The 55,389-nt window shown below is 69.5% G+C and carries 54 protein-coding genes and 13 pseudogenes (1 of these 67 only partly in view); 30 read left to right on the top strand and 37 right to left on the bottom strand.

Translation table 11 applies throughout. The annotated features are described in order from the left end of the window. Window positions 1-3, bottom strand: the beginning of a protein-coding gene (locus ACFY4A_RS25915) for a helix-turn-helix transcriptional regulator (protein ID WP_390831740.1). 165 nt of this gene lie to the left of the window's left edge; the window shows 3 of its 168 coding nt (coding positions 1-3); its start codon is at window positions 1-3; its stop codon lies beyond the left edge, outside the window. 214 nt (window positions 4-217) lie between these two features. Between ACFY4A_RS25915 and ACFY4A_RS25910 the strand changes: the two genes are divergently transcribed. After that, window positions 218-586 (top strand): transposase family protein, encoded by a 369-nt coding sequence (locus ACFY4A_RS25910; RefSeq protein ID WP_390831739.1) that lies wholly within the window; start codon window positions 218-220, stop codon window positions 584-586. A 66-nt stretch (window positions 587-652) separates the two neighbouring features. On the opposite strand, the pseudogene ACFY4A_RS25905 reads toward ACFY4A_RS25910, so the two are convergent. Together ACFY4A_RS25905 and ACFY4A_RS25900 are read right to left on the bottom strand one after the other, a co-directional pair. Then, window positions 653-1,066 (bottom strand): annotated as a pseudogene (locus tag ACFY4A_RS25905) (transposase); the annotation flags it as partial. A gap of 297 nt (window positions 1,067-1,363) precedes the next feature. After that, a complete protein-coding gene (locus ACFY4A_RS25900) occupies window positions 1,364-2,239 on the bottom strand; it encodes a polysaccharide deacetylase family protein (protein ID WP_390831738.1) in 876 nt (291 codons plus the stop codon). Between the two features lie 321 nt (window positions 2,240-2,560). Here ACFY4A_RS25900 and ACFY4A_RS25895 point away from each other — a divergent pair, with 321 nt between their 5' ends. The 5 genes and pseudogenes from ACFY4A_RS25895 to ACFY4A_RS25875 form a co-directional block, all read left to right on the top strand. Next, window positions 2,561-3,340 (top strand): transposase, encoded by a 780-nt coding sequence (locus ACFY4A_RS25895; RefSeq protein ID WP_390831737.1) that lies wholly within the window; start codon window positions 2,561-2,563, stop codon window positions 3,338-3,340. A 367-nt stretch (window positions 3,341-3,707) separates the two neighbouring features. Then, a complete protein-coding gene (locus tag ACFY4A_RS25890) occupies window positions 3,708-4,112 on the top strand; it encodes a hypothetical protein (RefSeq protein WP_390831736.1) in 405 nt (134 codons plus the stop codon). Window positions 4,113-4,190: 78 nt separating this feature from the next. Continuing rightward, complete coding sequence (locus ACFY4A_RS25885) at window positions 4,191-5,105, top strand: Pycsar system effector family protein (protein ID WP_390831735.1); 915 nt, start codon at window positions 4,191-4,193, stop codon at window positions 5,103-5,105. Between the two features lies 1 nt (window position 5,106). Next, a complete protein-coding gene (locus tag ACFY4A_RS25880) occupies window positions 5,107-6,228 on the top strand; it encodes an endonuclease domain-containing protein (protein WP_390831787.1) in 1,122 nt (373 codons plus the stop codon). A 90-nt stretch (window positions 6,229-6,318) separates the two neighbouring features. Continuing rightward, a pseudogene (locus tag ACFY4A_RS25875) lies at window positions 6,319-6,594 on the top strand (TetR/AcrR family transcriptional regulator); the annotation flags it as partial. A gap of 192 nt (window positions 6,595-6,786) precedes the next feature. Here ACFY4A_RS25875 and ACFY4A_RS25870 read toward each other — a convergent pair. The 4 genes from ACFY4A_RS25870 to ACFY4A_RS25855 form a co-directional block, all read right to left on the bottom strand. Further along, complete coding sequence (locus ACFY4A_RS25870) at window positions 6,787-6,978, bottom strand: hypothetical protein (RefSeq protein ID WP_390831794.1); 192 nt, start codon at window positions 6,976-6,978, stop codon at window positions 6,787-6,789. A 99-nt stretch (window positions 6,979-7,077) separates the two neighbouring features. Continuing rightward, on the bottom strand, window positions 7,078-7,428 hold the full coding sequence (locus tag ACFY4A_RS25865) for a hypothetical protein (protein ID WP_390831793.1): 351 nt from the start codon (window positions 7,426-7,428) through the stop codon (window positions 7,078-7,080). A gap of 209 nt (window positions 7,429-7,637) precedes the next feature. Next, window positions 7,638-8,282: a hypothetical protein gene (locus ACFY4A_RS25860; RefSeq protein WP_390831734.1), complete on the bottom strand. Its 645-nt coding sequence runs from the start codon at window positions 8,280-8,282 to the stop codon at window positions 7,638-7,640. A gap of 691 nt (window positions 8,283-8,973) precedes the next feature. Further along, on the bottom strand, window positions 8,974-9,363 hold the full coding sequence (locus ACFY4A_RS25855) for a helix-turn-helix domain-containing protein (RefSeq protein WP_390831733.1): 390 nt from the start codon (window positions 9,361-9,363) through the stop codon (window positions 8,974-8,976). 198 nt (window positions 9,364-9,561) lie between these two features. On the opposite strand from ACFY4A_RS25855, the gene ACFY4A_RS25850 reads away from it, so the two are divergent. Continuing rightward, the gene (locus ACFY4A_RS25850) at window positions 9,562-9,888 is read left to right on the top strand and encodes a hypothetical protein (RefSeq protein WP_390831732.1); all 327 of its coding nucleotides are present in this window, start codon (window positions 9,562-9,564) and stop codon (window positions 9,886-9,888) included. A 132-nt stretch (window positions 9,889-10,020) separates the two neighbouring features. Here ACFY4A_RS25850 and ACFY4A_RS25845 read toward each other — a convergent pair whose 3' ends face one another. Then, window positions 10,021-10,932, bottom strand: a complete 912-nt coding sequence (locus ACFY4A_RS25845) for a hypothetical protein (protein WP_390831731.1) — start codon at window positions 10,930-10,932, stop codon at window positions 10,021-10,023. A gap of 138 nt (window positions 10,933-11,070) precedes the next feature. On the opposite strand from ACFY4A_RS25845, the gene ACFY4A_RS25840 reads away from it, so the two are divergent. After that, a complete protein-coding gene (locus ACFY4A_RS25840; protein WP_390831730.1) occupies window positions 11,071-13,422 on the top strand; it encodes an ATP-binding protein in 2,352 nt (783 codons plus the stop codon). 119 nt (window positions 13,423-13,541) lie between these two features. On the opposite strand, the pseudogene ACFY4A_RS25835 reads toward ACFY4A_RS25840, so the two are convergent. Together ACFY4A_RS25835 and ACFY4A_RS25830 are read right to left on the bottom strand one after the other, a co-directional pair. Beyond that, window positions 13,542-14,488 (bottom strand): annotated as a pseudogene (locus ACFY4A_RS25835) (IS701 family transposase); the annotation flags it as partial. Between the two features lie 173 nt (window positions 14,489-14,661). Then, complete coding sequence (locus ACFY4A_RS25830; protein WP_390831729.1) at window positions 14,662-15,273, bottom strand: class I SAM-dependent methyltransferase; 612 nt, start codon at window positions 15,271-15,273, stop codon at window positions 14,662-14,664. 45 nt (window positions 15,274-15,318) lie between these two features. Here ACFY4A_RS25830 and ACFY4A_RS25825 point away from each other — a divergent pair, with 45 nt between their 5' ends. From ACFY4A_RS25825 to ACFY4A_RS25815, 3 genes and pseudogenes are all read left to right on the top strand, one after another. Then, window positions 15,319-15,780 carry a MerR family transcriptional regulator gene (locus ACFY4A_RS25825; RefSeq protein ID WP_390831728.1) on the top strand — a complete coding sequence of 154 codons (462 nt, stop codon included), beginning with the start codon at window positions 15,319-15,321 and terminating at the stop codon, window positions 15,778-15,780. Between the two features lie 75 nt (window positions 15,781-15,855). Beyond that, window positions 15,856-16,846 (top strand): annotated as a pseudogene (locus ACFY4A_RS25820) (IS5 family transposase). A 138-nt stretch (window positions 16,847-16,984) separates the two neighbouring features. Then, window positions 16,985-18,061, top strand: coding sequence for a glycerophosphodiester phosphodiesterase family protein (locus ACFY4A_RS25815; RefSeq protein WP_390831727.1), 1,077 nt, complete (start codon window positions 16,985-16,987; stop codon window positions 18,059-18,061). A gap of 68 nt (window positions 18,062-18,129) precedes the next feature. Here ACFY4A_RS25815 and ACFY4A_RS25810 read toward each other — a convergent pair whose 3' ends face one another. The 5 genes from ACFY4A_RS25810 to ACFY4A_RS25790 all read right to left on the bottom strand — a co-directional run bounded on the left by ACFY4A_RS25810 (window position 18,130) and on the right by ACFY4A_RS25790 (window position 20,842). Beyond that, complete coding sequence (locus ACFY4A_RS25810; RefSeq protein ID WP_390831726.1) at window positions 18,130-18,504, bottom strand: hypothetical protein; 375 nt, start codon at window positions 18,502-18,504, stop codon at window positions 18,130-18,132. Between the two features lie 232 nt (window positions 18,505-18,736). Continuing rightward, entirely contained in the window at window positions 18,737-19,321 is a 585-nt protein-coding gene (locus ACFY4A_RS25805; RefSeq protein WP_390831725.1) for an SRPBCC family protein, read from the bottom strand. Further along, a complete protein-coding gene (locus ACFY4A_RS25800) occupies window positions 19,318-19,623 on the bottom strand; it encodes a DUF427 domain-containing protein (protein ID WP_390831724.1) in 306 nt (101 codons plus the stop codon). Before ACFY4A_RS25800 ends, ACFY4A_RS25805 begins: the two co-directional genes overlap by 4 nt. A gap of 80 nt (window positions 19,624-19,703) precedes the next feature. Next, a complete protein-coding gene (locus ACFY4A_RS25795; protein ID WP_390831723.1) occupies window positions 19,704-20,030 on the bottom strand; it encodes a hypothetical protein in 327 nt (108 codons plus the stop codon). A 128-nt stretch (window positions 20,031-20,158) separates the two neighbouring features. After that, window positions 20,159-20,842, bottom strand: coding sequence for a recombinase family protein (locus ACFY4A_RS25790; protein WP_390831722.1), 684 nt, complete (start codon window positions 20,840-20,842; stop codon window positions 20,159-20,161). Window positions 20,843-20,871: 29 nt separating this feature from the next. On the opposite strand from ACFY4A_RS25790, the gene ACFY4A_RS25785 reads away from it, so the two are divergent. From ACFY4A_RS25785 to ACFY4A_RS25760, 6 genes are all read left to right on the top strand, one after another. Next, complete coding sequence (locus ACFY4A_RS25785; RefSeq protein ID WP_390831721.1) at window positions 20,872-21,441, top strand: hypothetical protein; 570 nt, start codon at window positions 20,872-20,874, stop codon at window positions 21,439-21,441. A gap of 187 nt (window positions 21,442-21,628) precedes the next feature. Then, entirely contained in the window at window positions 21,629-22,279 is a 651-nt protein-coding gene (locus ACFY4A_RS25780) for a TetR/AcrR family transcriptional regulator (protein WP_390831720.1), read from the top strand. A gap of 32 nt (window positions 22,280-22,311) precedes the next feature. Then, the gene (locus ACFY4A_RS25775; RefSeq protein ID WP_390831719.1) at window positions 22,312-24,396 is read left to right on the top strand and encodes a HelD family protein; all 2,085 of its coding nucleotides are present in this window, start codon (window positions 22,312-22,314) and stop codon (window positions 24,394-24,396) included. 47 nt (window positions 24,397-24,443) lie between these two features. Further along, window positions 24,444-24,680, top strand: a complete 237-nt coding sequence (locus tag ACFY4A_RS25770; protein ID WP_390831718.1) for a hypothetical protein — start codon at window positions 24,444-24,446, stop codon at window positions 24,678-24,680. A 54-nt stretch (window positions 24,681-24,734) separates the two neighbouring features. Continuing rightward, window positions 24,735-25,031, top strand: a complete 297-nt coding sequence (locus ACFY4A_RS25765) for a transposase (RefSeq protein ID WP_390831717.1) — start codon at window positions 24,735-24,737, stop codon at window positions 25,029-25,031. 685 nt (window positions 25,032-25,716) lie between these two features. Further along, window positions 25,717-30,099 carry a S8 family serine peptidase gene (locus tag ACFY4A_RS25760; protein WP_390831716.1) on the top strand — a complete coding sequence of 1,461 codons (4,383 nt, stop codon included), beginning with the start codon at window positions 25,717-25,719 and terminating at the stop codon, window positions 30,097-30,099. Window positions 30,100-30,161: 62 nt separating this feature from the next. On the opposite strand, the gene ACFY4A_RS25755 is transcribed toward ACFY4A_RS25760, so the two are convergent. From ACFY4A_RS25755 to ACFY4A_RS25745, 3 genes are all read right to left on the bottom strand, one after another. Next, the gene (locus tag ACFY4A_RS25755; RefSeq protein WP_390831715.1) at window positions 30,162-31,172 is read right to left on the bottom strand and encodes a helix-turn-helix transcriptional regulator; all 1,011 of its coding nucleotides are present in this window, start codon (window positions 31,170-31,172) and stop codon (window positions 30,162-30,164) included. Between the two features lie 449 nt (window positions 31,173-31,621). Then, window positions 31,622-31,876 carry a transposase gene (locus ACFY4A_RS25750; RefSeq protein WP_390831714.1) on the bottom strand — a complete coding sequence of 85 codons (255 nt, stop codon included), beginning with the start codon at window positions 31,874-31,876 and terminating at the stop codon, window positions 31,622-31,624. 164 nt (window positions 31,877-32,040) lie between these two features. Beyond that, window positions 32,041-32,715, bottom strand: coding sequence for a hypothetical protein (locus ACFY4A_RS25745; RefSeq protein WP_390831713.1), 675 nt, complete (start codon window positions 32,713-32,715; stop codon window positions 32,041-32,043). A 171-nt stretch (window positions 32,716-32,886) separates the two neighbouring features. Between ACFY4A_RS25745 and ACFY4A_RS25740 the strand changes: the two genes are divergently transcribed. The 3 genes from ACFY4A_RS25740 to ACFY4A_RS25730 all read left to right on the top strand — a co-directional run bounded on the left by ACFY4A_RS25740 (window position 32,887) and on the right by ACFY4A_RS25730 (window position 36,927). Next, window positions 32,887-34,098 carry a HupE/UreJ family protein gene (locus ACFY4A_RS25740; RefSeq protein ID WP_390831712.1) on the top strand — a complete coding sequence of 404 codons (1,212 nt, stop codon included), beginning with the start codon at window positions 32,887-32,889 and terminating at the stop codon, window positions 34,096-34,098. Window positions 34,099-34,277: 179 nt separating this feature from the next. Continuing rightward, complete coding sequence (locus tag ACFY4A_RS25735; RefSeq protein WP_390831711.1) at window positions 34,278-35,768, top strand: fibronectin type III domain-containing protein; 1,491 nt, start codon at window positions 34,278-34,280, stop codon at window positions 35,766-35,768. Window positions 35,769-35,853: 85 nt separating this feature from the next. Then, entirely contained in the window at window positions 35,854-36,927 is a 1,074-nt protein-coding gene (locus ACFY4A_RS25730) for a WxL protein peptidoglycan domain-containing protein (protein WP_390831710.1), read from the top strand. 3 nt (window positions 36,928-36,930) lie between these two features. Here the strand turns inward: ACFY4A_RS25730 and ACFY4A_RS25725 are convergent, their stop codons facing one another. Further along, a complete protein-coding gene (locus ACFY4A_RS25725) occupies window positions 36,931-37,056 on the bottom strand; it encodes a hypothetical protein (protein WP_390831709.1) in 126 nt (41 codons plus the stop codon). Window positions 37,057-37,058: 2 nt separating this feature from the next. Beyond that, a pseudogene (locus ACFY4A_RS25720) lies at window positions 37,059-37,292 on the bottom strand (hypothetical protein); the annotation flags it as partial. Window positions 37,293-37,494: 202 nt separating this feature from the next. Between ACFY4A_RS25720 and ACFY4A_RS25715 the strand changes: the two are divergent. Then, window positions 37,495-38,016 (top strand): transposase, encoded by a 522-nt coding sequence (locus tag ACFY4A_RS25715; RefSeq protein ID WP_390831708.1) that lies wholly within the window; start codon window positions 37,495-37,497, stop codon window positions 38,014-38,016. Then, on the top strand, window positions 38,013-38,465 hold the full coding sequence (locus ACFY4A_RS25710; RefSeq protein ID WP_390831707.1) for a hypothetical protein: 453 nt from the start codon (window positions 38,013-38,015) through the stop codon (window positions 38,463-38,465). Before ACFY4A_RS25715 ends, ACFY4A_RS25710 begins: the two co-directional genes overlap by 4 nt. 4 nt (window positions 38,466-38,469) lie before the next feature. Here ACFY4A_RS25710 and ACFY4A_RS25705 read toward each other — a convergent pair whose 3' ends face one another. From ACFY4A_RS25705 to ACFY4A_RS25690, 4 genes are read right to left on the bottom strand one after another with little or no spacing between them, the layout of a single operon-like run. Further along, the gene (locus ACFY4A_RS25705) at window positions 38,470-38,586 is read right to left on the bottom strand and encodes a three-helix bundle dimerization domain-containing protein (protein ID WP_390831786.1); all 117 of its coding nucleotides are present in this window, start codon (window positions 38,584-38,586) and stop codon (window positions 38,470-38,472) included. Continuing rightward, a complete protein-coding gene (locus ACFY4A_RS25700) occupies window positions 38,544-39,104 on the bottom strand; it encodes an HAD-IC family P-type ATPase (RefSeq protein WP_390831785.1) in 561 nt (186 codons plus the stop codon). The genes ACFY4A_RS25705 and ACFY4A_RS25700 overlap by 43 nt, the downstream gene beginning before the upstream one ends. Further along, window positions 39,055-40,563: an HAD-IC family P-type ATPase gene (locus ACFY4A_RS25695; RefSeq protein WP_390831706.1), complete on the bottom strand. Its 1,509-nt coding sequence runs from the start codon at window positions 40,561-40,563 to the stop codon at window positions 39,055-39,057. Before ACFY4A_RS25695 ends, ACFY4A_RS25700 begins: the two co-directional genes overlap by 50 nt. Continuing rightward, complete coding sequence (locus ACFY4A_RS25690; protein ID WP_390831705.1) at window positions 40,455-41,942, bottom strand: hypothetical protein; 1,488 nt, start codon at window positions 41,940-41,942, stop codon at window positions 40,455-40,457. The genes ACFY4A_RS25695 and ACFY4A_RS25690 overlap by 109 nt, the downstream gene beginning before the upstream one ends. Window positions 41,943-42,675: 733 nt before the next feature. On the opposite strand from ACFY4A_RS25690, the pseudogene ACFY4A_RS25685 reads away from it, so the two are divergent. Continuing rightward, window positions 42,676-42,865, top strand: a pseudogene (locus ACFY4A_RS25685) (helix-turn-helix domain-containing protein); the annotation flags it as partial. Beyond that, a pseudogene (locus ACFY4A_RS25680) lies at window positions 42,866-43,192 on the top strand (alpha/beta hydrolase); the annotation flags it as partial. A 48-nt stretch (window positions 43,193-43,240) separates the two neighbouring features. On the opposite strand, the pseudogene ACFY4A_RS25675 reads toward ACFY4A_RS25680, so the two are convergent. The 7 genes and pseudogenes from ACFY4A_RS25675 to ACFY4A_RS25645 all read right to left on the bottom strand — a co-directional run. Next, window positions 43,241-44,144 (bottom strand): annotated as a pseudogene (locus ACFY4A_RS25675) (IS630 family transposase); the annotation flags it as partial. Window positions 44,145-44,680: 536 nt separating this feature from the next. Then, window positions 44,681-44,947, bottom strand: a complete 267-nt coding sequence (locus ACFY4A_RS25670; protein ID WP_390831704.1) for a GlsB/YeaQ/YmgE family stress response membrane protein — start codon at window positions 44,945-44,947, stop codon at window positions 44,681-44,683. Between the two features lie 98 nt (window positions 44,948-45,045). Next, entirely contained in the window at window positions 45,046-45,315 is a 270-nt protein-coding gene (tatA, locus tag ACFY4A_RS25665; protein ID WP_390831703.1) for a Sec-independent protein translocase subunit TatA, read from the bottom strand. A gap of 39 nt (window positions 45,316-45,354) precedes the next feature. Continuing rightward, entirely contained in the window at window positions 45,355-45,936 is a 582-nt protein-coding gene (locus tag ACFY4A_RS25660) for a TerD family protein (RefSeq protein ID WP_390831702.1), read from the bottom strand. Window positions 45,937-46,111: 175 nt separating this feature from the next. Beyond that, window positions 46,112-46,600: a hypothetical protein gene (locus ACFY4A_RS25655; RefSeq protein ID WP_390831701.1), complete on the bottom strand. Its 489-nt coding sequence runs from the start codon at window positions 46,598-46,600 to the stop codon at window positions 46,112-46,114. A gap of 332 nt (window positions 46,601-46,932) precedes the next feature. Continuing rightward, a pseudogene (locus ACFY4A_RS25650) lies at window positions 46,933-47,328 on the bottom strand (TerD family protein); the annotation flags it as partial. Next, window positions 47,249-47,524 carry an LCP family protein gene (locus ACFY4A_RS25645; protein ID WP_390831700.1) on the bottom strand — a complete coding sequence of 92 codons (276 nt, stop codon included), beginning with the start codon at window positions 47,522-47,524 and terminating at the stop codon, window positions 47,249-47,251. The gene ACFY4A_RS25645 and the pseudogene ACFY4A_RS25650, both read right to left, overlap by 80 nt. Before the next feature lie 543 nt (window positions 47,525-48,067). Here ACFY4A_RS25645 and ACFY4A_RS25640 point away from each other — a divergent pair. From ACFY4A_RS25640 to ACFY4A_RS25630, 3 genes and pseudogenes are all read left to right on the top strand, one after another. Then, window positions 48,068-48,313, top strand: a pseudogene (locus tag ACFY4A_RS25640) (BlaI/MecI/CopY family transcriptional regulator); the annotation flags it as partial. 300 nt (window positions 48,314-48,613) lie between these two features. Continuing rightward, window positions 48,614-49,018: a BlaI/MecI/CopY family transcriptional regulator gene (locus ACFY4A_RS25635; protein ID WP_390831699.1), complete on the top strand. Its 405-nt coding sequence runs from the start codon at window positions 48,614-48,616 to the stop codon at window positions 49,016-49,018. Window positions 49,019-49,023: 5 nt separating this feature from the next. Beyond that, window positions 49,024-49,953 carry a M56 family metallopeptidase gene (locus tag ACFY4A_RS25630; RefSeq protein ID WP_390831698.1) on the top strand — a complete coding sequence of 310 codons (930 nt, stop codon included), beginning with the start codon at window positions 49,024-49,026 and terminating at the stop codon, window positions 49,951-49,953. Between the two features lie 74 nt (window positions 49,954-50,027). On the opposite strand, the gene ACFY4A_RS25625 is transcribed toward ACFY4A_RS25630, so the two are convergent. The 4 genes and pseudogenes from ACFY4A_RS25625 to ACFY4A_RS25610 form a co-directional block, all read right to left on the bottom strand. Further along, window positions 50,028-50,291, bottom strand: coding sequence for a GlsB/YeaQ/YmgE family stress response membrane protein (locus ACFY4A_RS25625; protein WP_390831697.1), 264 nt, complete (start codon window positions 50,289-50,291; stop codon window positions 50,028-50,030). Window positions 50,292-50,322: 31 nt separating this feature from the next. Next, window positions 50,323-50,778 carry a tellurite resistance TerB family protein gene (locus tag ACFY4A_RS25620; RefSeq protein ID WP_390831696.1) on the bottom strand — a complete coding sequence of 152 codons (456 nt, stop codon included), beginning with the start codon at window positions 50,776-50,778 and terminating at the stop codon, window positions 50,323-50,325. Between the two features lie 113 nt (window positions 50,779-50,891). Then, a pseudogene (locus ACFY4A_RS25615) lies at window positions 50,892-51,128 on the bottom strand (sporulation protein); the annotation flags it as partial. A gap of 323 nt (window positions 51,129-51,451) precedes the next feature. Then, window positions 51,452-51,916: pseudogene (locus ACFY4A_RS25610) on the bottom strand (JmjC domain-containing protein); the annotation flags it as partial. 303 nt (window positions 51,917-52,219) lie between these two features. Here ACFY4A_RS25610 and pip point away from each other — a divergent pair. Continuing rightward, a complete protein-coding gene (gene pip / locus ACFY4A_RS25605) occupies window positions 52,220-53,182 on the top strand; it encodes a prolyl aminopeptidase (protein WP_390831695.1) in 963 nt (320 codons plus the stop codon). 70 nt (window positions 53,183-53,252) lie between these two features. Here pip and ACFY4A_RS25600 read toward each other — a convergent pair. Then, window positions 53,253-53,573 (bottom strand): annotated as a pseudogene (locus ACFY4A_RS25600) (IS5/IS1182 family transposase); the annotation flags it as partial. 62 nt (window positions 53,574-53,635) lie between these two features. Between ACFY4A_RS25600 and ACFY4A_RS25595 the strand changes: the two are divergent. Next, window positions 53,636-53,869 (top strand): hypothetical protein, encoded by a 234-nt coding sequence (locus tag ACFY4A_RS25595; protein ID WP_390831694.1) that lies wholly within the window; start codon window positions 53,636-53,638, stop codon window positions 53,867-53,869. A gap of 11 nt (window positions 53,870-53,880) precedes the next feature. Further along, a complete protein-coding gene (locus tag ACFY4A_RS25590; protein WP_390831693.1) occupies window positions 53,881-54,600 on the top strand; it encodes a hypothetical protein in 720 nt (239 codons plus the stop codon). A gap of 42 nt (window positions 54,601-54,642) precedes the next feature. Here ACFY4A_RS25590 and ACFY4A_RS25585 read toward each other — a convergent pair. Then, window positions 54,643-55,389, bottom strand: a 747-nt coding sequence (locus tag ACFY4A_RS25585; protein WP_390831692.1) for a S8 family serine peptidase, incomplete at its 5' end; no start/stop codon positions are given.

The following is a 55,389-nucleotide window of genomic DNA, read 5'->3' as shown; positions in this document are numbered from 1 at the left end:
CACCGCCTGTTCCTATGGGGAAGTTGGGCCATGCCGGGGGCCAGGCGGCGGAGTGCAGGCCGCCTGCCTGGAGTTCCCGGTCGCAGCGCTCGACGTACGTACGGAGGCGTCGCGGGCGTTCGTCAGGACGGTGTCGGCCTCGCGGCGCTTGCCGGCGCGGCGCAGGGTCTGGCCGTAGGCGAAGTTGACCCGGGCACGGTCGTACGGGAGGGGGAGGGTGTCGAGGCGGCTCCTGGCCCTCCACGAGGACCAGCGCGAAGCCGATCTGGACAAGCGGCGTGGCCACCGGCCCCGCATCAAGGGCGACGGCACCACCGGACGCCGGCCGATGCTCACCCTCGCCGACCGGCTCCTGGCCACCGTGCTGCACTACCGCCTGGCCCTGCCCCAGGTCGCCGTCGCCACCCTGTTCAACGTCCATCCTGGAACGGTCAACCGGCGCATCCGCGATGTCCGCCAACTCCTCCAGACCGCCGGACATGTCATCCAGCGCGCCGACCATCAACTCGCCGTCCTGGACGCCCTCCACGACCTCGCGACTACAGCAGGCATCGTCATCCCCCTCAAGAGCAAATCAGCAAGTTGATGATCTGCAAGCCCCAACTACCCGGTCTTGGGCCTTGCCCCGACAAGTGGACACCTGTTCGTGTCGTTATGCGGCAAGTGTCAGGTTAGCTGACTGTCGTTCGTAGGCGATCGGCGCCTGATGTCCGTTCGCCGAGTGCCGTCGGCGGGTGTTGTAGCGCGTGGTCCAGCGGAAGACCGCCAGGCGGCGCGCGGGCCCCGTTGAAGCGGCGGGCGCCACGGAGCGTCTCACGTTTGAGGGCCGCGTTGAATGACTCGGCGAGTGCGTTGTCCGCGCTCGTGCCGACCGCGCCCATGGACTGCCTGGCCCCCAACTGAGCGCAAATGTCGGCGAATTCGCGAGCTGTGTACTGGCTCCGTGATCGCTGTGGAATACGGCTCCGGCCAGGCTGCCGAAGGTCGCGGCGGCTGCCCTGAGCGCGTCGGCGACCAGCGAGGTGCGCATGTGGTCGGCGATCGACCAGCCCACCAGACGGCGTGAAAGACCGTTCGAGAAGCCCAGCGGGTGGAACGGGCCGCAGACGAACGATCGGGCGACGGCGCCCCGGGGGAGACGGCCGGTCCGCGGACGAGTGTTGGTGCAGGGCCAGGCTTTCGGGCGCTCCAGCGCGGGGCGGGGCCGGGCGAGTTGCGTCCCGCATGCCCGGTCGAAGGGCCCGTCCGCACCGAGCGGTACAGCGCGGCCTGCGCCGGGTGCGGTGAGGTCCCCACACACCGGCCTGACACGCCCCTGGCGGTGTCCTGCCGCCGGGCCGGTGGAACGACGGAGCTTCGGGACTCACCTGGCTGGTGGCTGGATGTAGTCCTCCAGGCGGGCCACGGCGAACCCCTGCTCCTGGATGCCCTTGAGTAGATTGGCGAACATCTGTGTCATCGTGGCGCCCTTGAGCTCCGCGGGCCCGCGGAAGTGGGCCAGGATGATGTCGCCGGGGTGCAGCTTCTTGTCCGGTACCTGATACGCCAGATTGCGGATCTGCATGGACTCCCGCCACCAGACGATCGCCCGAGGTCCGCACTCACCCACCGCGATCTTGGTGTCGTGGTTGTACGCGCCATAGGGCGGGCGGAACAGCAGCGGCGCGGTGCCGTACTCCTTGGTGAGGATCTTCTGGTCGCCGCACACCTCTTCCTTCTGGCGGGCCAGCGGGATGGTGTTCATCGGAGGATGGTGCAGGGTGTGGTTCTGGATGTGGTTGCCCATCGCCTGCAGCGGTTTGAAGTACGCGTAGTCAGCCTTGATGGCGTCGTTCATCAGGAACATCGTGATCGGGACCTTCAAGTCCCACATCATCTCGATGAACCTGGGGTCCTTCTCCAGTCCGTCGTCGATGGTGATGAAGACGACCTTCTGTGAGGTCGGTACGTGCGCGAAAACCGGGACCGGACCGGTGGCGGAGAGCTTGATGGGCTTGTCAGCCGGGGGCTCGGGGGCCGCGGGCAGCGGCGTCAGGCCCCACTTGTGCCAGGCGGCAGCGTCGGCAGAGGGGCGCGGCACGGTGCGGGCGCCGCTCCCGGTTGGGGCGGGCTGCGACGAGCTGGCGGCCGGGCCGGTTCCACCGCCACCGCCCGCTCCGCAGCCGCCTAGTGCCAGGACTGCCGCCACCGCACTCGTCAGCGCCCCGTAGGACCTGCCCTGCCTGATGCGCTGCTTCACCGTCGCCGGTCTCCCGTGACTGCCCTTGCGTCCTTGCGCCCCCGCTGAACGGTACCGCCCGCGCGGAAGGGGACGGTCAGCGGCGGGTAAGCCCACGGGTACCCGGTACCGCACCTCCGGATGCGCAGGCTCCGGCTGCGGTGGGGGCCAGGCCCTCATAGGGTCAGCATGGAGTTCTGAGCCACCCGAACGATGCCGCCATGAACTCACCGAGCAGCAGCGGGACGCACTTGCGGAACGGGGTATCGAATGGACATCGGTCCCGGTCGGCCGCGGAGCCGGCCGTTCCCTGCTCAGCCCGGTGATATCTATCGTCCGGATATGTGCGAGCTCAAGAAGGAGCTATTAATATCTGTCTACGTCGGTATCGACGTGCACCGCAAGCGGTCGCAGATCGCTGTGGTCGAGGGCGACGGCGCGGTGCGAACCAACCGCAACGTGCCCAACGGCATCCGACCGGTCCTGTCGGTGATCGGGGATCTGCCGATCGGCGCCCCGGTGGCCTTCGAGGCCGCCTACGGCTGGGGCTGGCTGGTAGAACTGCTGGAAGACCACGGCTTCGAACCCCATCTGGTGCACCCACTGCGCCGCAAGGCCATCGCCTCCGCACGGCTGAAGAACGACAAGGTCGATGCGTCCACCCTCGCCCAGCTGCTGCGCGCCGACCTCCTGCCAGAGGCATGGATCGCCCCGCTCGAGGTACGTCAGCAGCGTGCCCTGTTGCGACACCGCTGCCATCACGTCCGCCTGCGCACCCTGCTGCGCAACCGTATCCACGCCGTTCTGGCCGACCACGGCCGCGACCGCCCCGGCAGCCACTTCACCGCCCCGGGCCGGGCCTGGCTCGACGGTCTGGACCTACTCGACGCCTCTCACCGCGTGGTCACCGACCTCCTGGCGCTGATCGGCGCCCCTAAAGAACCCATCGACGCCCTGGACCGGCAACTGCTCGCCCAGGCGCGAGGCGACCCGCGCGTGAAGGCCCTCACCACCCTGCCGGGCGTCGGCACCCTCACCGCCCTGATCCTGGACGCAAACCCTCGGGTGCGCTCATGCACCGGATATCCCACCGGGCCGGCCGGAGGGCAGCCATGGCTCTAATTGCGTATTTGCGCAATGAACGGCACACTACGTGGCGGCACCGCCTCTCGCACCTCGCGAGGCCGTGCTCTCCTGCCCCGGAACCGCATGACTGAACGGAGGCACTGTGGACGTCGACCCATCCAGTCCCCGTTGCCTCAACGGCAGTCTCTGATCACTTCCCGTAACCGGTGGCCGTGACATCCAGAGCGCGCGGCCGCGACGGGAGGCTGCGGCGGTGCGCGCTCTGCACCCGGCCCGCAGAAAACCATCCGCTTTCTCCGTCTGCTTTCCTTAGTGCTTTCTTGGCATGCCGGGCCACGCTGCCCGGGCAGGCGGCACCGGCCCTCGGTGCGGTCGTGTCCGGTGCGGGAGGGTCGGAGCGTGGTTGGAGGTTCCTGATGTCGTTCCGGACGAGCACCCCCGCCTCGCGGACGTCCCTCTCCGCTCGGTTCGCGGGCCGCCTGTCCCGCATCAGCGCACCGGGGACATCGCCTTCGCCCTGGTCGCCGACGGGCTGATCCTGTGGGGACTGGTCGACCTCGGCCACTACCTCTACGACCGCACCGGCCTCGGCGTGTTCGGTGAGCCGCTGTTGCTGGGCCTTGCAACCCTCGCCCGCGTCGCGGTGCTGGTCGCGGTGGCCACGCTGGTCTGGGTGCCGATCAGGGTGAAGATCGGTTTCTCGCCGCGGCTGACCCGCATCGCTCAGCCGGTGGTGCAGGTGCTGGCGTCCTTCCCCGCCAACGTCCTCTTTCCCCTCGCGGTGTGGTTCTTCATCAAGAACGCCTGACCATCAACGTCGGCGGCATGTTCCTGATGGCGCCGGGCGCCCAGTGGTACCTGCTGTTCAACACCATTCGCCGGTGCCATGGCCATCCCCAGCGACCTGCGCGAGCCATCACCGCCTCCGGCGGCGCCTGGAACGCTTCGATCGTCTCCCGCGACCACCGACACGAACCTGGCCGAAGCGCTCGCGGCTGTCACCACGGAGATCGGCCGCACCGACGGCAAAGCCTCCTTACTCCTGGCGTTCAACGGGGCCACCTTGGCCGGACTCGCTACCCTCGCCGGGCGCCGGCTGCCGACCCCCGCCACGGTCCTCGGCATCCTCGCTGCTACCGCGCTCGGCACCGCAACCGTCCTGCTCCTCATGGTCGTCCGCCCCTGCCTCAGCGGCAGCGACCGGGCCTCGTTCCCGCACTGGGCACGGCTGACCGAGACCGAGATCCGCGGACCGGTGACACCCGCGCCGCACGCGTCCGCGTCCTGTCCGTCATCGCCCTGGGCAAGTTCCGCCGACTGCGCCGCGCGGTCGACTGCACCCTGGCCGCCCTCGCCTTCCTCGCCCTGGCCGCCATCGCGGCTGTGCTGGCCGCATGAGAAGAGACGCTTCGATGGCAAGCACGACGTTCTGGTGGTGAGGCTGCGGGCACCGGAGGTGCTGACGAACCAGATACTCAGGAACAAGGAGTTGCGGGCGGCGGATGCGGCGTGGGCGGCGGCCCGGCTGAACGAGGCGCTTGGAGACCCGTTGCCGCGTTGCAGGCCGTTAGCCTGTCGGTATGTCAGAGCGTGTCATGCCCGGTCGTACGGACGGCCTGATCACCCTGGGTACCGCGGACGCTCTGTGGGTCGATTTGACGGCCGACAGTGCTGTGCCTACGGCTTCTGGGGCATTCACCCGCTCTCCTGCCCATGCCCGGGTGGGGTACGTCCTCCTCGGCGGCCATGTGGTGGCGACGGTGAGGGCGAGCGGCGGTCAGTGGAGTGTTCCGGAGGTTGAGGTGCGCCGGGCGGCCGCAGAACTGAACGCGGTGGGGATGGATGAGCAGGACCTGGTCCGCATCGGTCCGTTTCGTCGGGCGCCGAGGCAGGAGTGCAACGAGGAAACGCCGCTGCGTTGGCGCCAGCGCATCACGGGGGAACTGCAGGAGCCGGGCGGCCCCGAGCGGGCAGCACGACGTGAAGTCGGCCGGCCGTACCATCTGGCGGGGATCGACTGGCGACAGATACTCGTGGAGCAGACCCGTGACGGGACGCAGCGGACGTGGTGGCTGCCGCGCGCTGTGGTCAGGCTGCTGGATGCGGCCGAGCACACCGAAACGCAGTGGGTGCAAGCCGCGCGGACCCGCCAGGCAAGCGCAGCCGTCACTGAGCCGCCCTCCCACCCACGGCAGGCCCGAGCCGCCGACGGTCGGCAGACGACGAGCCCCGAGGGCCCCACCGCCTCACTGCGCCCGTACAACCGAGAGTTGGAAGGCCAGCTGTACTCGGTGCTCAGCAGGAAGCCCGGTACCTCCCGCAGGGTGGCTGGGTGGGCGTGCGCCGTCTGCCGCACTGCGCCCGCCGCCGTCCTCGACCACTGCCACGAACACGGCTACGTCCGCGCCCCCGTCTGCCAGTCCTGCAACACACAGGAACGCCCCGACCACCTGTACAGCAACGACATCCGCGTGGCGAACCGCTACACACGCCTCTTCGACACCGACACCGACGACTGGCTCCGCCACTGGCACCGCTGCCCCGGCTGCCGCGCACGCACCACCCTGCCCCTGCCGCACCTCGCCGCATGGACCGCCCACATAGCCTGCCGATCGCTGCGCCCGACCCACCGCGCCCCCCGCGGGCGCAAGCCCTGCGGTGTCCTGCGCGTGTCCTGGACGGGCAGTCAGAACGCGCCCCGTTCCTGCCTGCTCACTGTCGCCGTCGACTTCTGCCCCTCCGGCGAGCACCGTGTCCTGGCGCGAGTCCCCTACCGCGAAGCCGCCGAGCGGTTTCGCATCTGGCTGGCCGAGACGGCCCCTGCCGTGGCCGCCGCGGCCGGTCCTGACCGCTTGGACGGCCTCCCTGCCCAGTTCCGGCCAGTCATCACCGACACCAGCGGCGAGGGCCTAGCACTGTTCTGAGCGAGACGGCAGCGCGGAATACACGAGCGAACCCCTCCCCGGCACGACCAACCACAAAATCATCCCACGCCGGTCAGCCAACGTGATGCGATGCCTGTCGAAGGGGTGCTGCGCTGGTCGGAGGCCGTGCTCGCCATCCTCACCGAGGCGGGCATCGAGGGCGAGCGGCGGGGCCTCGCCCTGCGCGGCCTGCTCAGTTACGTCATCGGAGCCATCCAGCTCGAATACCTCGGGGCCCTGTCCGGCGCGGGCACCGTGCCCATCACCGAGCTGCCGCCCGCCGAGTTCCCGTACATGACGCAGACCGCCCGGCACGCCCGGAACGTCGGCGCCGACCAGGAGTTCCTGGGAGGGCTCGCCCTGCTCCTCGACGGGCTCGGCCGCGGTCCGGAGGAAGCCGGGGAGGACGACGGCACGAGGACCCGCAGCGGACGGCCCCACGAAGACCGTCTTGCCGCGGAACTCGAACTGGCCGACGAGCGGCTTGCGGCTGTTCGTCCACGCCTTGCTCGTCGGGTTGATCCGCCCTGGCGAGTACGTGACCGCGGCGCCGTTGCTTCACGCCGTACGACGCGTGGTCCAGCGGGCCCTCGGTGGTGCCGGTACGTCACCGACGTTGGCCTGCGGGAAGCCCGTGGTGGTGTCGAGGGACATGGACATCACCTGGATGCGGCCGGTGTTGGGATGGTCGTACGACGCGTAGACGGTGCCACCGCGCGGAGTGGGGTTCTCCGCCGGCTTGGTGGTCACCCACACCTCGTCGTACTCCGTGGTGCGGCCGACGACCCTGGTGTCGCTGACCTTGACGGGGCGCCCTCGAGGGTTGTCGTCGGGGCTCGGGTCCTGGATTCAGTAGCCCTTGGAGCCGGTGGTGCGGACACCGGTCACGATGCCGGGGACGTTGGTCACGGCCTGGCCCTTGAGCGGGGGCCAGGCCACGCCGCGCATGCCACGCCACTTGGGTCGGCGCTGGCGCGTCCCGCGAGTCCGCGGTGTGCACGGCGTGCACTCTGAACCGGAAAGCCCCTGCGCGAGCTCGAACGGTTCGACGAACACCGTCCGCACCTCGACGAACACCGTCCGCACCAGGGCATCACCAACGGCCGCCCGCTGAACCTCTCGCCCACGCCGATCGCGGATTTGGGCCAGACAGCCCGCCTCGACATACGACGATCCGATCGCCTCGGCGGCATCCTCCACGAGTACGCACCTGCCGCATGACCAGGGCGGACGTGGTCATAGGCAAAGGCAGCGCCGCGGGGAGCGCGGCCGGCCGGTTGAGTTCCTGACACGACGGTGCAATGGCGTTCTGCCACAGTCGGCGCCCGGCATGCCGGGGGGCCACTGGGTGTCCCACAGGGTGCAGGGAGAAGACCCCGGGGACACCGGTGTCAGCGCTGGCCTCGTGTTCAGGCGGGCTGCTCCTGGCTGTCTTTCCCTGCTGTGGAAGCTTCCGGTGTCTCGGGCACCGCGTAGAAAACGGAGGCGCCCTGCTTGCTGCGCTGGGCCTGGTTCTTGGCCACCAGCCCTTCGAGCGTGGTGCGTACGACGGTGGTCTTGATGTCGCGTTCGGGGTGCTGCTGCCCCAGCGCGGTGGTGATCTCGGCTGCGGAGCGCGGTTCGCTCTGTGCGGCCAGGTGCTCGCGGACGATCTCGACGAGGGTGCGCTGCGCTGCTGGTGAAGCCGTCGTCTTGTCTGCGGTCTTCTTCGGCGAGTTCTTCTTGGCGGCCGGTTTCCGGGAAGCTGCGGCAGGCTTCTTGGCCTGCGTCCGCTTGCTCTGGTTCGACTCGGTGGTGGTCTTCTTGCGGGGCGCGGGCACGGCCTTTGCGGCACGGCCGGTCGCAGGCTTCTGAGCTGCCGGGGTAACGTCAAGGGCCTTCTGGACATTCACCAGGACGGCGTGTTCGTGCTGGAGGGCGGCCAGCTGCTCCTGCAGCGCTGCGATGTCACCGCTGATGCGTTCTTGCTCCTTGAGGTTGTTCTCAAGGTCAGTGGCCACCTGGGTGGCGTACTGCGTTGTCAGGCCGGTAGCCGCAGTTTCGGTCTTGGACATGGGACTTATCGCTCCTTCAAGGTCTGCAGCCCGTTTACTCTCAGCCCGAGTACAAAATCGAACACACGTGCTCTTTCTGCTGGAGCGTGGGAGCTGCAGAGGTTACTGCTGCAAGTTGTGTTCCAGCGATGGTACGGAACAAAGACCTGTATTGGTCTCTTTCCGGGTGCCCAGAATCAACTGGCGGACCGGCTATGGGTGTTTCTTCCAGAACGCAGTTCGTTCGGGAACTCCCAGACCCGTGTCCTCCCCGCCGACGCAAGAGTGTTCGCGGGACATGACGCTTACCGCACTCCCGGCCGTGTCCTCCCGCCGACACAGGCACCATGTTCCCCGTAAACACCATGTGTTCCATGGGGGCCATGAACACCCGCACACCGCCGCCGCGCTCTGCACCGCAGCAGCACTCACGCTCACGGCCTGCTCCAGCAGCGACACCAGCGCGGACATGCCGCGGTTCGCAGCGGCCGAACACTTTCGCGCGGCGGACGTCGTAGGCGGCCAGATAGGCCAGGGCGCCGCCCCGGCCGTAGGTGTGGTTGACGCGCATCGCTCTGGCCCGCCCGGGCGTGAGGGTCGGGTGGCAGCGGCAGCGGGCCTGGATGGAGGTCTTCTCGTCCGCGCTGATGACGTACTCGTCCTCGCCGAGCGGTCGGCCCTGCCAGGTGCGGGCGTATACATCCAGCACGCGCTAGGCCTTGGGCCGGAAGCCGGGGTCGGTGATGAAGATCCAGGACCGGTGCTGCCAGGGCTTGATCGCGTCCTCGGCCAGCCAGCGGCGCACGGTGGAAGCCGACAGGGAGTCGGCGATGTTGCGTGTGACGGCTTCGCGGGCCAGTTCCGGGCACGACCAGCGGGAGAGGGGTGTGCCGGTTTCGGCGGGCAGCCGACAGGCCAGCGCTTTGACCTGGGCTGTCTGCAGCGCGGTGAACGAGGACGGGCGGCCGGACCGTTTCCGGTCCGTCAGACCCGCGATGCCCTGCCGGGCGAACCGGTCCCGCCATGTGCGGACCGTGTCCAGGTGCAGGCCCGTCTCGCGGGCGATGCGCGCGTTGGAGCGTCCGCGTGCCGCGTGGAGCACGATATGAGCACGCAACCGGGCCTGGTGGGGATCTTGTGGCCGTGGGCCATCTTCTTCAGCCGCTGTCGTTGCGAAGCGGCCAGCGATATCGGGCGGGCGGCGGCAACGGGCACAGCAGGCAGGCCGATCAGCAGAAGTGGATCTTACCGACCGGATCCTGCCGCACCCCCGACACCACGAACAGGCAGGATGATCCCCATGCCCACCGTGCCGGAGTCGACCAAGTCCTCCCTCGCCCAGAAACTGACCGCACACGCCCGTACCGCCTGGCCGCAGCTCGCCGGCCTGGATATCCGCCACCGCGGGCAGTTCGCCTACGTGGACGGCGAACTGCCCGAGGGCGAGACCGTCAAGCTGATGCGGCTGCGCTACGGCGGCTCCGCCAGCACCTGGGGTTTCGCCCTCTACCTCGCCAGCAGCGACAAGTACGAGGACACCATCCTGCCCACCGGCAGCTTCGCCGGCACCCCCGAAGAGGCACTCGACTGCGCCTGCGGGTTGTACCTCCCCGCCTCCGACATCTGACCAGGCAACACGCACAGCACCGACTCCGAGGTCAACCCCCGAAGGAATTCCAGCGCCGACCACTAAGTACTCACGCTGCGAGGGCAGTGCGCCCCCTTGCCTGCCCGGCCTGCCACCGCGTCCCACGTTTCGTCATCGCTCGCGTCCTTCGCGTCGCTCGCCGCGCAGGGCGGGGCCGTGGGCGAGCAGGATGCTCAGCGCCGCGTAGTCCGATCCGGGGCGATGGAGGGGCATGAACACCTTCAGCCGGTCCCCTTCGGTGCGGTAGCCCGCCTTCGTCGCGCGCGGCGAAAGGGCCCGGCTGCCGACGTGCTCGGCCAGCCCCCGTACGTCGAGCCGGACGCCCTTGCCCGGGGCTGCAGAGAGGAGGGTGATCCGAGACCAGGGCACCTGACCGGGGAAGGGGTCAAGCGTCAGCCCTTCGCTGGTGAACGTCAAGGCACCCCAGCGGAGTTCGCCGCCCGCGCCGAGTTCGTCCAGATGGCGTTGAGCAACGGCCTCGGCGACGGCTTGCGTCGCGGTCGCGACGAAGCGTTCACCGGTGTCGGGGGTCGCCCTCGAAAGCAGCCGCCAGAAGCCGGACTCCTCGCGGACCTTGACGTAGTCCAGGCCCCTGAGACGGATCCTGCCGCCCACGTAGGGACGGATCACGGTCTTGAGCACATCGTGGGAGTGGCCCAGGTTGATGTGGACGGACACCTGGGTCGACTCGATGGACGCGATCTCCTGCCACCCGTACCGCAACGTGCGACGCCCAGGTCGGCGCAGCTCGAAGCCGTGCTCGTACTCACGGATCCGGATCCGGGTGTGCCGGACGCAGAGGGCGACGCACACCGCGCCCGCCCCGAGTACCGCCCAGAACGCGAGGCGGAACGAGGACTCCACGTCGTAGTGGTCACCGGCGAGGGTGCACAGCACGATAAACGAGATCACGAGCGGGACCAGCACGGTCAAGGGCCTGCGCGGCAGGGTCCCCTGATAGGTCCACACCCGCTCCCCCAGCTGCCCGGCCCGCTTCCGTGCTGCCGCCGCGCCTGCCGACAACGCACACCTCGCATGATCGTCCGATACCGCGTCATCGAGTCTCGGGCGGGTGCGCGCGCGGGGCAACGGGAGAACTACTCAATTCCTGTGCGTCCGCGGTGACGGTGCCGTCGCCGAGCGTCCGTAAGATGGCCGCTTATGGAAACGGGGGCAGCCACGGGGGCGTTCGTCGGCCTCGGCGGCGAACTGACATCGCTGATCGGGCGACGGGCGGAGACGGCCCGGATCGCGCAGATGCTCTCCGGCGCGCGTCTGGTCACGCTCAGCGGGGTAGGCGGCGTGGGCAAGACTCGGCTGGCGCTGCGCGTGGCGGCGGACGCGGCGCGCTCCGCCTTCCCTGACGGCGTGTACGTCGCCGAACTCGCCGACCTGCGGGACCCCGAGCTGCTCGCACCGAGCGTCCTCGGCACCCTCGACGTGGCGAACCCGGGGCGTCCCGGCGCCGATGCGACGGCCGCCCTCGCCGCCCGGCTTGGCGAGCGCCGCGCCCTGTTGGTCCTGGACAACTGCGAGCACCTGATCGACGCGTGCGCCCGCCTCACCGACGCGCTGCTGCGGGCCGCACCCGGGCTGCGCGTCCTGGCGACCAGCCGGCAGCCGCTCGGTATCGCGGGCGAACAAGTCTTCCCCGTGGAGCCGCTGCCAGTGCCGGACGCGGATGCGGGGCACGGCGTGCGCGCCCTGAGCCGCAATCCGGCCGTCGCGCTGTTCGCCGACCGGGCCGCCGCCGTGCTGCCCGGCTTCGCCGTGACCGAGTCCGACGCCGCTGCCGTCGCCGAGCTCGTACGCCGTCTGGACGGGCTGCCCTTCGCGATCGAGCTGGCCGCGGCCCGCATCCGGAGCCTGACGCCGCAGGAGATCCTGGAGCGGCTCACGGACCGGTTCGCGCTGCTGACCGGGGGCCGCCGCGTCGCCGCCGACCGGCAGCGCACCCTGCGCGCGCTGATCGACTGGAGCCACGAACTGTGCACGGAACGCGAGCGGCTGCTGTGGGCGCGGGCCTCGGTGTTCCGCGGCGGCTTCGGCCTGGAGAGCCTCGAACGGGTCTGCACGGACGTCGAACTGCCGCCCGCCGCACTGCTCGACACCCTCGACGCGCTCGTGGCCAGGTCGATCCTCAATTGTCGCCAGGAGCACGGGCGTTCGCGCTACCACATGCTGGAGACGGTACGGGAGTACGGGCACGAGCGGCTGGCCACGTCCGGCTCGCTCGACGCGCTCCGCAGCCGCCACCGGGACCGGTACGCCGAACTAACCGCACGGGTCGGGCAGGAGTGGTTCGGGCCCCGGCAGGTCGACTGGTTCACGCGGCTGCGCCTGGACCACCCGAACCTGCGCGCGGCCCTGGAGTTCTGCCTGGAGCGGCCGGGACAGGCACGGGCCGGTCTGGCCCTGGCCGTGTCGCCCCGGCACTACTGGATCACCGCGGGCCTGCTGTCCGAGGGCCGCCGCTGGCTGTCGCAGTTGCTCGCCGCCGACCACGCGCAGGACGACGGCGACGACGCTGCCGGCCCGGACGCCGCCGTCCGCGTACAGGCCCAGGTCACCGACACGTATCTGCGCATCCTGCAGGGCGACCCGGACGCCGATGTGCGGCTCGCCCTCGCCGCGTGCGAGGCGGCGGCCCGGCGAGGCGGCCACCGGCGGGAGTCGGCGTGGGTGTGGCACCACCACGGGATCCTCGCCGTCTGGCGCGAGGACTTCACGAGCGCCGCCGAGCTGTTCGCGCGGGCGCGCACCGAGTTCCGCGCGCAGGGCTGCCTCGACGTGGCCCTCGAATGCCGGGTCAAGTTCGCCATCGCGCACGCCTACGGAGGTGAGGTCGCCGCGGCCGACGAGGCGTGCGGCGAGGTCGAGGCGGCCGCCCGCGCTCACGACGAGTCATGGCTGCACGGCATGGCCCTGCTCGCCCGCGCCCTGCTGGCCCGGCGCGCGGGCGCGCCCGCCGACGCGATCGCGCACGCCAGGGCGGCCATCGCCCGGCTGCGCCCGTTCCAGGACTGGTGGGACGTGGCCATGTGCGTGGAGGTCATCGCGTGGAGTACCCAGGACGCCCCGCGGCGCGCGGCCCGGCTCCTGGGCGTGCTGCACATGTTGTGGGAGTCGGTGGGCGGACGGCTCGGCTCGGCACCGTTCATGCGCGCGCAGCATCTGCGCTTCGAAGCCGCGGTACGGGAGGCGCTGCCCGCCGCCGCCTTCGACCGGGAGTTCCGCCGCGGTGCGCGCGCCACCGTGGACGAGGCGATGGCCTACGTACTGGACGACGCGGCCGGGGCGCCGGGGCTGACGCGGCGCGAGAGCCAGGTCGCGGAGCTGGTCGCCGAGGGCCTCGCGAACAAGGACATCGCGGCGCGCCTGACGATCGCCCAGCGCACCGCAGAGAACCATGTCGAACGCATCCTGAGCAAGCTGGGGTTCACCTCGCGCACGCAGCTGGCGGTGTGGGCGTACGAGCAGCGCGACGAACCCGCCGCTCTCAGGGCCCATTAGGGCGAGCGCCAGCAGGCTGAACGGCGCCAGCAGGAACACCGCACCCCAGCCCGCCACTGCGTAGAGGCCGGTGGAGGCGAGCACGCCCAGGGCGCTGCCCACCGATTAGAAGATCATGTGGCCGCCAGCCCCTTGCCGGCCTGGAAGGTCTCTTCCACACGCCACCTGGAGCCAGCGACCTTGACCAGGGTGGCCAGTGGCGCTGGCTCGGTGGAATGACAGCGGTAGTAGGCGAGTTCGTCGGAGGTGCGGTTGCGGCGGATCAGGAGCTGGTGCCTGCCCGGCGCCGGGTCGGCGAGATCGATGACGGCCCAGTCGTACAACCGCTCTCCCTTCGCACCACGTCCGGCCGAGAGCTTCTGCCAGGCCCGCTTTGGCACCTTCCCGGCCAGGGAATCAGCACGGAACCTACCCGCACTGGTGGTCATTTCGGCCGAGCAGGCTACGGCGAGGACATAGCCGATGCCGCGTTGCTCAGCGCCGTGCGCAGTTTCGGGTTGCCGCCGTAGACCTCGTCACCCGTGGCCCAGCCGACACGGTGTCCGGCGTCGAGGAACCGTTCGATCATCGTGCGGGTCAGTTCCGGCTTGGTCGCGAAGACGGTGTCCTCGCCGAGTCCCGCTGCTCGGCAGCGGTCCGGGTCGTTCGTCCAGGAGCGCGGGATGTACAGCTCCCGGTCCACCGCCGCGTGTCCCCGGGCGCCTGCGTAGACGAGGTAGACCGCGACCTGGGAGTTCTCGATCCGCCCCGCGGTGCCGGTGTACTGGCGCTGGACCCCGACGGTGTGGGCGCCTTTCTTCACGTCACCGGTCTCATCGACGACCAACACCGCCTGGTCGTCGCGGAGATACTCGACGACGTATTCGCGCACGTCGTCGCGGATGGCATCGGCGTCCCAGACGGCCCGGCACAGCGGATGCTGCATGTCGTGCGGGCTGGCCTCCCCGGCCCACTCGGCGATCGTCCAGCAGTTCTTGCGCGGCAGGTCCGACAGCAGGCCCAGCACCAACCGCCCGGCTCGCAGGCGGGGTTCGACCCGGACAAACCGGCCCGCGATCCGGCCCATCAGGCCCTCGAACGCCTCCCGCCAACGAGCGGGATCTATGCTGTGACCTGCGGCCACCGTCTCATCGTCAGTCCACACAACTCACGATGATCATCGGTGGCCGCTCCCGTCTCTGCACTGCCCCCGAACCCAGCCAGATCACGATCTACCGCTGGAGCTCCCGGAGTGCCTGGTTAGCGGACGGCGGCCCAGATGGTGAGGCTGGCCAACTCGTGGCGTGTGACAACAGAGAAGAGGCTGCGAAGCCCCCGCTCGATGTGAGCAGCCTTGTCCTCCGGCAGCGCGAGGCTGCGGGCGATCCGGGACGGCCGCGTCCCACCATGCCAGGCGATCAGCACTCGCCCTCCAGCACGTGTCACCCGATGCAACTCGCTCAGTCCTGCCTGAAGATCCGGCCAGATGGCCACGTTGTTCACCGAGACCACGCAGTCGAACTCCGCATCGCCGAAACCTGTGCGGTCGGCCGTGCCCAGCCGCAGGTCGATCCGGCCCGTGGCGATCTCTGCCCGGTGCGGCCGCGCGGCGAGGTCGTGCATCTGGGAAGAGGGGTCTACACCGCAGATCCGCCTCGCGGACGTCCGCTGGAGCAGGCGGATCAGCCCGCCAGGACCGTAACCGACCTCCAGGACCTGCTCTCCCGCTTGGACGTCGAGCAGGTCGAGCAGGTCCTGCTGCCTGTTCGTCCACAGCATGATGCGGCCTGCGAGCCAGCCGGGCAGCCCACTCGGCATCGCGAACGGCGAACGGGTCGGTTTCTCCAGGGTCCAGGACGTCGTGGTTTCCATGCACGCAGGCTCCCGCTTCAAGTCGGCTTGAAGTCAAATGGAGACATGGACCTGATTCCCATCGGTGAGGCCGCCAGGCGACTCGGCATGCGAACATCGACGTTGCGCTACTACGAGGAGCGCGGCCTCGTGCGGCCGGCGGCACGGGTAAGCGGGAAGCGGGTCTACGGCCTGCAGGAGATGCGCCGCTTGGCGTTCCTTCAAATCGCACAGAGGCTCGGCATCCGCCTCCACACAGCCGCCACCGTGTTGGATGAGTCGAGCGAGCAATGGCGTGCGACGGTCGGTGAGCAGATCGCAGACCTGGAGGAGCTGATCTCCAGGGCTCAGGGGGCCAAGGACTTCCTCACGCACGCACTCATGTGCCCGGCCGAGCACCCGGCTCGCGAATGCCCTCACATGGTGGACACACTCGACCGGCTGCTCGACGGCACCCCCTTCGAACAGCTCGCGGCTGAGCACACAAACCCCAACCAGCAAGATCACGATCTACAGCTGGGGTACTAGGGCCTGTTCTGAGTTGAGATCACAGGATCGGTCATTCCCGCTTCATGAGGGTGCTGGCTGCGGTAGACCGGTCACGTGACTCGTGGTGACCGGACCGATGGTGAGTGGGAGTTGGTCGAGCCGCACCTGCCGCTGGGGGCGTTCGGGCCGATCCCTGACCTGCGCAGCTACTTCGACGCGGTGATGTGGCGGTTCCGTACCGGCAGCCCCTCGCGGGATGTGCCGGAGAGCTACGGCTCCTGGTCGACGATCTACGACCGGTTCCGGATGTGGGCGCGTGACGGGGTCTTCCAGGCCCTCATGGACGCGGTGATCGCCGAGGCGGCGGCCCGCGACGACGTCGACCTGAGCCTGGTCAGCGTGGACTCGACCGTTGTCCGCGCGCATCACCACGCGGCGGGCATGGTCGTCGACCCGGAGCTCCTCGAGGACCTGGAGAAGGCCGTGGCGGAGGAAAAGGGGCTGCAGCAAAGGGGCAAAACGACCCCGTAGGCGAGGGGCGGGACAGGGAGGACCCCGGTCGAGAACACCGCCGCATCGCGCGCCGACGCCGCAGGGCCCGACTGCGGGCCGCCGCGCTGGGCCGCTCGCGAGGGGGGCTCACCAGTAAGGTCCACCTCGCCGTCGAGCGGCGCTGCCGCCCGCTGTCCATCGCGCTGACTCCCGGCCAGGCCGCGGACAGTCCGCGCTTCATCCCTGTCCTTAAGAAAATCAAGGTTCGCGGTCCGGTCGGCCGCCCCAGGACCCGGCCGGACGCAGTGGCCGGCGACAAGGCGTACTCCTCCCGCGCCAACCGCGCTCACCTGCGCAGACGCAACATCAAGGCGGTGATCCCGGAAAAGGCCGACCAGGCCGCCCACCGCAAGAAGAAGGGACGCTCCGGCGGCCGCCCGGTCAGCCACGACCCCACGCTCCACAAAGATCGCAACACCGTCGAGCGCGGCATCAGCAAGTTCAAGGAATGGCGGGGCTGGCCACGCGCTACGACAAGACACCCGAGAGCTACGCCGCCGGGCTTCACCTGCGCGGATCCATCCTCTGGTTACGCAGCCTGCAAGCCCTCTGATCTCAACTCAGAACAGGCCCTAGTAATGGCCACCATTCCCCGGGCGTTCACGATCCTCTCATGTGCGGGCCTCGTGCGGGCGGAACCTGCGGCTTAGCGTCGGGGCGCCTGATTCACTCCGATGCACATGAGGACAACATGTCTCTCCGGCACGCACTCGCCGCCCTGGCCTTCGTACCAGCGCTCACCTTCCCCGCAACCGCCCAGGCGGCAACGGCCGACCCGCAGCCCGAGGTCCTTCCCCAGAAGACCCAGTTCGACCTCCAGGCCCACCGCGGAGGGCTGGGCCTGACCACCGAGGAGTCCCTGGAGGGCTTCAGCAAGGCCCTGCGTCTCGGGGTGAGCACCTTGGAACTGGACACCCACATCACCAAGGACAACAAGGTGGTCGTCAATCACGACCGGCAGATCAGCGCCCAGAAGTGTAAGGACACAGGCCCGGTGACGCCGGGCGACCCGATGTACCCGTACGTCGGCAAGTACATCAAGGACCTGACGTTGAGTCAGATCAAGACCATGGACTGCGGTTACCAGCAGCTTCCCGGCTTCCCCGAGCAGGAGCAGATCAAGAGCTTCCGCATGGTGGAGCTCAAGGATGTCCTCAACCTGGTCAAGAGCTACAACGCCAAGCAGGTCAAGCTGAACATCGAGACCAAGGTCGAGGCCGGCGCGCCTGAGCAGACCGCGCCGCGCGAGCTGTTCGTGCGGCGTGTCTACGAGGAGATCCACCGCTCGGGCATCGAGAAGCAGGTCACCATCCAGTCCTTCGACTGGGGCGCCCTGAAGGAGATGCACAAGCTCGCACCGTCGTACCCGCTGGTGGCGCTGACGAACTACGACTTCCTCCAGGTCGGCAAGCCTGGCGCGTCTCCATGGCTCGGCGGCATCGACGCCGACGACTACGACGGCGACTTCGTCAAGGCTGCTGCCTCCATCCCGGGCGTCACCGCCCTCTCCCCGAACTACGGCTTCCCGCAGAACGGTACGATCGCCGACCCCAATTTCCGTTTCTACCCTGACGAAAAGATGATCAGCGAGGCCCACCAGCGCGGTCTGAAGGTCATCCCGTGGACCTGTGACGACCCCGCCACCATCAAGGCACTGATGGACATGGGCATCGACGGCATCATCACCGACTACCCCAACCGGGTGCGGGACATCATGGCCGAGCGCGGCATGCGCCTGCCCAAGACCTATCCTGCGCCGCGTGACTGACGGCCAGCACCGTTCGTAACCGTGTGCGCCCCCGGAATCCGCCCTCGGCTCCCGGGGGCGCACAGTGGTCAGTAGTCCTCACCCCCCGTCGTGGGCAGGTTGGGCGACGTGGGAAGCCACGACGACAAGAAGGCGGCCGTGCCCCTGACCGGACGGCCCACGAAGTGGAACATGCCCCGATGGGACACCATGGCAGCGGTTCCCTCGCGCGCGCCGGTGCCGGCGAAGACGGCGATCGCGACGTGGATCAGCCAGCCGACGAAGGCGTTGGTGGAACCGAGGAGGCCCGCGACCATGATGATCATCGCGGTGTCCATCATCGGACGGGACACCGACATCCAGATGCCCATCCCGACACCGCCGACCAGCCCGGCCGCCGCTCCGTAGAGGGCGTGGACGGGGAGGGCGGCAGTGCGCGGGGAGACGTGCACGGTGGTTGCCATGATGGTGAAGTCCTCTCCCTGCCGATCGTTCTGCCTTCGTCTGTGACGCTAGGGCGGCCGACGGGCGCGGGTATGTGAGGGCGCTTACGTACGGGCCGGTAGTCGGCGTTCGGTCGTCAGAGCGGTTTTTCAGCAATGAGCAAGGCGTAGCCGAGGGCGTGGTCGGCGACGGCGGTGTACGGCCGCCGGGGTGGCCGGAACTGTAAGCGCGCTCACCGAACCGGCCGCGGACCTACCCTCCCGCCGCCGCTGAACGGCGCTCGGCCTCGGCCTTGACCGAGGCGAGCGAGGCGGCGACCGCCGCCTCCCAGCGGCGGGCCACCGAGGCGCCCCACCACTGCCCCAGCCGCCACAGATCGGTACCCAGCTGTCCCTCGTACACCAGCCGGGTCCCCGTCGCGGTCCCGCTCAGCACGAAGGACTCCGACACCTCGGGGACCGGGCCGCGCACCAGGCGGAAGTCGACGCGCTCGGGCCGGGTGAAGCGCACCGTCTCCACCGTGACCGCTCGCAGCCGACCGCCCGCGACTGGGGTGAAGTGCTCGGCCAGCACCAGGTCACTGCCGCGTACCAGCACATTCAGCTTCTCGCGCATCGCCCGCGGAGTACGGCCCAGATACGGCCTGGCCACCACGTCGAAGACCGTCTCCCGAGGGGCCGCGATGTCGACGCTCTGCGGGCCCAACGAGCGGGTGCGGCGCCCCACGCCGACGTGGACCGGGACGGCTCCGGTCACCAGCCCCAGGTAGGCGGCTGCCAGCGAGCCGCCCATACCCACGCCCCAGGCCGCGATCCGCAGACCACGAGCGGCGGTCACCGGCTCTCCTGCGGCGCTGCTTCCTCGACCACGACGCCGTTCCAGAACGCGACGTAGTTCTTGATCTTCTTCGCCAGCGGGCTGGGGTGCGGGTAGTACCAGGCGGCGTTCACGTTGGTCTGCCCGCCGACGGACACCGTGTAGTAGCGGGCAAGCCCCTTCCACAAGCACAGCGACCTGGCCCGGCTCTCGGTGAAGTACTCCCGGTGGAGCGACTCGGGCGGAAAGTAGTGATTGCCCTCCACGACAACGGTCTGCTCGGCCTCCGCGAGCACGGTGGCGTTCCACACGGCGCGCATCATGACCAGCCACCTCCGACGAGATCTTTGTGGTCCATGACAGCGACGCTAGGCGCCATCTGCCAGTCCGACGGTGATCCCGCTTACACTCCGCCGCCCGCATCGACGGCTGACTCCAGGGCTTGCCGGAGCTGATCGACCTCGGGCGCACCGGCCAGGCCGCAAGGGGTGCGGTAGATCCGGCAGGCGACCGACGGCGCCGCGCCCGGTTCAGCGAACAGATCGCGGCCGTCGATCAGGATCGTCGGGGAGCCGATGAAGCCCGACCGCTCGGCCTCGGCCTGGTCCGCGATCACCCGTGTGGTGAAAACGGTGCTGGACAGCCCGGCGCCGTCCAGCGTCTGCCGCAGTCGCTCCTCGACGAGTTGCTGGTTGGGGCAACCCGGCACCACCAAGACCTCAATCTCCATGTCTCCAGGATCGCGCGCTGCGGACCGTACGGGCCGAAGAGCCCGCCCGCGCCGAGCACCGGAGCGCCGCCACTTCATCCGGTCGAAGTCGGAGATCGCTGCCCCACCGTACGAGAGGTTGGCCGCCTTCAGGATGGCCGCGCGACCGCCGCGATCCGGTCGGCGTACGTGCGGTGCGCCTTGCGCCCGGCCGGGGCGGAGCCGTCGGCGGCGAGGGCGGCGCACTGTTTGAGCGTGGCCTGGTGAAGCACGAGCGGAGCCGTGACGCGTACCGAGTGGCCCTGCCCTCGGCGGATGGTCCTGCCGCCGCGCAGTGCGTCGCGGATCTCGGCGGTCTCGGTGGTCTTGAGGTGTTCGGCGAGCAGGCCGGGGACGTCGATGGTGTGCGGCGGCTCGGGCGCCTGTTCCTTGTACTCGGCGGCGGTGGCCACGGCGTCGAGTTCGTCCGGGAGGTCGCCGATACGGCGGGCGCGGGCGGCGTCGAGCACGCGGCGGATGGTCTTGGGCGCGACACCGTACTGCCGGGCGAGCTCCTTGACTGCGGCGCCCTTGGCGTACGCGCCGACGATGTCGGCCGCCTGGTCCTCATCAAGCGCGGCCGGGCGCCCCAGCGTCTTACCCGCGGCCTCGGCGGCAGCGACGCCTCCCTTCGTGTTCTCGCTGATCACGTCGCGCTGGATCTCCAGGACCGCGGCGAGCATCGTGACGAACAGCTTGGTCTGCGGGTCGTCGGCCGCGAGATCGAAACCGGACCAGGCGCCGGTCGCGATGCGCAAGTGCAATCCGCGCCGCTGGAGGACCTCCCGTGTCAAATCATGTGACAGCAAACTGCACTCTCTGCATGGTTCCTACTCGACCCCGAAGGCTGACGGCGTATCTGGCCGAGCACGTCGCGCACAAGGAACGCAGGCCCGAGCAGGTCCGGGTGGAACTGCTGGCACGTTGTCGCGCGGAGAGCATCGAGCCGCCCACTCCGGGCCGGTGCGACCGGATCGTCGCGGGCGCCCTGCGGGCGGCCGAGGAATCGCTGACAGCCCGGATCTCCTCTCGGCTGCCTGCGGAGAGCATCGACCGGCTGGTGGCTCTGGTGGCCGCCGGCACTGACCAGGACGACGACGCGGAACCCGGCGATGGCGGCACGGAAGGCGAGGACGCGCCGCCGGTGCTGGGGAAGATCAAGGAAGCACCAGGCAACGTGTATCGCCTACGGCAAGGGCGGGGAGATCGCCTCCAACCGGCGCGACGAGCAGGAGATGTTCGTCGCATCCTCCAGTCCGCCCTGGTCTACCTGAATACCCTGATGCTCCAGGACGTCCTGGGCGAACCGGAGTGGGCCGACCTCCTCACCTCCGCCGACCGGCGCGGCCTAACCCGTTGTTCTGGTCGCATGTGCGCCCGTACGGGGAGGTGAACCTCGACATGGACGCCCGCTTGAAGCTCGCCGCGGTCACCGTACCTGGCCCGCGCGCCTCAGCAGACGTCGAGGACGGCACGGCATCGCGAACGTGATCGCGGCCTACACCCTCCCCGGAACGTGAGCAGGACGAAGCCGAGGAGGCGTGACAGCGTACGGCTAGTCGCTGCGTACGCTTCCTGGTATGGGCGACGTGGGCGGGCTGCGCGAGCGCAAGAAGCGGCAGATGTATCAGCGGTTGTCGGATACGGCCATCGGGCTCTTCCTGCAGAAGGGCTTCGAGCAGGTGACCGTCGCTGATGTCGCGGCAGCCGTCGACATCTCCAAGCCGACGCTCTTCCGGTACTTCCCGGCCAAGGAGGACCTGGTTCTGCATCGGCTGGCCGACCACGAGGGGGAGGCCGGCAGGGTGGTCGCACAGCGCCTGGCCGGGCGCTCTCCGCTGGAGGCGCTGCGATGCCACTTCCTGGACGGGCTCGCCCGACGCGATCCGGTGACCGGCCTGAACGATGACGCTGACGTGCTCGCCTTCCACCGACTGCTGTACGGGACGCCGTCACTGGTGGCGCGCCTGCATGCTCATGTGGAACGGGACGAAGCCGCTCTTGCCGACGTCCTTGGCGGCGAAACCGGCGGCGGCGTCCAGGCGCGTCTGGCTTCCGGGCAGATCGTTGCCGTCCAGCGTGTCCTCGCGCAGGAGAACTGGCGCCAAATCACCGCAGGCCGCAGCGCGGACGCGCTCTATCCCGAGGCCGTGGCAGTAGCCCAGTCGGCATTCGCGCAACTCGAGGCCGGACTGCCGCACCTTGCCCGACCTCACACCGCAACCAGGTAAAAAACGTTACTCGGTTGCATTATTGTGGAGGGATGTCACTCTCCGACTCCGTGCTCAGTGATGCCCTGACCCGGGAACGCGCCTACCACGACGCATGCCGAGCGGCGTTGAAGGCCATGATCGACGGGGCGCAAGAGCAGGTGGTCGTCGGTGAAGACGCCTCCGCGTCCGGCGCCGACGCCGAAGTACTCGGCTACCTGTTGCGCAGCCAGGCCAAGGAACTTCGGGAGCTGCCCGAGGGCCCGCTGTTCTTCGGGCGCCTCGACTTCGCCCGGGACCCCCAGGCCGACGGCGATCACGCCGGGCAGGAATACCACATCGGGCGTGTGCGCGTCGCGCACGATCCGTCCGCCCCACCGCTGGTGGTCGACTGGCGCGCGCCAGTGGCGCGCGCCTTCTACCAGGCAAGCGCCCGCAACCCTCAAGGCGTTGCCATCCGGCGCCGCTTCGGCTGGTCACCTGCCAGCCGCGGTGACTCGGCCGACCTCACCGGCCTGGAGGACGAGCACCTCAGTGAGGGCGAGGCGCGGGAAAGCAGCATCGTCGCCAGCGAGATCGAGCGCCCCCGCATCGGTCCCATGCGCGACATCGCCGCCACCATCCAGCCCGAGCAGGACGACCTCGTACGTGAGGACCTCACCACGTCCCTCTGTGTCCAGGGCGCCCCGGGCACGGGCAAGACCGCGGTCGGACTGCACCGCGCCGCCTACCTCCTCTACACCTATCCGCAGCGCATCCAGCGCGGCGGCTTGCTGATTCTTGGCCCCAACCGCGCTTTCCTCTCCTACATTTCCGAAGTCCTGCCCGCGCTCGGCGAGACCGGAGTGAGGCAGTCCACCCTCGACGACGAGATCGCCCGCCACCCGGTCACGGTGCAGGACAGCGACGCCGCGGCGATCGTCAAGCACGACATCCGCATGGCAGAGGTCCTGCGCCGCGCGCTCTACGCACGAGTGAGCACAGAGGCGACGCAGCCGCTCGTACTGCCGGACGGTTCCTACCGCTGGCGTGTAGCCGCCGACGAACTGGAGAAGATCGTCCGGGACGTGCGCACCGAGGAACCCCCCTATGCCGTGGGGCGCGAACGCGTCCGTACCCGCATCGTCCACGTCGTTCAGCAACAGGCCGAGCGCCGCGGCGGCCCCCGCATGAATACCTGGGTACAAAAGATCTCCCGGGCACGCCCGGTCACCACCCTGCTCAACACCACCTGGCCCGCCGTGCGACCCGAGCAGATCCTCGCCGACCTGCTCACCCATCCGGACACTTTGGCCGCCGCCGCCGAAGGCGTCCTCGACGCGGACGAGCAGAAGACCCTCCTATGGCCCAAGCCCCCGCGCTCTGCCAGGTCGGCCCGCTGGTCAGCGGCCGATCTCGTACTCCTCGACGAACTCGCCGGCCTGATCGAGCGACCCGGCGGCTACGGGCATGTCGTGATCGACGAAGCGCAGGACCTGTCCCCCATGCAGTGCCGCGCCATCGCCCGCCGCTCACCCTTCGGATCCGTCACCATCCTCGGGGACCTCGCCCAAGGCACCACCCCCTGGGCCGCACGCGACTGGCCGCAGTTCCTCACCCACCTGGGGAAGCCAGACGCCATCGTCACCCCACTCACCACAGGATTCCGCGTCCCTGGCGCCGTCGCCGAACTCGCCAACCGCCTGCTGCACCACCTCGACGCGGACGTACCACCCGCCCGATCCTTGCGCCGTGACGGAGAGGTGAGCATCGAGGTGACCCACGACACGACCGCCGCGACAGTCGCGGCCGTGAACACAGCGCTGGAGCACGCAGGCTGCATCGGCGTCATCGCAGCCGACGCCGAAGCACCGAAGCTCCACCGCGCTCTCATCGCGGCCGGGATCCCGGCATCCGGACCGGACACCCTTGGAGCCCGCCTCACCGTCGTGCCGGCCTCCACCGCCAAGGGACTGGAGTACGACCACGTCGTGGTGGTCGAGCCCTCAGCCATCGTCGAAGCCGAGCCCCGCGGCATGAACCGCCTGTACGTGGCCCTCACCCGAGCGGTCTCCCGCCTCCACATCGTGCACTCCGCACCACTGCCGCTCGCGATCCGACCCTTGGAGTCACGGCACATCGAACGGCTGACGTCCTGAACACCGAGCACACCCAAGACTTTCGGCGTTGATCTATCGACCGATTGATGAACAAGATCGGCAAGCGAGGGATCGCGACCGGATCGACGCCGCCGGATCATGCCCATAAAGCAGTGTCAGAAAGTCGATGTGCTCAAGAACTTGAGCGGCACCATTTTCTACGGCCCGCCTCGGCCGCCCTTGGCAGTTCGTTGGTCGGGACAGCAGCGGCCGTCTTGGCGATCCCGGTCGCGGGTGGGGTGTGGAATGTCGATGCGGCCGAGGCCGTGGCCGAAGGTGCCTGAGCTGACCGCGCAGGTGGCGCGGCGGTGGCGGCGCGGGGCCCGTACCCGTTGGCGATGCGGGTCCGTGACGAGCTGGGCGAGTTGTTCGCGGACGCCGAGTTCGCCGAGGCGTTCGGATCCAGAGGGCGGCCGGGCTGGTCACCGGGCCAGCTGGCGCTGGTGACGGTGTTGCAGTTCGCCGAGAACCTCACCGACCGGGCGGTGGCGCATCGGGTGCGGTACGGCATGGACCTGAAGTACGCGCTCGGCCTGGAGCTGGATGATCCCGGGTTCGACGCCTCAGTGCTGTCCGAGTTCCGCACGCGACTGTCGAGCACGGGATGGAGGAGAAGGTGCTCGACCTGCTGCTGACCGCCCTCAAGGACCGGGGCCTGGTGAAGGCGGGCGGCAGGCAGCGCACGGACTCCACCCACGTGCCGGCGGCAGTACGCGACCTGAACAGGCCGGGGTGACCAGGGTGACTCCGACACGGTTCTTACCGGCACCCCAGGTTGACACCGTCGCCGACCGCGCAGCCGCAATCGCCCGGTGTTGCCACGGTGCGAACTAGTGCCCCAACAGGCAACGTTCGCCCCGTCGCGACGCCCGGCACGCACTCTCGCCGCACCGCCCGAAAGCCCAAGTACGCCCAGTACGAGGACTTCCGGTCGGCACACCGAGAGCACGCACCGGACGCCGCTCCTCAACGGGCAAACGTTGCCTGCCGGGGCACTAGCGGCCGGTGCGCTCCACCAGACATGTGGATGCGCGGAATGCGTGGATGAACTGCTGGGTTCCGGGCGAGCAATCCGCACCGATGGCGGGTGCTGAGGGAGCTCGCCGGCCTGGTCGACCGACTGGGAGCGGTGGGTCTGCGCCGAGTGTGGCGGCATTCAGCCATGGCAGACATCCGCCCCACTCGGTCCGTTGATCCTGCCCGGACCCAACTGCCAGATTGGCCAGGCGGCTCAGGTGTTCTCGTGTCTGCGGGCTTGGCCGCACGGTGATGTTTCACTCCTTGGTTAGGAGCACGATGAAACGACGGAGACGAACAGGTGTGATTGCCGCGGCGTCGGCCGTGTTGATCGCCGCGGCGCTGATTGCCCCTGCGGCCGCAGCCGCCGACCCGACCAGCCCGACTGGCTCCGAGAGTGCTGGCACGAGCAAGGTCGAACCCGCTGATCCCGACGGGCCACAGGGGCCGGGCCGGTCGCCCGTCGCTGGGCTCGACGACCGGGCCGGGCGCGACAACCCGGATTCTATCTACAGGGCGGGGAAGACCGACGGGTTCCAGCCGCTGAGCGACGATTCGCTGTCGGATACTGCGGCCGAGAAGCTGGGCAACGCCGACACCAGGCTGCTGCAGCAGGCGCAGGCGTCGAAGAAGAAGTCTGTCACGGTGTTGATGCTGGCCCGGAAGGGCGCGACCGAGGACGTCGTCGCCGCGGTGGAGAAGGCCGGCGGGACCGTCGGGTCGGTGACCGGAAAGGTCGGCTACGTCCGGGCGACCGTCCCGACTGACAGCGTGACCACCTTGGCCGGCCTTCGGTCGGTCGCGGCGATCGACCTGAACCGGACGTACAAGATCCCGGGCCCGGATCTGGGCGCCGCGGGTGCGAAGACGGCGGCAACGAAGGCTGTAGGGCCGACCGCGCCCGGCGCGAACACGCCCGCCGACAACCCGTACCTACCGATCAACGAGACCGGCGCCGAGGCCTTCGTCAGGGACAACCCGGCCTGGGACGGGCGCGGCACGGTCGTCGGCGTGCTAGACACCGGCGTCGACGTCGAGCATCCCGCGCTACAGACGACCAGCGACGGCAAGCCCAAGATTGTCGATTGGGTAACCGAGACCGATCCGGTCACCGACCGCGACGGCAGCTGGGTGCGGATGTCCACCACCAAGACGGGTCCGACGTTCAGCTACCTGGGCAAGACCTGGACGATCCCGGAGGGCACGTTCCAATTCGGCGTGTTCTACGAGAGGGCGACGGCTGGGAGCGACTTCGAGGGCGACCTCAACCGGGACGGCGACACCCTGGACTTCTACGGGGTTCTGTACGACCCGACCACACACAGGATCTGGGTCGACGGCAACAACAACCAGGACCTCACCGACGAGACACCGATGGCCCCGTTCGCGGTCGACCGCCAGGTCGGCCACTTCGGGAGCGACGACCCCGCAACACCGCAGAACGAGCGCATCCCGTTCGTCGTCGAGTACCGCGACAACGTCGATCTCTCCCCGCTCGGCGGCAGCAACGTCGGCAAGACCGCGAACTACGTGTCTATCGGGTTGCCGGTCGCCTCGCACGGCACCCATGTGGCGGGGATCACCGCCGGCACGTCGATGTTCGGCGGCCAGATGCACGGCGCCGCACCGGGCGCGCAGATCGTGTCCGCCCGCGCCTGCACTTGGGGCGGTGGCTGCACCCAGGCGGCACTGACCGAGGGCATGATCGACCTGGTCACCAATCGCCATGTCGACGTCGTCAACCTGTCCATCGGTGGGCTTCCCGCGTTGAACGACGGCTCCGACGTGATCGCCGCGCTCTACGACGAGCTGATCGACCGCTACGGCGTGCAGATCATCATCGCCGCCGGCAACGACGGCCTCGGCACCAACACCGTCAGCTCGCCGTCCGTGGCGGGCAAGGCCATCTCGGTCGCCGCGTCCGTCAGCTCCGACACCTGGTGGGCCGGCTACGGGTCGAAGGTCGCCACCAAGCAGGGCATCTTCGGCTTCTCCTCCCGCGGCCCCGCTGAGAACGGGGCGCTGGCGCCGCAGGTGTCCGCGCCCGGCGCCGCCATCTCCTCGATCCCGATGTGGCTGTCCGGTGAAGCCGTCCCCGAGGCCGGGTACTCGCTGCCGGCCGGGTACGGCATGGCCAACGGCACCTCCATGGCGGCCCCGCAGGTCGCCGGAGCGGCGGCGCTGCTGCTATCGGCTGCCAAGGCCCGTTCGATGACGGTCAGCTCGGCGGCGTTGAAGACCGCCCTGATCGGCACCGCCGACCCGATCCCCGGCGTCCCGACCGTCGCGCAGGGCGCCGGCATCATCGACACCGTCGCGGCCTGGAAGCAGCTCAGCGCTGGCATCAACACCAATGAGCTCACTGTGTCGGCTCCCGTTTGTAGTTCGCTGTCCGGCCTGCTCGCGACTCCGAACACCGGCGTCGGCATCTACAACCGTTGTCTGCCAACGGAAGGCGGCCAGGTGACCGGTGCGCAGAAGACCTACAAGGTCGGCGTCACCCGGACCAGCGGTGCCGCCGGGAACGTCACGCACCGGATCGGTTGGATCGGCAACGACGGCACGTTCAGCGCCCGCGCGGCAATGCCCCTGCAGTTCGGAAAGGCGGCCGATATCACGGTCACCGCGACCGCGACGACCTCCGGCGTGCATAGCGCGATCCTGACCATTGATGACCCGGCGACGGGCGGCATCGACCAGTTCGTCGCCGTCACCGTGCTGGCGACCAAGCCGCTGGCCAAACCCGACTACGCGGTCACCAGTTCCGGCACGCTCGGCCGAACCGGAACCACCTCGCTGCTGGTGCCCGTTCCCGAGGGCGTCGAAGCACTGCAGCTGACCCTGGGCGGGCTCGCCGACGGCAGCCAGGTCCGCGCATTGCCCATCGACCCCGACGGCATGCCCGCGGACTCCAACGCCAGTTACCACTGCTACACCAACTACACCGACCCGGCGAACTGCGACGCCACCGCACGACCGGTGTACCGACCCAAACCCGGCATCTGGGAGTTCGTGATCGAGTCTCGCAGGACGTCTCCGGTCGAACAGAACCCGTACACAGCGACGGTTTCGCTGCAGGGCATGTCGTTCGATCCGGGGACCGTCACAGTCGACAAGGTGACGATGAACTCGCCGACGAATGTCGGCTCGACGGGGACGAACACCCTTGGCCCCGCGATCGCCCACGTCGCAACTGGCGAGATCGGCGATGTCCGCAATTTGTTCTCGACGGTCTCGCAAGGCGAAATCACGTCCAACATGCTCTATGTTCCGCGTCAGACGACCCGGCTCGACGTGACGCTGACGCCCAGAGACGCTGCCGATCTGGACTTCTATGTGTATTTCAACGGCAGGCCGATAGGCCAGAGCACCACGACCGGGGACTCGCCCGAGCACATCGTCATCGATGATCCACAGCCGGGTACGTACTTCATCGTGGTCGCGGGAGTCGCCGTGCCCGGAGACAACGTCACGTTCGACTACCACCAAGAGATGTACTCGAAGGGCCTCGGCACGATCACGCCGAAATCCGACACGAAGTACACGGTTGCCACGGGCCAGTCGATGCCGGTCGACGGGGCAATGATCGTCAGCGCTCGGCAGTTGACCAAGGATCCCATGGTCGGCCGGGTCCGAGTGGCCAACGAGTACGGCACGATCATCGGGGCGGCGCACGTCACGATCGCCACTGTCGATGTCCCCAAACTCGATCTGGTCGCGTGGGCCCCGCCGTTCGTCGGCGCGGCTCTCAATGAGAGCGGCGTAGTCGCGGGGGATCGCCAGTACAACTCCAGGATGACGCCGACCATCTGGACGGCCGCCGACGGGTTCACCAACCTGGATCTTGCCGGGAGCAGGTACGGATCGGCTCTGGACCTGAATGACGGCCAGATCGCCGTCGGTATCGCGACGGACAGTGCATTGCGTACTCTTCCCGCCCAATGGGCCAAGGATGGATCGCTCACCGTGCTCGGCGTCCCGGATTGGCGGCCCTATTCCAGCGGCTACGCGACCGCCGTGAATAACAAGGGTGTCGTCACCGGATTCTCCGAAGCAATCGTCAAGGAGTCTGACGGCAAGAACCACAGCTACAGTGACGGGTTCGTGCGGACGCCGGGTGGGACGTTCAGCAAGCTGGCCCACCTGTCCACGGATCTGACGGGAACCCAGCCGCGCGCCATCAACGATGCCGGAATGATCGTCGGTGCCTCGCGCACCGATGGCCATGTGCCGCACGCGGTCGCCTGGGATGCGACGTCGGGTGTTATTCAGGATCTCGGCACGCTTCCGGGACAGTATTCGGCCCAGGCGAACGATGTGAACGCCTCCGGGACCGTCGTGGGGACCAGCGGTGACGATGCGTTCGTGTGGACCAAGGCCGGCGGAATGCAGCGCCTTGCCGACTACGGATACAACGCGACCGGCGAGAAAGTCACCGACGACGGGTGGATCCTCGGAACTGTCGAACTTTTCCCGGACGTCGCGGTGTCGGCGATCTGGGACCCGCAGGGACGGCTCTGGGATCTGTCCGGCATGGTGCCGCTCTCTGCCGGAGATCGATTCACGCCGACCTACAGCTTCGACATCAACGATCACCACCAGCTAATGGTCTACGGCGAGGGCGGCCCGAACGCCGCCTGGTCCAGCTCGGTGATGCTGAGGATCCCGGCAGGTCTGGGCAACTAGGCCGCGGCGCCACCTCGCCCTGTCGAGCCACCGCAGTCGGTGGCTCGACAGGGCGAAGGCGTTCAAAGCCAGCCCCGGTCCCGCGCGTGCCAGCCAAGCAACACCCGGGAATCGGTGCCGGCCAGATCCATCAGCCTGCGGACCCTGCGCTGCATGGTCCGCAGGCCGATCCCCAGTCGGGCAGCGACCGCGGCATCGGTGTACCCAGCCAGCAACAGCATCAGGACCTCCCGGTCCGCCGGGTCGGCGAGATCCTTCGGCGATGCCAAGTTCGGATCGACCCTACGGCCGGGGGCCTCCCGCAGTTGCATGGCCGACCGCCACAGGCTCTCGAAGCTGAACACCAGACAGTCCAGCAGCCCCCCGGCGCGCACGACCGCGATCTCCGAGTGCGCGTGCCCACCCTCATCGAGCTGCACGATCGCAATCGAATCGTCGACGATCAGCAGCTTCGCCGGTAACGACTGCACCATGCGGATCTCCTGTCCCCGATCCAGGGAGGCGACCAGGTCCTTCTCCGCGGCGGGCTCATCCAGCACGGTCCGTTCGATGATGATCCGCTCCCGCAGACCACGGCCGGCGACCTCGCGTTCGGTGTCAGTTTCGGAGATCCCGAAAACCGCGAACGGTGGTTTCGCGAACATCCGGAACTGCTCCTTGGCGGACAGCAACAGGCCATTGAGCCAGCTGCCGATCTCGCTGCGACCCCGAACGATCTCGATGCCGTTCGACAGCTGCACCTCGCGCGCCCTCCGGTACTCCTCCGCGAGCTCGTCGAGTGCCGTTCGGGCGGCCCTGACCTGCTGCTCGCGCTGCGCGACCATCCCCTCGAGCGCCAGCGACGGCGACGCCGCCGAGATTCGTCCGCCGTCGGCCATGTCAACCAGGCCCACCTGCCGCAACGCACCGATCGCCGTTTCGATGTCCTCGACCGAGATCCCCAGCAGGCCGGCGAGATCCGGCCCGAGCGCCGGTCCGCCGGAGACCAACGCCCGATAGACCCGCTCGGCCGTCGCGTCGACATCGACCCCGATGAGTGAGCTCAGCGGGGAGGGGCGACTGGGGTCGGGCATGGCGCGAACTATACGTCCGTTACCGAACTGCTGGGTGATAGGTGGGCTCCGTCAGATACGTAGCCCCAGCACATGGCCGGCCGCCCGCCAAAAGCCAAGCGGCGGGCGGCCGGCCATCGCGAGAGCGTACGAGGGCGGCCGACTCGGAGGCTCGGAGCCAGGTACTGTGCAGGCACTTGTCCGAAGCCGTGGACCTTGAGGGAGGGACGTGGGCGCGAAGACAGCACTGCTGGCATTCGCCGATGGAGATATCCGCCTCGCGTTGAGTGGCGCCACCCAACGGAACCGGCTCGACACCGGCTCGATCGGCCTCATCGCCTCGTCGAGCAGGATCGGCGTGCCCGCCGGAAGACGGGTTCGGCTCAGCAGGTCGTCCAGCTCGAAGCCGTTGAGCCCGGCCACCGCGCCAACGGCTCGGACCTTTCGCTGGTCCGTGAAGAAGAGCTGCATCACGCGTCGGTGAACGCCGTCGCGAAACTGATGGCCGAGCTCGGCCTGGCGGGCAGGAAGGTCGCCGGTCGCTGACCAGGCCGGGCAGGCTGTCGGCCACCCCGGACTTCGTCCGCCGGGACCCAACTGTGCAGCGTCCCGGGATGGATGCCCAGATCCTCGGCCACCTCCGGAATCGGCTTCCCGGTCTCCGTCACGATCCGTACCGCCCCCTCACGGAACTCGGCGTCGTAGATGCGCTTCCTGGACGCCATAACCCCCAACTATCCCTCCGGTCACGGTCCCCACAGTAGGAGGGGAGGTGCACCGCATCCACACCCCAGACCCCGAGGCCACCCCGCACACCCTCAGCGAAGCACCCCACGGCCCTCCCGTCAGCACCCCACACAAGATCACCAACAGACTCACGGCTTTGGGCCTAGTCCACCCAGACGACGATGCCGGTCAGATCGCTGAGCACCGCCGCGACTCCGGCCCGTACGGCGCGCCCGGCCCGTTCCGAGGTGAAGCTGGCCGGGTCGTACGACGAGGACATGCCGAGTCCCTCGCCCCGGAACGAGGCACCGGTCCAGTCGGCGGCGGTGACGTTCGCCGTCGGCTCGGCCAACTCGGCGCCGACCACGAGGAACTGCTGGTCGAGGTGGTTGGGCGAGACCACGGCCAGGGGGTCGATGAGGTCGTTGCCGGCGCTGACGATCAGGTCGGGCCGCATGCCGATCGCGTCGCTGATGCGCGGGACGAACTCGTCCGGCTTCGTGGCGGTGACGGTCCTCAGGTCGGCGTCCACCTCCTCGGCCCATTTCTTCACGGCGCTCACCAGCATCCTGGTTTGACGGTCTTTGCCCGCGGTCAGCAGCACCACACGGTAGTCCTCCGACGGCCGGAGTCCGTCCCAGGAGCCGGGCCGCGGAGTGATCGTCGCCTCCGGAGCCGGTGAAGCCGCCGGGTCGGAGAACCCCGGGCCGATGGTGCCGACGGCGCTCGGCTTCGGGTGCGGCTGGGACCAGTCGTCGCCAGAGCTGCATCCGCCGACCAGTACGGCGGTCGCGACTGCCGTGGCCAGCGTGCAGGCAGGCAGAAGCCGAGAGCGCATGGGGATCGTCCTCCGTAGTGGCGTGAGTGCGCCTACTTCCTACCTCATGGCGTGCGTTTCTCGGCCAGTGGGCTGACGTGTCCGAGCTTGCTTCCGCGTCGGTTCACGCACGCGCCACCGGTGGTTCATCTGGGCCCAGCAGATTCCGTGCGCCGACCAAAGAGGAGTCACATGTTTCCCGCCGCCGGGCGTCGCGCCTGTGCCGCCGTCGCCGTCATCGTCGCGGCCGTCCTGCTCGGCGCCGTGCCGGCGCTCGGCCACGGTTTCAGCTCAACCGTGTACGCAGGTCTCACCTCGCCCGAGGCGGGGCACGTCCGCACCGAACTCCGGCTGGAGTACGACCTGCTCGTCGTCTCCGCCGCCGACTACGAGAAGGACGATCCGCTGTTCCGGGCGGGCACCGCGGCGTTCGACGACGGCGACGCGAAGGAACAGGCGGCGGCGCTCGACGGCCACGCCGAATCGGTCATCGCCTACGTGACCCGCCGCTTCGGCGTCACGGCCGGGGGCCGTGCGTGCACCCCCGTCCGGAACGGTGACTTCACGATCGAGCCACGTGAGGGAGTTCCGTACGCCCTGCTGGTCCTCGACTACCGGTGCCCGTCGTCCGCCGAGGCGCACGAGGTGCGCAGCGGGCTGTTCCCGGACTCCGAGGGCTATGTTCGCGACACCAAGACGATCGTCACCTACGACCTCGACCTGACGTCAGGAAGCACCGCCCTCGACGCCGAGCACCGGTCGTTCTCCACCCAGCAGTCCGGGGCCGAGCGGTTCTGGACCTTCTCCCGGCTCGGCGCCGAGCACCTGCTCACCGGGCTCGACCACATCCTGTTCCTGCTGGCGCTCATCGTCGGATCACGCCGGCTGCGCGAGATCGTGCTGGCGGCCACGACCTTCGCACTGGCCCACTCGGTGACCTTCGTCCTGGCCGCCCTGGGGCTCGTGCAGGTTCCGGCATGGTTCGTCGAGCCCGTCATCGCGCTCTCGATCGCGGTCGTCGCGGGCTGGCACCTGTGGCGGCTGTGGCGACGTCGGTCCCACGCCACGGACCTGCAGACGTTCGGCCGCGGTCACCTCAGCCTGGACCGCGCGGGCTGGACTCGGCTCGCGGTGGTGTTCTGCTTCGGCCTCGTGCACGGACTCGGCTTTGCCTCGGCGCTGGGGATCGACCGCGCCTGGTCGTGGACGCTCCTGTGGTCGCTCCTCGTCTTCAACGTCGGCATCGAAACCGTCCAACTGGCCATCGTGGCCACGGTCTTCCCGGTCCTCGCCCTGCTGCGTCGGCGCCGGCCGGACGTGGGGCTGTGGACGACCGGAGCGGTCGCGGCGGGTGTGTCCGTCATGGGCCTGGTGTGGCTCGTGCAGCGGGCCTTCGGGATCTGACCGATCGTCCGACTTCCGGTAAGTGGAACGGTCCGCTTCTCCTCGGTTCATCAGAACGTCACGCTCTCATGTGATTTTTACGGAGTTCTTACACCACCCCCCAGCTCTCGAACGAATGGAAGCCGATGAAGCTCGACAAGGGGGCCCAGAGATCTGGGCTCGTCCGTCACCGAGTGGCCATGAGCGCCACCGCGGTGGTCCTGGGCGTGACCATGGCCTTCGGCAGCGGCCTGATGACCGGGGCCCACGCCGAGACCTCCGCGACGCCCGCCGGAATCGTCCTCGGGGTGGGCGCCAACGAATCGCAGCGCGTCGTGTCCTGGTACACCCCGGCCGACTCGGCCCAGGTGGTCCAGGTCGCGCCGACCTCCCAGCTCGTGGGCGGCGAGTTCCCCGCGGACGCTGTCACCTTTTCGGCCAACGTCGCCGCGAACAGCGTCAACGGCGGCTACAACGGGCATGCCACGATCGACAGCCTGCGCGCGAACACCGCGTACTCGTACCGCGTCGGATCCCAGGGCAGCTGGTCGCCGACGTACTCCTTCAAGACGCAGGAATTCAAGGGCGACTTCGACTTCCTGTTCTACGGCGACCCGCAGATCGGCTCGTCCGGCAACGTGGACAAGGACGGCGCCGGGTGGAAGGACACCCTGGACGTCTCCCTCGCCGCGAACCCGAACGCGGAGCTGCTGGTCTCCGGTGGTGACCAGGTGGAGACCGCCAACGCCGAGACGCAGTGGAACGCGTTCCTCGGGCCCGACAAGCTGCGCCAGTACCCGTGGGCGGCCACGATCGGCAACCACGACGTCGGCGGCAAGGCGTACGAGCAGCACTTCTGGACGCCGAACACCGACCGCTCCGCGCCGTACTACAACGGCAGCTCGGAGACCCGGTCGGGCGGCGACTACTGGTACACGTACAAGGACGTCCTATTCATCGACCTGAACAGCAACGCGTACTCCAACGGTTCCGACGCCGCGCACATCGAGTTCGTCAGCGACGTCATCAAGAACCACGGTGCCGACGCCAAGTACACGGTGCTCGTCTACCACCACGCGATCTACTCGCCGGCCGCCCACGCCAACGACGGCGACAACAAGCAGCGCCGCCAGGACTTCCCGACCGCGTTCTCGAAGCTCGGCGTCGACCTGGTCCTGCAGGGTCACGACCACGCCTACTCCCGTAGCTACGTGATCAAGAACGGCAAGAAGTCGCACCCGGACGAGCAGCCCGGTGCCGCCCAGGTGGCCCAGGGTCCCGGCGGCGTCATCTACGTGACGGCGAACTCCGCGTCGGGGTCGAAGTACTACGACCTCACCGCTCCCGACACGACCAAGGACCCGAACTTCGGTCCCGACCCGCTGAACCCCAAGAACCACTGGGCCAACTCGGTCGAGAACCAGGAGCACGTCCGCACCTACGTCAAGGTCCAGGTGCGCGACAACAAGCTCGTCGTCGAGAACCTCCGCAGCGGCACGTGCGCCGCACCCAACGCCGCCGTGGAGCTGAACAAGGTGAAGTGGTGCGGCCCGGACAGCGGAGCCACCCCGGCCCAGCCGGTCGGCTCCGCCGTCGACAAGGTGGTGATCCACCCCTATCGCGGCGACGGCTGGGATCAGCGCGCCGACGTGGCCACCACCACCCCGGCCGAGTCCGACTGGCTCCAGTAGCCGACCCGGGGTGACGCCGGGACGCTCGCGCCGAACCGCGCCGAGCCGTTCCGGCCCGCTCGATCGGTGGGGTGGGTACCGCCGGATGCCCACCCCGCCCCCGTTCCGCTCCCGCCGCCCCGACTCGCCCGAGGACCCTCAGATGCGCCCGCCCAGACCTCGTACCACCACAGTTGCCGCAGCCCTCGCCCGGTCCGCCGTCGTGGCTCTGCTCGCCGTGCTCGCCTTCCTCGGAACGGGCGCCGCACCCGTGGCGGCGGCGGACGGCGACGCCCCCTGGGCCATCAGCACGGCCTCGAACGGCTTCGGGTCCGACCGGCCGAACTACAGCTACACCGTCAATGCCGGCGGCCATGTCACCGACGCGCTCGTAGTCGTCAACCACGGCACCACGCCGCTCCACTTGGCCGTGTACGCCGCCGACGCGTTCACCAACGAGGCCGGCAGGCTCGACCTGGTCGCCAAGGACGCGAAGTCGAAGGGTGCGGGCGCCTGGGTCCGTACGGACCGGCCCAAGGTGACGGTCCGGCCCGGTTCGTCGGTCGAGGTGCCGTTCACGCTCACCGTCCCGCACGACGCGGCGCCCGGCGACTACATGGGTGGCATCGTCACCTCGCTGGCGGACGGGACCGATACGGGCCGTCGTCTCGGCATCCGGATCCGGCTGCGCGTGGGCGGAGCGCTCGAGCCGAAGCTGTCGGTGCAGGACCTGCACGTGCGGTACTCGGGCACGGCTAATCCGGTCGGCAAGGGAGACGCCACCGTCACCTACACCATCCACAACACGGGCAACGCCATCCTGGCGGCACGTCAGACAGCTTCGCTGTCCGGCCCCTTCGGGCTCGCGGGGGCCCGCGCGGGCCACATCGACGACTCGCCCGCGCTGCTCCCCGGCGAGACCTGGAAGGTCACCGTGCCCGTCCACGGCGTGGCTCCCGCGCTGCGGGCGGCGGGCACGGTCACCCTCGTTCCGCTCCTGACCGACGCGTCGGGCTCGGTCGCGCCGCTCCCCGACGTGAAGACCACGACGCACGCCTGGACCATTCCCTGGACGCTGCTGCTCTGCGTCATCATCCTGTGCGGGCTGGTGGCCGCCGGATGGGTATCCCAGAGCCGCCGCCATCGTCGTCGTCCCGAGAACCCCTCCGAGTCCGCCTAGGCCTCAGCCGAGGGTGAAGGTGATCACGGCCTGGAAGGCGCCACCGAGCATGTCGGAGCGCTTGATCATGACGCCGAGACCGGAGCCCGCGGCACCCGGTGGCGCGGAGGGGCTGGTTGACCGGATCACCTAGCAGTGGCGCCCAGGATACGGACCCGGCGGTTGGCGTGCTCGATGACGGCGAACACGTACAGCCGCACTCCGGACAGGGTGACCGTCTCGAAGAAGTCACAGGCCAGCAGGGCGTCGGCCTGGGAGCGCAGGAAGCCGGCCCAGGTGCCGGAGCTCCGTTCGGGTGCCGGGTCGATCCCGGCCTCCTTCAGGATCTCCCACACCGTGGAGGCGGCCACCTTCGCCCCCAGCAAGCATGGGCGGGCCGGTGTTGCACGATGGGCCGCGCGCCCGCGTTAGTAGTTGGCCGCCCCTGCGACCTGCCAGGATGCGCTGCGAGCGCGGATCCGTAGGTGTCGTTTCGCCCAGCTGGTCCCCAGCACGACGAGACCAGAAGGAGGCGGCCATGGGCCGCAAGATCGGAATGGACATCCACCGCGCTTCGCGCAAATCGCGATGATCGAGGACGGTTTCCTCAAGGATGCCGGGCAGATCGGCTGCCGCCCGGAGGCGCTACGGGCATGGGCCGAGACGCTGCGCGAGGATGACGAGGTGGCCTTGGAAGCCACCGGAAACGCCGAGGCGATCGCGTTGTTGCTCCGCCCGAGGGTGGCACGGGTCGTAGTGTCGAACCCATTCAAGACCCGGGCGATCGCCGAGGCCAAGGTCAAGACGGACAAGGTCGATGCGCGGATCCTTGCTCAGCTCCTGGCGGCGGACTTCCTCCCGCCCGTGTGGCTGCCCGATGAACGCACCAGCCGCCGCCGTCGGCTGATTGCGCGGCGCATGCACGTGGTCCGGCAGCGCACCCGGATAAAGAACCAGGTCCAGTCGATCCTGCACCGAAACCTGATGCCGCGGTTCCCGTGCCGGTATGGCCTGCGCTCGCAAACTTCTCCACAGAGACATGTGCGCTTATCGATCTATACTGGTAGAAAAGATCTACTTTTAGCAACTTCCAAGGGCAGCGCAGGATGACTTCTTCCACACCGCAGCAGCAGCCCCAGGCGACGGAATCCGTCGAGGGGAGTGCTGAGGAGCAGCAGCAGAAGACAACCGAGGAGCCGATGGCGGCCCCGGCCACCGAGCCGCGAGGTGAGGAGACGGGTGGCGCCACGGTGCTGAAACTGCACACCGCGCATCCACGGGTCCCCATTCCCTATGTGACTCCAGGTGACATGTTGTTCAACGCCCGCACCATGGCCTCGGCCGTTCCCTCCCCCCGCCGACTGGCCTTCTATGGCCTGCTCGGCGCTTTCGCCGTGGCGGGAGCGCTGGAGTGGCCCGTCGCGATTGCCGTCGGCGCAGCCACCGAAGTGATCAGCCGGGAGAGGGGCGAACGAGGGCGGCTCAAGGAGCAGCGCCTGGAGCAGGCTCCGCAGGCGGAGACCACCGTCCAGCCAGCGGAGGCCACGAAGCCGGCGTGACACATCAGAGGTGACCTCTCGGCCGGTCCTTGCCGCTCGGCCCAGGGAGGTCGGCCAGGATGCGGCGGGCTCGGCGTTCTATGAGGACGGGGATGAAATCCCGCACGGGCCTGCCGTGCAGGTGGTTGTGTGCCTCCCCGACGGCGGCCTCAACTTCTGCGCCGTGCGACGGGCGGCGCATGCGCGTGCGAGATCGGGCCCCAGGAGCGTGGGCGTCGGTCCGGCGGCGAGGAGGGCGTCGCCGGACCGGGGGGTGCGGGCGGGGGCGAGCGCGATGGCGAGGGCGGGCAGCATGTCGGTCAGGAGGTTGACCAGTAGCAGCTGGCGGGTGCCGAGCGGGGCGCGGCCGGACAGCGCGGTGCCGAGTACTGTGAAGGCGACTTCGCCGGCGTTGCCGCCGAGGACGATCGCGACCGCGTCACGGACGCTGCGCCACAGGGTGTGGCCCTCGTGGACGGCGTCGAGGATGCGGATGGGGTCGGGGTCGGTGAGGACGAGGTCGGCCGCGGCACGGGCGGAGGTGGAGCCGTGGGCGGCCAGGCCGATGCCGACGTCGGCCAGGCGAATGGCGGCCGCATCGTTGATCCCGTCACCGGTCATGGCGACGACGTGCCCGGTCTGCTGGAGGGTCTGGACAATGCGGACCTTGTGCTCGGGGGAGACGCGGGCGAAGACCGAGGTTTCGTCGATCGCCTGGATGCGTTCCGGTTCCGGCAGCGAGGTGGGAACCGGTCAGGACGGTGTCGGTCTGTGTGATGCCCAGGTCGCAGGCGATGGCCGCAGCGGTGGCGGGATGATCACCTGTGATCATGATGACCCGCACACTCGCGTCGGTGAGGCGTTTGACAGTCTCGGCCGCCCCGGGCCGGGGAGTGTCGGCGATCGCCAGAAAGCCCAGCAGGGTCAGTCCACCGACCAGTTCGGCCAGGCGGTCGGCGGGATGCGTCGCGGTGGCAGGTGTGCCCTGGGCGACGGCCAGGACCCTCAGTCCCTCGCCTGCGAGGCGCCGTACGAGGCGGTGGGCGGCCTGCAGCCGGGCCGGGTCGAGGGGGACGATGCTCTCGTGACCGTCCTTCCGGGTGGCGCCGACGGCGGTGGTGCAGTATGCGAGGACGGTCTCGGGAGCGCCTTTGACGGCGAGGCAGGGCCGTCCCGCGTCGGTGCCCAGGGACGCGGAGTAGCCGCGGCTGGCTTCGAAGGGGAGCTCGGCGTCGGGTTGCCAGCCGTGGTCCGGTCGGCACTGGGCGGTGGCGGCGTCGACGACGGCCTGGTCGGTGGCGTGTGCGAGAGGCCGCCCGTCGGTGGGTTTTGGGCAGGCCCGTGCGGCGGTGCGCAGGAGGCGTTGCCCGGTGGGGCTGTCGACGAGGGCATCGTGGTCGAGTGTGGTCAGGCGGGTGACGGTCAGGCGGCCCTCGGTGAGCGTGCCGGTCTTGTCGAAACAGACCACGTCGACGCGGCCGAGGGCTTCTAGGACGCGGGCGGAGCGGGTCAGGACCCCGTGGCGGGACAGGCGGCGGGCGGCAGCGGACTGGGCCATGGTGGCGACCAGCGGCAGGCCCTCGGGAACAGCGGCGACCGCGACGGCCACACCGGACGCCAGAGCCTCGCGCACCGGCACGCCCTGCATCAGCCCCAGGAGTGTGACGGCGGCGCCACCAATGCCGACGGCGGGCAGCGCCGTCCTGGTCAGGGCGGCCAGATGGCCTTCGATGCCGGGCGGGGTGGCTGCGTGGCCGGCCAGATCGGCGGCGCGCCCGGCCTCGGACTGCGCCCCTGTGGCCACGACCACCGCGTAGCCGGTGCCCGCCGGCACCGTGCAGCCCTCGTAGACCATGCAGGACCGCTCGGCCAGTTCCGCCCCAGGGGTGGCCGCCGGGTCCTTGGCGACGGGCGCGGGCTCGCCGGTCAGGGCCGCCTCGTCGATCTCCAGGCGGTCGCTGACCAGCAGCCGGGCGTCCGCTGGGACGACGTCCAAGGGGCCCAGTGCGATCACGTCCCCGACCCGCAAGTCCTGCGCGGGGACGCTGTGTGCCGCGGCCGTGTCCAGTCCGGCGAAGAACCGCAGGTCCGGCAACGGCGTGTCCTCCGGCCCTTCCACGGCGGCAGGGGGTGTCCACACCACCCGCCGAGCGCGAATGTTCTGGGTGGGCACAAGACGGCCAGGGCTCGCTCGGCTCGCAGCCGCTGCGCGCCGCTCACGACGGCGTTGCCGACCATCACTCCTCCCACCAGCGCTGCATCGATGCTCGACCCCACAGCCGCGGAAGCGGTCGCGCCCAGCGCCAGCACAGGGGTGAGAGGGTCCCGGAGTTCTTCGCGTACCGCGCTCAGCAGCTGCCCCGCCCACCGGGTCAGCGATGCCAGACCTACGGCAACGGCGGCGGCGCGTGCGGCATCGCCAAGGAGACGGGCGGTCCCGGCGGCTGGTTCAGCCGCGGGCGATCCGGCTGTTCCCCCGTCGAGGGCCGTCAGGATGCGCAGTGCCTCGCGGGCCCCGAGGGCGTGCCAGGCGCCGCGGATACGGGCCGGCGGCAGCGGACGGCAGGCCAGGCGGCGGGCGGCCCTGATGCCGCCGAACTGGGCGAGGAAGGCAGCGCCGTACACCGGGGATGTCGTCAGACCACCAACCACCCGACGGGTACCCGCAGCCGCGATCAGCGCTCCCAGGGCGGAACCGCCCATCGACAGGTGAGCCGCTTTGCTGCTGACCCGGCAAGCGTCGTCCACCGCGGACAGGATCCGCCAGACCTGCGCCGTCCCCCCGCCGCAGACCAGGTCCGCCGACCACCACACCCCCCGCGCACCGACAGGGTCGGTTCCGGGGGCGGGCAGTACGGCGACGCCGATGTCAGCGGCGGCCAGCGCACGGTCCTCGGCCGAGCTGATCAGCAAGACGACCTGCCCGTCCTGCTGCAGGCGCCGCACCCGCTCGTCCAGCGGTGTGGACAGCGGCACGGTCTGGTCGGCCCACGGGAGCAGTTCGGCAGCGGACACGTGCTCGGTGAGCAGCAGGCAGCGGCTGCCGGAACGGGCCGCGGTCACGACGGCGTCGGCCAGCGGGTCGAGGTCGCACCCGACCAGGACCCGGCCCGCGCACCGGCCGTCCGGGGCGCGCAGGTCCAGCGGCAGCCCCGAGGGGGAATCCGGCCGGGCCTGCAGAGCGTCGGCGGGGCGTTCCAGCCGCCAGCCCCAAGCGTCGTGCCACGGGCCGGCCCCGCATAGTGGGCGCAGCGAGAGGTCTGCCAGCAACGTCTGCGCGGCGGCCCATACAGCGGCCTCGTCGCGGCCGCACGTGGCGGTCACCGACAGCAGCCTCGGGCGAGCCGTGCGCAAGACCGCCGAGTCGATCACCACGGCAGAGACCCTGTCCAGCAGCCGCAGGACTACCCCGTTCATCGGGACCACACCGTCCCGGGCCAGGTCCTGGCCCAACTGCGCGCAGAACGCCTCCCGCCCCATACCTGCGGCTTTCGGCACCGACAAGTCCGGCCCGCACACCCGCCACCACCCCGCCCCGCACGCGCCGCCCCCTCTGCGCCGCATCGACCCACGCGGCCCGCGCCTGTCCGGCAACCGACGCGGCCGCATCCACAGGCGCGGTGAACGCCGCCGGAATCGGCCGGAACACCACACCCAGCCAGGAAAGAGGCAGCCCGCTCCACGGTGGCACCGGCAACTCCTGCTCTCACTCGTCCGGCGACAGCACTGCACTCGCCGGAACACCCTCCATGCGGACACGCCCAACACCGCCACGGCGCTGCAGGCACCGGAAAACGATCATTCCCAAACCCTGCAACAGCCGCAAAGCGGACACGCCCGTCCGGGCAAACCGCGGGCTCCTGCCTGGAACAACGAGGGCCGGGGCCGGAAACGGGACGTTCCGGTGGGGCCAGCCCGGCGCATCGAGGCCGCCACCCGATGCCCGCCATCGGCGGGCACCCGCCAAGGTGCGGACCGCCCAGCGCCGCTACTACACGGCCAGGCCGCTCGAGCCCAACCGCGTAGTGCCGAACTGGACGCTGGTCAGTGGCCCAGCCGGCAGGTGTTCCAGCCGTGGCCGTTGCCCACGCCGTCGGGATGCGCAGCACCGTGTCGGTCGCCTAGCTCTTCGGGTGCCCCGGCGGGACCAAGGGGTCGAGCGGACTGGCACGCACCTACGAGGCCCTGGCCGCGCCGGACCCGGCCCGGCCCACCGTGCTGCGCCGCCGGCCGCAGTGGCTGTCCGTCCGGCTGTGGTGGTCCACCCTCGGGCCGTTACCTGTCGTTCGCCGAGCGCGAGGAGACCGCGGTGCTGAGGACGAAAGAGTGCAGGGTGCGGTGACATCGCCCGCCGCCTGGGCCGCTCTCCGTCGACGATCTCGCGGGAGCTGCGGCACGACGCGACGACCCGCGACGGGCGTCACGTTGGCGTCAGCCCGGTGGCTACCGGGAGTCTCGCTGGGATGCGGACTTGGCGTCCCCTTCGTTGCCGCCGAACCCCGCGTCCGCGCAGCTGTGTTGGGCCTGGCTCCTTGGCCTCGGGCGAAGACGCTGCACGGATCACCGTTCCGGTGGAGTTTCTGGTGCAGTGGGACGACAAGCGCGTACCGCGTGACCAGTGCCTGGCGCTGTTCGACGCCTTCGCCTCGACCGAGAAGACGCTGCACGCCAACCCCGGCAAACACGGGGACATGCCGGCACTCGAACAGGACAGCACACTGAGGTTCTTCTCCCGGCACCTCGCCTGATACCGCCGCCTGCGGTCACCGACGCGCCGATCGACATCCAGTGCCGGGTCCGCGGCGGCGGCGCGCAGGGCCTTGCAGGTGCGGGGAGAAGTTGTCGAGCACGATCGCGATGCGGATTCATGATGGGTAGAGACTGCGCAGGTAACGGCAGGACTCCAGGAACCTGGTCCGGTTCTTCCTCGGCTTGATGTGGCCGTAGAGCCTGTCCTTGCCCAGGTCGTAGGCAGCGAACAGGTGACGGACGCCGTGCGGGCGGGTGTAGGTCGCCCGCCTGCGGGGCCTCGGCTCCCGGTCGGGATCCTTGTGCTTCCCACCGCGCTCGGCCCACTGCCGCCCAGGGTGGAGCTGGAGGTTAAGCGGGCCGAAGTCGTCCCTGCAGAAGACGACTTCGGGCTCGCCCTCCTCGGGCATGACCTCGCCGTCGGAGATCGCATGCAGGTGCTCCACGCGAGCCTTCTTGGCCGCGTAGTCCGGGTCGCGGGAGGCCTTCCAGGTCTTTATGCGTTGAAAGGAGACGCCCTCCTCACGGAGCAGGGCCCGCAGGCCCTCGTGGCTGATGTCGTCGACCCACCCCCTCGGCGACCAGGAAGTCGGCCAGCTTGGCCAGGCTCCAGGTCGAGAACGGCAGGCCGTGCTCGGCCGGCTTGGACTTGGCGATCTTCTTGATCTCGCGGCGTTCTGGGAGGGTGAACGTCTTGGGACGGCCGCCCTTGTACTTCGGATAGAGCGCCTCGAAGCCGTCCGCGTTGAAGTTATGGATGACGTCCCGGACGCGGTCCGGGCTGGTGAACGTCACCTCGGCGATCTTCGCCACGGGCATGCCTCGCGCCGATAACAGCACCATCTGAGCCCGCCGCCAGGTCACCACCGAACCGGTGCTCCTGCGAATGATCCGCAGCAGCCGCCTGCCCTCGTCGTCAGCAATCTCCCGGACCCGCACACGTTCAGCCACGTGATCATTCTGGCCGCCCGGTGCCACCTGTCGCAGCAAACCGAACCCTGCGTCACAACAGGGCGAACGTTGCCTGATGCGGCACTGGCCGCCGAAAACCGCGAGCACCTGGACGAGATCACCGAACCCCGGCTACTCACGGGCGACCTGTGGACCGTTCACTACGGCAAGTGGGTTGTCGGAAGTGGCGTTGTCGGATCTGAGGGCGGGCTGCAAAGCCCCATCGCTCCACGCAAGCCCATGGCCGTGGGCAGGTTTCTTGCTCTCGCGCCCGCACATCACTCTTGGAGATTTCTACGTCGCTTGAACCACCGGTGCCGGTGATCTGCCGCAGCCTTGAGGGTTCCCAACTCATCTTCCGTGGTTGCCCGTTCAGTGGTACCCGAGGAGAGGCCCCCTTGCCTTTCTCTCAGCTTGGCTCGCTGTAGGCATCCAGAGGTCCATGACTTCATGGAGCTCACTGGGGAAGACCCCGCTGCTGGGCGTACGCCAAGGAGCCGGACGGCTTCACCGACCAGTAGACCGCCGGCTGGGTGTCAGTCGCGGGAGTTGCCGAAGAGGAGGCGGTAGGCGATCAGCAGGACCAGGGAGCCACCGATGGCCGCGCCCCAGGTGGCGAGGTCGAAGAACTGGTTCTGTATGGGCCGGTCGAGGAACTTGACGGAGAGCCAGCCGCCGGTGAATGCGCCGGCGATGCCGATGAGGGTGGTGCCGATGAGGCCGCCCGGGTCGCGTCCGGGCAGGAGGATCTTGGCGATGGCTCCGGCCAGGAGTCCGAGGATGATCCAGCTGACGATGCCCATGATGTGACGCTGCTTTCCGGTTCGGCGCGGCGGATGATGGCGGTCCGGCGGGTCTGTACGGGGACGAACGTGCCCTGGCGGGTGGGGTTGCGGACTGGTCAGGTTCGCGGTGTGTCGGTGCCCGGCTGATCTGCGGGACGGCCGGCGGTGTCACCGGGCGCGGCCCGGATGATGCGCGGGGCTGTAGCCTCGGGCGAGGTCGCCTCCGCTGTGGTCGGCGGCGTCTGGTCGGACTTCATCGCTTCGGCCTCGCTTTTGAGGATGCGGGCCGACTTGCCCATGGAACGGGCGAGTTCGGGGAGCTTCTTGGCGCCGAAGATCAATATGACGACGATGAGGATGATGGCGAGTTCGCTAATGCCGAACATGGGTGTTCGTCTTCTCCTCGGTGGCGGGCGGCAGGGTGGTCAGAGGTGGCTGGCGATGGCGGGCATCAGGTCCTGGAAGGTTCGGCCGTTGGCCGGTTCCCCGATGGCGGACATGTGCCATCCGCCGCTGGAGCGGTGGACCTTGGCCATGATCTGGGCGGTGTAGGAGCCGCCGCCGGAGAGGGTGTAGCGGGCCAGTTCCTGGCCGGTGTTCTCGTCGATGAGGCGGCAGAAGGCGTTCTGCACCTCGGCGAAGGTCTGCCCGGTGAAGGAGTTGACGGTGAAGACGATCTGGTCGACGTGGGCGGGCAGGCGCAGCAGGTCCACGAGGATCGATTCGTCGTCGCCGCCCTGCCCGGCGCCGCCGACGAGGTTGTCGCCGGTGTGGCGGACCGAGCCGTCGGCGCTGACCAGGTGCTGGAAGAAGACGACGTCGACCGACTCGTTGCCGGCGAAGAGCACGGCCGAGGCGTCGAGGTCGATCTCGCGGGCGGTCAGCTTGGCGAGGAAGCCCTTACGGGGCGCCGCCTGCCAGCCCAGTCCCATCCGCACGACGCTGAGCGGTTGCCCGACGGTCTTCTCCAGGCTGATCTGCTGGCCCTTGGTCAGGGTGACTCCCACCGGTTTCCTCCTGGTGCTCGGGGGCCGAAGTGCGCTGCACCCGGCGGTGCATGGGGCAGCCCACCTGAATCTACAGCACTGTAGAAGCGGCGGGCAGGGGCGCACCCAGACCCGGCCCGTACGGCGTGGCGCGGCGGCACCCGTTCGGCGTGCATGCCCGCCCGTGGGAGCGGTGTCAGTCCGGGGCCGGTGAAGTCCGGGCTGCTGTAGCCGGGCTCGTGGTGCGCTGTGCGGGAGGCGAGGCGGGGCGGGGCTGCGGCGCGGGGGTGGGTGACTGGTGCAGCTCGCGGCGCAGGAACGGGAGCAGTCCGCGCTCCAGCAGGGCCTGGCGCCACGCCGCGTGGGCTCGGGTGAGGGAGGCGGTATCCGGCTGCGGGTGGCGGGACGTGGCGCGATGCCGGGCTGCGGTGGTCACGAGTGCGGTGCCCGCTGCTGCGGCGGCGAGCACTGCCACGGCCCCGGCGACCCAGCCGGCCCGGATCAGCGCGATGGCGAGGGGCTGCTGGGCGCCGGCCAGCTGGAGCCCGTAGCCGAGGAGTAGGAAGATGGCCGCTGCCGCGGCGGACAGGACTGGAGTGAGTACGGCCAGTGCCGCCTGCAGCCCGTTCCCGGCGGTCGCGGGCGCGGGCTGGCGGGGCCTGCCGGTGGGGGCCGGGTCGGCCACGGTCCGCAGCCCTGCGTACTCGGTGGCGGCTTCGGCGGCGATGGTGTCGGCCGCGGTCAGCGCCCGGGCGCGCAGCTGCTCGGCGGTGACCTGCGCGGTCGGCTGTTGCAGGGCTTCGCCGGATGTCAGGGTCGTTGAGCGCGACGTGCAGCGTGTGTTCGAAGTCTGCTTGCTCGACGGCTTCGAGGCGGCCAGGGTCGTTCATGAAGGTCCCCCCGATCGTGTGGTGTGCGTTTTGGCGGCGCGGCCTGCTGGCGGGCATGTGGCAGCGGACGTGCTCGCCGCGGGCGGGGCGGAGGTATGGTCCGGCCCGCCCGCAGACGTGTGGTGGGTCAGACGTTGACGCCGAAGTCGGCGGCGATGCCCGCCAGGCCGGAGGCGTAGCCCTGGCCGACCGCGCGGAACTTCCACTCCGCGCCGTTGCGGTACAGCTCGCCGAAAATCATCGCGGTCTCGGTGGCGGCGTCCTCGGACAGGTCGTAGCGGGCCAGCTCGGCGCCGCCCGCCTGGTTGACGACGCGGATGAAGGCGTTGCGGACCTGGCCGAAGCTCTGGCCGCGGTTTTCGGCGTCGTGGATGGAGACGGGGAAGACAATCCGGGCGACGTCGGCAGGGACGCTGGTCAGGTTGACCTTGATGGACTCGTCGTCACCCTCTCCTTCGCCGGTGAGGTTGTCGCCGGTGTGCTCCACGGAGCCGTCCGGGCTCTTCAGGTTGTTGAAGAAGACTCGCGATGGTGCAGGCGGCGGCGCCGCCGATGTCGCCCGTGGTGCCGCCGATCGCGAACGCCTCATTGATCTTGAAGTGGTGTGGCGCGGAGGTGGTGCCGTTCCCGCGGTCGCAGGCGGGTATCTGCACCCAGGAGTCGCGGGGCAGGGAGACGACGGCGGCCCATTTCCGGTTCGCGGCGATGTGCAGCACCATCGGGTGTCCGACTGCATGGTGGTCAGGTTCTTGCCGTACTTCGCGTTGTCGCCGTCGCGGCTGTCCGAGCCGACCACCAGGATGTTCATTGCGCCGGGGCTGAGGTTGACCGGACGGTCCCCGCCGATCTTGTTGTCGATGCCGGCGGCCTGGATGTTGCCGTCCAGGCGCTGGTACAGCCAGTAGCCGCCCGTACTCGCGGCGACGAGCAGTACGACGAGTGCGGCACCGGTGAGGGCCAGGATCCTCCCGCGCCGGGTCAGCCGGGTCTTGGTGCGCCGGTGTCTTCGGGGCCGGACCGGCCCGCGGCGTTCGCGGGATGCGCCAGGCTGTCTGTCCACGTGTCCGCCTCCCTGTGCCGCCCGGTGTGGCGGTTCGCTCTGCTGTGTCGTGCATCCCGCCCGGCGGCCCCCTACTTCCGTGCCGGCGGAGTCAAGAATCTACAAGGGCGTAGAAGATGGTGGGGGGCAGAGGGCATCGTGAACATGTGCGAGGGCGTGCTTGTGCCCCTCGTGTCCGGTAGCGACGGAGAGGGAGTGGCAGGTGGATGAGAAGCATGGTGGACCGCCGCTTCGTGGACGTCCCCGCAGAGGGCCGGGCGAACTGGAGGCCCGTGTGCTGGCCGCCCTGGGCAGGGCGCCGGGTCCGGTGACGGCCGGCTGGGTGCGCGAGCAGATTGACCCCTCTCTCGCGTACACCACGGTGGTGACCACGCTGACGCGGCTGCACGGCAAGCAGGCCGTGGTGCGCCGCCGCGCCGGGCGCTCCTATGTCTGGAGGGCCGTCTTCGACGCAGCGGGGCTGGCCGCCCGGCGCATGCACCAGATCCTCGACCAGGAGAGCGACGGGGCGCCGTGCTCAGCCGGTTCATCGCTGAACTCCCCCCGGACGACGAACGGTTGCTGCGGCTGGGACTCGACACCACCAGTGCGGGCACGGGCAGCTGATGACGCCGGCTCTGCCAGGGCCCCTTGCCCGGCTCGCGGAAGTGGACATCGTGGAAACAGCATCGGGCGGGCGGGAAACGACTCAGTACGATGAACCGCCCCCGCAGCGGCAGGCGGGGCCGGCAGGCGGGAGGTTGACGGTATGACGGACCAGAACAGGGGCGGTACCGGGCAGTCCACGCGCCGGCGCGGCCAGGGCGAGCTGGAGACCCAGGTGCTCGCCGCGCTGCACCAGGCCCCCGGAGCGGTTCCTGCAGCCTGGGTCCAACAGCGCCTCGGTGGCAGCCTCGCCTACACCACGGTGATGACCATCCTGACCCGGCTGCACGCCAAGGGTGCGGTCGCCCGTCGGCGGGCGGGCCGCTCGTTCGAGTGGACCGCGATCGCCGACGAGGCTGGGCTGGCCGCGTTGCGGATGCGGAAGGTTTTGGACGCCGAGAGCGACCGGGAAGCGGTTCTGGCCCGCTTCCTGACGAGCCTGCCGCCGAGGGATGAACAGGTGCTGCGCGCGCTGCTGGCCCAGGGCCCCGGCGAGAGGGAAGACTAACCGTCATGGGGCTCTTCGTCTTCCTTCCGCTGGTGCTGCCGTTAACGGCCTGGCCCATCGCCCGCCTTGCCGAACAGCATCTGCACCCCAGGGCGGCGACCTGGCTGCTGTCGGCCGTCGCCGGAGTGCTCGCGGTGTGCAGCACCCTGTGCCTGGCCTTGCTGATGGTGGTCGGCACCGCGCAGTTGCCCGGCAACCCGCTGCCTGATGGCTGGTCGGACCCGGAGGTCCGCGAGGCCGTCCCGTATGACGAGGTCGCGGGCAAGGCGGCCATCCCCGCCCTGATCGCGGTGCTCGCCGCGTGTTCCCGGACGGCGTGGCGTCACCACCGCGTGCGCCGGCGGGCCGAGCGCGCCCTTGCAGGCCTGCCGGCCACGCCGGTGGCGGTGCTGCCCGATGCGCTGCCGTACGCCTATGCGCTGCCCGGCAGGCGGAACCGGATCGTGGTCACCACGGGGATGCTGGCCGGGCTCAGTTCGGCCGAGCGGCGGGCTCTGTTCGCCCACGAGCGCGTCCATCTGGCCCGCCGCCACCACCGGTTCCTGCTCACCGTGCAGCTCGCCGCACGGGCCAACCCGTTCCTGCGGCCGCTGCGGACCGCCGTCACGTACTGCGCCGAGCGGTGGGCGGACGAGGAGGCGGCCACCGCTGTGGGCAGCCGGCGCACCGTGGCACTGGCGATCGGCAGGTCCGCGCTGATCTCCCGGGGTGCGCCCATCGCCACGCTCGCTCACTTCGCGTCCCCGGGTCCGGTGCCGCGCCGGGTCGCCGCCCTGCTCGGCCCGGCTCCTACCGGACGGATCTGGCCGCCGGTGTTCACCACGGTGGGCCTGGCCGCCTGGACAGCCGCTGCGGGCACCACCGTATCGGCGCTGTCCTCGGCGAACTCGGCCGTCACGCTGTTTCTCATCCTGCACGCGGCCACCCCGATGTAGCCAGGCCCCGCGATACATGGCGGACAGGGGTCCTGCCGCCCGTCCGGCGGCAGCACCCCTGTCCGGCTGTCGGGTCAGTGGCGGGCTTTGAAGCGTTCGAGGGCGGCCACGCCCGCGGCGGCGAGTCCGATCTGGATGAGCCATTCGATCCAGTCGACGCCCTTGGTGTCCGCCACCCCCAGGCCCGCGGCGATGCCGGTGCCGACGAAGGCCGCGGCGATACCGACGCCGATCGTCCACAGCACGCCGATGCGCTGACGGCCCGGCAGGACCAGCCGTCCCAGCGTGCCGATGATGACGCCGATCACGATGGCACTGATGACCCCGGAGATCCCCATACCCGTCCCCTTGTCTGCGTCGTGTGGGGCTTTACAGGTCGAACTCGTGCGGCGGCAGATCGAGCGTGAAGCACGCCTCGCGGACAATCGCCTGCTCGGTCTTGTCGAAATCGCCGTCGGCGCCGCCGATGACGATGCCGATCTGGATGACGGCGCGCGCCTCGGCGGGCTTCTTCTTCGCCTTGGCGATCTCCTGCAGCACGCTGACCTTGCCGAAGTCGAAGTCGGCCGTCAGCTTGTTCAGATTGTCCTCGAAACGCCGGTGCAGATCCATGGCCTCGAAGTTCTGCAGCACCTCGTTGGTGGCGATCAGCTGCGCCACACGGCGCCGCTCGGCCGCGTCGATGGTGCCGTCCGCGGCGGCCACCAGCGCGCACATCGCCATGGAAGCGTCGCGGAAGGCGCCGCTCTTGAGGTCGTTCTTCTTCGCCACCAGCTGGGTCTGCATCGTCGATGCGGACTCCTTGATGCGGTCCCACAGGGCCATGGCCAACTCCGTACGTCTCAGGGGTTGCCCGGGCCGAAAGGGGGACGGCCCGGACCACCACTCCTTCTACATTGATGTAGAAGCTACCAGGGGCAACAAGAGCGCGGGGCTCCTCAGTCCTCGCCGCCCTCTTCTTCGTCGTCACCTTCGAAGAAGTCGCCCACCTCGTCGACGACTTCGGCCGCGACCATGCCGCCGAGCACGCCCACGGCGAGTCCCGCCGCACCGGCCGCGATCGCGGTGCCCATGCCGGGCCCGGAGCGGTGCCCGTGACCGTCGCCGTGGTGATGGTCACCGTGGTGGCCGTGGTCATCCTTGTGGGCGTGGCTGCCGTTCGTACCGGCCACCGCCAGTTCGGTGCGCACCCCGAGCACGATGCCCAGGCCCTGCCCATGCCGTCGTTGTATGGCAGGCTCGGCACCATCCGGCCGACGGCCTGGCCGTCCATCGCCGCGCGGTAGCGGACGATCAGCGTCGGGTCGTCCAGCAGTTCGGCGAGCCGCTTGCGCATCCCGTCCAGGGCGTCGGCCTGGACGTCCGGGGTGGCGAGCAGCGGGAGGTCGCGGCGCCAGTCCTCGTGCGTGAGCATCTGCTCGGACACCCACGTCATCAGGTCGGTGGGGGTGTGGGTCTGCAGGCCGCAGGTGACGTGCAGGGAGCGCACGCCCTGGTCAGCAGAGACCGCGTGCCAGACGCCGCGCGGCACGTAGAGGACGTCCCCGGAGTGCAGGACAAGTTCGGCGACGGGCTCGGTGGGGGCCTCGCCGGGGTCCTCGATGTCGCGGTACAGCCGGAATGGGCGGGTGGTTCCGTAGATCCGCCAGCGCTTGGCGCCGTCCAGCTGGACCACGATGGTGTCGTGGTCGTCCCAGTGGACCGCCGAACCCCTCGGTGCTGGTCCAGGAGGCGTAGAGGTTCGCCTGCACGCGGGTGCGCGGGTCACGCTCGATCGCTTCGACCAGGCGGGCGAGGGGCGGGCGGAGATCGTCGGCGCTGTCCAGGGCGAGGGAGGCGCCCTCGGTGAGCCGGGCGTGCAGTTCGGCAGGGTGGAGGCGGTGCCACACGGTGTGCCGACGCGTGGCCACCGGGCGGTGTACCCGCCGATCAGCAGCGTCCCGCCGTCGCGGGAGAGCCGCATGCGCGGCGGCTTCCGGCGGTGGGCGGCCAGGATCTGGTTGAGGTCGTCCCAGGTCATCAGCCCGGCGACGTCGAGGGCGCCGGGTACGTGGCGGTATTCGCGGTGCAGTGCCTGGGCGAGGAAGTCCTCGCCCAGGCATGCCGCGATGGACACATCCGTCATCGCGTCAGCATCCAGGCATCGCCACTCAAGAGTGCTAACAGAATGCGACCAAGGTGATGGGCTGTCGGTTAGCCCGCCTTGGCGGCGACAGGGAGGCATGTACGGTCCAAGACAACCGTATCGCCGAAGTAGGAGCTCTGCGTGCCTGTTGCCTTCACCTCGATTGAAGCCCATGACCGCGGCATGTTGGACACTCGGGATGGCAATCTCGTGTACTGGGAGGTGCGCGGCAATCCAGACGGCAAGCCCGCGCTCATCGTCCACGGCGGACCCGGGGGCGGGAGTCCGTCCGGCACCCCCAAGGCATTCGACCCGGAGCGCTACCGGATCATCCTGTTCGACCAGCGGGGCTGCGGACGCAGCACGCCGCATGCGAGCGATCCTTCGACGAACATGCGTCTCAACACAGCTGAGCTGCTGCTACGCGACATGGAGCAGTTGCGTGCGCACCTGGGGGTTGAACAGTGGTTGCTCTTCGGTGGGTCGTGGGGCTCGACGCTGTCGGTCGCCTACGCCGAACGGCATCCGGAACGAGTGTCGGAGATGGTGCTTCCCGCGTTTTGGATGATGGGCCGTTCGGAGGTGGACTGGCTGTACCGCGGAGGGGTCGCGCGGCTCTTTCCCGAGGCGTGGGAGCGGTTCAGTAACGGCGTGCCCGAAGACGAGCGCGATGGTGACCTGGTCGCTGCCTATGTGAAGCTCTTGGAAGACCCTGACGCGTCAGTGCGGGCGCAGGCGGCCCTCAACTGGGCAGCCTGGGAGGACGCCGTCCTCTCCTTGGAGCCCAATGGCAAACCAGGTCCCTACAGCAACCACGCCTCGGACGCCGTGCAGGCGTTTGCGCGGATCTGCGCCCATTACGCCGCCAACGACGGATGGTTGGAAGACGGCGCGCTGCTGCGGGGTGCCGGGCGCCTGGCCGCCATCCCCGGTGTGATCATCCATGGCCGGCACGATCTGAGCTGCCCGCTCGGTGCCGCCTGGGAATTCGCGCGGGCCTGGCCAGGCGCGGAACTGGTGGTCTTCGACGACGCCGGGCACAAGGGCAGTGCCGCCATGAACAGGCACGTGCGTGCTGTGCTGCAGCGATTCGACGGGCGGTGATGGCAGTGATCAGCCTGGGTGTCGTCAGTACTGGGTGCCGTACCAGCTGAAGACGCCAGCATCGCGCGGTTTATGTCTGATTTCGAGTACTTCGCTGAAGCGACGGCTTCAGGCGTCGCCAGCAGATGATTGCGCAGCCCAGGGTGAGGAAGGCTTGGTGGATGTCGGCGCGGATCTCCCAGCGGATGCGCAGTCGGCGGAACCAGTGCAGGAGGGCGAAGGCTGCTTCCGCAACCCAGCGGTTCTTGCCCAGGCCGCTGCCGTGCTCGGTGCCGCGGCGGGCGATGAGCGGGCGGATGCCGAGCTCACGAATCTGGCCTCGGTAGATGTCGTGGTCGTAGCCGCGGTCGGCGTAGAGCACGCCGCGTAGTTCCGTTGAGCGAGGGTGCACCCGCTGCCGGTGGACGTCTCGCGGCGCAAGGATCGGGCTGCCGGGATGACGTTCGCGGCTACATGAGCAGTTGCACCCCAGCACGCGGCTCGCCGGTCGCCACGGACTTGATCAGGAAGAACAGCGCTCGGGCCTTCGCCATGGTCATCAGCCTGCTCACTGTCGCCGCCCTCGTCTACCTGGCCTACTCGCGCCTCTTCGAAGTGCGCGAGGAACGCCGCGAGCGACGCCGCAACCTGGAGACTTGTCGGACTATCGCATCCTCGGTTCCCGAACCCGACCATCCCACGCACTGAAGGACACCCTCATGTCGCACACCGCACGACCCCGAGGCGGCCTGGCACCCCGCCTGTTCGTCCTCCGCCGTGACCGGGACATCACGGGCGTCTCTGGGGTTGGGGATGTGGCCGATGGTGTGCAGTGGCCGGACGGCACGGTGGTCCTCCGCTGGCGTGAGCGGCCGTCGACTGCCATGTGGGACAGCCTCGACGTGATGCTGTCCGTCCACGGCCACGACGGCGCCACCCGCGTCGTCTGGGCCGACGGCGCCGAGAGCCGGGCCCAGGTGGCCGCCGGCCGGGCCTACCGGCTCGCGGACCGATGGGAGGCCGCCCATAGCTCCACCATGTTCCGTGTGCGAGCCGCAGACGCCGAGCGGCGTGACCTCCTGGACGACTCTGCGGCCGCGGCCGGTAACGTCGTTCGCTCTGGTCAGAAACCGCAGGCCGCCGACGGGGACAGCGTGGACGAGTCCGGGCTGCTCGTCACAACCGAGTGCTCCGCGCAGCACCTCGGCCACGACGAGCGCCCGCGCCAGTGCATCCGAGCAGCGCAGCATCGCGGCGATCACATCGATGAGCACGGCTTCCACTGGTCCGACACCCTGGCCGTCTACCCGGTGGGCACCAGCGCCGAGCACCAGGCGCACCCTGGGACCACGTGCCCCGCAGTCCACGCGACGCGGCCGTACTGGAACGTCCGCTGGGGTCGGGAGATGGCCGCGAGCACCGCGAAAGGCACCGCCTGATGCGGCCCGTCTTCACCCGGCCATGCAGGCCGCGGGAGGGACCTACCCGGTCATGGAGGGGGCGAAGGGTGACAGGGCCGGGGCGAGCTGCATGCCGGGGGCAAGGCCGAGGGCGATGAGGGCGTCGGGCAGGCCGCGCCCGGTGCGGGCCGCGTCCAGGGTTCCCGGGGCGGCCAGTGGGCGGCAACTGGCGCCGATGATCTCGAACAGGTGCTGCACGCGGCCGGGGCCGCGGGGCAGCAGCTGGCCGTGGAAGTCCTCGTGGTGGGCCAGAACGAGGGCGGCCAGGCCCGCGACGTGGGCGGAGGCGGTGCCGGTGCCGTCGAGGACCGTGTAGCCGTCTCGCGGGGCGCAGGACAGGACCGACACACCGGGGGCGGCCGCATTCACTGCGGGGCCGTGGCAGCCGAACGGGGCGGCGAACAGCCCTTCGGGTGTCAACTGGGGGCCGTAGTGGGTGGCGGGAGAGGTGTCGGGCGGGTAGGTGCCGAAGGCGCCCAGCGCGCCGACGCTGAACACGGTGGGGAGCGAGGCGGGGAAGGCGACCGGTCCGCCGGTGTCGCCTGCCGGGGCGATGCAGGCGATGCCCGCCGCGGCTGCGTCGGCGAATTTGCGGGAGACCAGCGTCGAGGGGTACGGGGTGGCCACCTGGATGTGGGCGATGTCGACCTCGCGCTCGATGCAGTGGTCCAGGGCGGCGATCAGGTCGCTGAAGTGGCCGTCGGGCATCACCTGGCAGACGTCGAGTTCGGCGTCGACGGCGATGCCGATGATGCCCTTGCCGGTGTC

Origin of the sequence: Streptomyces sp. NPDC001292 (assembly GCF_042896465.1) — a bacterium.
Taxonomy (GTDB): Bacteria; Actinomycetota; Actinomycetes; order Streptomycetales; family Streptomycetaceae; genus Streptomyces.
This window is presented reverse-complemented; position numbering and strand designations above follow the sequence as displayed.

Coding starts and splice junctions, on each gene's coding strand:
- ACFY4A_RS25895 (WP_390831737.1), top strand. CDS start 2,561: ATGTGCGAGCTCAAGAAGGAGCTATTAATATCTGTCTACGTCGGTATC.
- ACFY4A_RS25885 (WP_390831735.1), top strand. CDS start 4,191: ATGGCCATCCCCAGCGACCTGCGCGAGCCATCACCGCCTCCGGCGGCG.
- ACFY4A_RS25860 (WP_390831734.1), bottom strand. CDS start 8,282: ATGTCCAAGACCGAAACTGCGGCTACCGGCCTGACAACGCAGTACGCC.
- ACFY4A_RS25850 (WP_390831732.1), top strand. CDS start 9,562: ATGCCCACCGTGCCGGAGTCGACCAAGTCCTCCCTCGCCCAGAAACTG.
- ACFY4A_RS25840 (WP_390831730.1), top strand. CDS start 11,071: ATGGAAACGGGGGCAGCCACGGGGGCGTTCGTCGGCCTCGGCGGCGAA.
- ACFY4A_RS25830 (WP_390831729.1), bottom strand. CDS start 15,273: ATGGAAACCACGACGTCCTGGACCCTGGAGAAACCGACCCGTTCGCCG.
- ACFY4A_RS25825 (WP_390831728.1), top strand. CDS start 15,319: ATGGACCTGATTCCCATCGGTGAGGCCGCCAGGCGACTCGGCATGCGA.
- ACFY4A_RS25815 (WP_390831727.1), top strand. CDS start 16,985: ATGTCTCTCCGGCACGCACTCGCCGCCCTGGCCTTCGTACCAGCGCTC.
- ACFY4A_RS25810 (WP_390831726.1), bottom strand. CDS start 18,504: ATGGCAACCACCGTGCACGTCTCCCCGCGCACTGCCGCCCTCCCCGTC.
- ACFY4A_RS25800 (WP_390831724.1), bottom strand. CDS start 19,623: ATGATGCGCGCCGTGTGGAACGCCACCGTGCTCGCGGAGGCCGAGCAG.
- ACFY4A_RS25795 (WP_390831723.1), bottom strand. CDS start 20,030: ATGGAGATTGAGGTCTTGGTGGTGCCGGGTTGCCCCAACCAGCAACTC.
- ACFY4A_RS25785 (WP_390831721.1), top strand. CDS start 20,872: ATGGTTCCTACTCGACCCCGAAGGCTGACGGCGTATCTGGCCGAGCAC.
- ACFY4A_RS25780 (WP_390831720.1), top strand. CDS start 21,629: ATGGGCGACGTGGGCGGGCTGCGCGAGCGCAAGAAGCGGCAGATGTAT.
- ACFY4A_RS25775 (WP_390831719.1), top strand. CDS start 22,312: ATGTCACTCTCCGACTCCGTGCTCAGTGATGCCCTGACCCGGGAACGC.
- ACFY4A_RS25770 (WP_390831718.1), top strand. CDS start 24,444: ATGAACAAGATCGGCAAGCGAGGGATCGCGACCGGATCGACGCCGCCG.
- ACFY4A_RS25765 (WP_390831717.1), top strand. CDS start 24,735: ATGCGGGTCCGTGACGAGCTGGGCGAGTTGTTCGCGGACGCCGAGTTC.
- ACFY4A_RS25755 (WP_390831715.1), bottom strand. CDS start 31,172: ATGCCCGACCCCAGTCGCCCCTCCCCGCTGAGCTCACTCATCGGGGTC.
- ACFY4A_RS25750 (WP_390831714.1), bottom strand. CDS start 31,876: ATGGCGTCCAGGAAGCGCATCTACGACGCCGAGTTCCGTGAGGGGGCG.
- ACFY4A_RS25745 (WP_390831713.1), bottom strand. CDS start 32,715: ATGCGCTCTCGGCTTCTGCCTGCCTGCACGCTGGCCACGGCAGTCGCG.
- ACFY4A_RS25740 (WP_390831712.1), top strand. CDS start 32,887: ATGTTTCCCGCCGCCGGGCGTCGCGCCTGTGCCGCCGTCGCCGTCATC.
- ACFY4A_RS25735 (WP_390831711.1), top strand. CDS start 34,278: ATGAGCGCCACCGCGGTGGTCCTGGGCGTGACCATGGCCTTCGGCAGC.
- ACFY4A_RS25730 (WP_390831710.1), top strand. CDS start 35,854: ATGCCCACCCCGCCCCCGTTCCGCTCCCGCCGCCCCGACTCGCCCGAG.
- ACFY4A_RS25715 (WP_390831708.1), top strand. CDS start 37,495: ATGATCGAGGACGGTTTCCTCAAGGATGCCGGGCAGATCGGCTGCCGC.
- ACFY4A_RS25710 (WP_390831707.1), top strand. CDS start 38,013: ATGACTTCTTCCACACCGCAGCAGCAGCCCCAGGCGACGGAATCCGTC.
- ACFY4A_RS25670 (WP_390831704.1), bottom strand. CDS start 44,947: ATGGGCATCGTCAGCTGGATCATCCTCGGACTCCTGGCCGGAGCCATC.
- tatA (WP_390831703.1), bottom strand. CDS start 45,315: ATGTTCGGCATTAGCGAACTCGCCATCATCCTCATCGTCGTCATATTG.
- ACFY4A_RS25645 (WP_390831700.1), bottom strand. CDS start 47,524: ATGGTGCTGCACATCGCCGCGAACCGGAAATGGGCCGCCGTCGTCTCC.
- ACFY4A_RS25635 (WP_390831699.1), top strand. CDS start 48,614: ATGACGGACCAGAACAGGGGCGGTACCGGGCAGTCCACGCGCCGGCGC.
- ACFY4A_RS25630 (WP_390831698.1), top strand. CDS start 49,024: ATGGGGCTCTTCGTCTTCCTTCCGCTGGTGCTGCCGTTAACGGCCTGG.
- ACFY4A_RS25625 (WP_390831697.1), bottom strand. CDS start 50,291: ATGGGGATCTCCGGGGTCATCAGTGCCATCGTGATCGGCGTCATCATC.
- ACFY4A_RS25620 (WP_390831696.1), bottom strand. CDS start 50,778: ATGGCCCTGTGGGACCGCATCAAGGAGTCCGCATCGACGATGCAGACC.
- ACFY4A_RS25595 (WP_390831694.1), top strand. CDS start 53,636: ATGAGCAGTTGCACCCCAGCACGCGGCTCGCCGGTCGCCACGGACTTG.
- ACFY4A_RS25590 (WP_390831693.1), top strand. CDS start 53,881: ATGTCGCACACCGCACGACCCCGAGGCGGCCTGGCACCCCGCCTGTTC.